Source organism: Helicobacter sp. T3_23-1056 (genome assembly GCF_053654535.1).
Genome location: NZ_JBSIUU010000014.1, coordinates 1 through 57,671, shown reverse-complemented (window position 1 = coordinate 57,671; position 57,671 = coordinate 1). Strand labels below are relative to the sequence as shown.

Genomic DNA, 57,671 nt, shown 5'->3' with positions numbered 1-57,671 from the left:
TGCCACGCCACCGATGAGTGCGACTAGAAGTAGCACGCCTGTGATTTCAAATGCGATTAGATACTTGCTAAAAAGCACCCTGCCGATTCCAAAAGTGTTTGGCTCATTGATGATAATGGTGGATTTTTCTAGCAAGACATTGTTATGATAAATAGGGAATGCAAAAATCGCTAGCAACAAAAGCGCGATAAAAAACACCATCACACAAAGCCTAACTTGCCCTTGATGATGCTCATCTATGGTGCGCGAAATATCCAAAAACATAAGCCCAAACGCATACATCACGATGACTGCGCCCGTATAGACTGCGATTTGCACCGTGCCTAAAAACTCCGCTCCAAGTATGAAAAAAAAGCTAGAGATGAAAATCATTCCGCTTGCAAGGGCTGTGAGGGCGTAAAGAAGGTTGTTTGTGCTGATGACTACAAAAAATGCCCCAAGTGTCAAAAACGCAAACAAATAAAATGCGATTGCTTCAAACATTAGTTTTCTCCTTGTGGCGTGGCTTGATTTTGGGCTAAGTTGGCAGAATCTATTTTGCTAGAATCCTCACCACTAGAATCTAAGATTCTAGTATTTGCGGTATTGCTTTGAGAAATAGCCTCGCTCTGCGAATGAGACGCACTAGAGGTGCGTTGCAGTGAAGCGGGGCTAGGCGACTTTTCAAATGAATCACCCAAAGCCAAATCTACCAAATCCACATTATCAAACGCAACAGGCGTTCCCTTTAGCCTCCTATCCGCCCCACTTGTATAGCTCCCAAACCCCGCAAACTCCACCAAACTATGCGATTTTGCCTCCCCCTCGCTTACAAGCAATTCTTTTTTGGTAGCAAATTGCGCTCTTGCCTCGCTTGCGTTTTCAAATCTCTGCCCCATAACGATTGCTAGCTCTGGGCACACCTCCGCGCAAAGTCCGCAAAAAATGCACCGCCCTAAGTTAATGCTATAAGAATCGATTTTTTTGCGATTGTCCTCTCCCCTATGCGTGATGATTCGTATGCAGTTGCTCGTGCAGATTTTTTCGCAAAGCCCACAGCCGATACACCGCTCATTGCCTGATTCTAGCAATCGTTGCAAACTATGAACAGCGCGATAACGAGGCGAAAAAGGAATCACTTGGGCTGGATAATGAATCGTAGCAGGTGGAGAAAAAAATTCCTTCAAAGTAAGTGCTAGCCCCTTTGCCAAATCAAGCCCACAAATGCGCTTCACACTTTTTGCAAACGCACCAAAAGCATTGGTAGGTGGCTTTGTATATGGGATTTTGCTGTATGTATTTTTCATAAATTATTCTCCTTAAAAACGCAAATATTATTATAGCAACATTATAACGCCTGTAAGCATTAAGTTTAGCAATGCAAGCGGGAGCAACACTTTCCAACACATACTCATAAGCTGGTCAGGGCGAATATGTGGAAAAGTAGCCCTAGCCCACATAGCCAAAAATACAAAAAAACATACTTTTAGCACGATAGCAAGCCCGCCCGGGATAAAATAAAATGGCTCATACCCGCCACAAAAAATCAGCGAAATCACAAATCCAAACGCAAATAAATGCGCATATTCCGCTAGAAAAAACATTCCCCATTTTAGCCCGCTATATTCTGTGCAAAATCCCGCCACTATCTCTGCCTCGTGCTCTAGCAAGTCAAAAGGCGTGCGATTTAGCTCTGCATAGCTAGCCACAAGAAACAGCACAAAAGCCAAAGGTTGTTTAAAGATTAGCCAACTAAAAAAGCCTCCTGCTTGATAGTCATTTATCGCTATGAGCGACAAAGAGCCCACAAGCATAAGCGGTGGCAACACGCTAAGCACAGATACCACCTCAAAGCTAAGCAACTGCACGCACGCCCTAGCCGCACCTAGAAGCGAATATTTTGAACCGCTTGATAATCCCGCCAAAAGCGGTGCATAAATACCCACCGCACCCACAGATAAAAAAAACAAAAGCCCTACATTTATGTCTGAAATGATAGGTTTTATCGTCCGCCCAAAAACCTCCACTTCGCCAAAAAATGGAATCGGAGCCATCGCTATAAACGCGCTCATCATCGCTATGACAGGGGCTAGCATAAAAATGATTCTATTTGCACCTTGTGGGCAAATATCCTCTTTGGTAAAAAGTTTTATCGCATCGGCTAGAAATTGAAGCAAGCCAAAAGGTCCCACATAGCTAGGTCCTAGCCTACGCTGAAACCTCCCAAGCACCTTGCGCTCGATATATGTGCCAAACCCTCCCAAAAACGAAAATATCAGCACCACAACCAAAATCTTTATAATCGTTTCGATGACAAACTCACTCATTTTCACTCCTCATACCAAAATCTTTTTAGCGTTTTTTTATCATTTGCCTAAAATCCTAACTTGCAAATAATTGCTAGGGCTTGCAATATCTTTGCCAAAAATATACGGACTAATAAGCCAAATATTTTGAGACAATCCATAATCAATATACGCCCTACCCTTTATTTGCGCTAGATTTTTGCTTCTATCCAAATCACGCGAATCAAAATCACACGACTCAATATTTTGCGACTCAAAATCGCTCGCCAAAAAATCGCTATCAATACTTGCTATTTCTAAGCAGATTTCCTCCCCCTCGCTTAAGCCTAGCTCCTCAAAATGCGCTTTTGAAGTGTAAAATCCATCTTGTTGCTGCATATTTTTATCTAGCACGGTTTGTGTGCCAAATAGATTTTGCGGGTATGAAATATATGCGTTAAATTCGCGTGCTTTTGTGCTAGATTTTTTAGAATCAGTCATAGTTTGCGCTATTTGTAGTTTTAGCGCGGATTCTAGGGCGTAGCCTCGTTTGTCCTCCCCGCTTTGTGTGTAATGGTTTTTTAGCGCAGAATGTGAAAATGGATAAAATCCCCTATCTTTTGGTAGCTCTAGCGCGTAGTCGCTTAGATTTCCACATACAGCATAGCTTAGGGCAAAATCCCTATCCGCACCCGCCACAAATCTAGCAATATCACCTAAATCAAACCCCGCAAAATCTAGCACGCGATTTATGGGTAGCACGCGATTTTCATAGTTTGTTATCGTGGCATTCATTTGCGAAAAAGTCGGCAAAATCAAATCAGGTTTTGCGATATGGCTAGATTGTGGTATATCCCCATCATTATCACAAAAATAGCTATCCCATACCCACTCCCCGCTAGCGCGGATTCCTATCATATCTTTCACAAAATCATTTGTAGATTTTGCAAAATCATTATGCGCTTGTAAAATGTGGCTAGGCTCTAGCGTGCAAATCCGTGCGATACCTGCGACATTTGCGCCATTTGGCAGGACAAAAACCTTTATCCCTAGATTTTCTAAAATCCCTAATATATCCGCCACGCTAGAATCTTTATTTATCGCGTTTAGCACTTCTGTGCCGACTATAAGGCTTGCTTCACAAAAGTTTGTTTTAGATTCTTGGGGGGATATTTTTTCGAGCAAAGCAGTGGCGATTTTGCTAAAATCCTCCGCATTTATCCGCGCTTCTTGCAATGCCTTGTAAATGATTTTGCTTGTAGATTTTGGGCTAGCATCTTGCTTTTCTTGCTCGCTAGATTCTGTATTTGTTTGATTGGCAGAATCCGCATTATTAGATTCTTTATTAGCTTCTTTATTGGATTCTTGGCTAGCTTCGTTACTAACTTCTTTACTAAAATTTTGGTTAGATTCTTGCGTTATTTCCTCTTTTGTTTGCATTATTTCTTTTATTGCGTTTTGTATTTCGCTATTTTGAGCGATATGTGCGTCTATGTCGATATGTTGCGCACAAACCTCCCCTAATGCAATAAGCAAGCTAAGCAATGCTTCCCTCTCACAATTTGCACCATAAGAGATGGACTCTACCGAGCGCGAAAAGCTAGAAATAAGCGAATCAAAAATAGGATTTACATAAAAAAGTTTCACACCTTTTTGGATACGAATAGCATTGTTTAGCGCGTATTGGATATGCGGGATATGTAGCCTAACGCTAGCCCCAAGCGCGATAATCACGCTAGAGCTTTTTAGCTCGCTTAGAGTATGATTTAGTGGGAGTTTGCCAAAAAGTCGCTGATAGGCATACGCCTCATCATTGTAGATTTTTAGCCCAAAATGCGTGGCTAGATTTTGGGCTATTAGGGCTTCTTCGTTGGTGGCTTGCGAGCCTAAGTTGATACCTTTGGCTATTTTTAGGGCATTTAGGGCATTTTTTAGCACACTATCTGTATGAGTGCTAGATTGGCTTTGATTGGCGTGAAAATCTAAGTGAAAATCCCCTTGAGAGCGCAAACCAAACCCAAATCTAGCCGCCCCACAAATCGGCGCGAAGTGAAAATCATTTTTTACGCGATAGATTTTCTCCCCACTTGTTGTCTTGCCTTTTTTATCAGCCTCTGTGATACTAGCACCTGCCATATCAAAATGCCGTTTTTCATAGATGACTTGACAGCCCGCAGAGCAGTAAGCACAAGTGCTAGAAATTGATTTTAGTTCCCACGCATTTGCAGTGTAGCTAAAATCCTTATAAGTTAGCGCGCCCACAGGGCAAACCGCGATGCACTCGCCACAATCCACGCAAGGCGTCCCACCTACAAATTCGATTAAAGATTTTTGCTTCTTGCTCCACACGCTATATGGGTCTTTTGCCATTTTGTCTTTGTATTCATCAGGGGAGTGCAAGTCTGCTTTGTTTGCTTTTAGCTTTGCTTCGCCTATGTTGTCTTTGCAAGTAGTCGCGCACCGCTCGCACACGATACAAAGATTTGGGTCATATTCGGCTTGTGCCCAAAATTTAGAATGCTTTTCATCATCAGGCAAAGCAAAATCTTGGTGGGATACTTGCGTATAAAGCGTTAGATTTTGGAGTTCGCACTCCCCGCTTTTATCGCACACTCCGCATTCTAGCGGGTGATTTACATCATAGGTTTGCATTATTGCTTGCCGCTCTTTGCGCAAGCTTGGCGTATCGGTAAAAATCTCTAAACCATCTTTTGCCTTTGTGTTGCAGGTATAGACGCGCTTGCCCTCGCTATTTTCGCCCATACACATTTTGCACGCAAGCGTGGGTGAACAGCCTGAGAGATAGCAAATCGTGGGGATAAATATGCCATTTGCCCGCGCTACTTCTAGCACGGTATCGCCATCATTGCATTGCAAAGAGCGGTTGTTGATTTTGATAGTGATTAGATTTTGGGCTAGATTTTGGTTGGGCTGGTTTTGTTGTGGATTTGTTTGGCTCATATTTTCTCCTTATGCGATTAGGTGTTGCAATGGGACAAATGGATAGCCCTTCGTATCTGCAAAATCGCTAGTGATACCCACGACACCGCGCAAATATGGGGCTTCTAGGATTTGACAAGCTATGGTTATAGAATGATTTTTTAGCGTGATAGTATCACCATTTTTGCATTTGGCTAATGCCAAAAATTGCTTTGTAGATTGCAGGGTTGGATTTTTAGATTTTGCGCGAATTTGCGGGGCAAAGTATACAAACGCGCCATTGCTCTCTGGCAAATTTTCTAGCTTAGATTCTATGTTTGCCCAAAATTCATTATCTAGGCATTCATTTAAATCAATAATTTCGCATTTTTTATGAGCGATAATATGTGTATTTGGGATTTTGCTAAGCAGTCCTAAAATCTTATAAATACTCTCTTTGTCGCTATGGTATGCAAACGCCCTGCCTAGCAGTATGTAGCGATTTGTCGCTATTTCAAACCCACTTACAATCCCATCTACTTCTTCTTCGCTTAAAGACGATTCGCTAAAAATATGCCCAAAATCAAAGCTAGATAATTTCTCTAAAATATGCTTAATAGATGTTATCTTGTCGCTATCTAAGTCCTTGTTTGTCTTTACTTCGCTTGACAAAAGCGCGTTTGCTAGCAAAATCATAATGCCTAATTCCGTGCCGATTTCATATTGGATTTGCTCTATTTCATAGCGCGTATCAGCTATGGGGTGCAAAATGATAGTGTGAAAATCTTGCAAATTTTGCAAATCTTGGAGTTTTTGTAATTTTTGTAATTTTTTTAGCGAGCGAAAATCTCCATTGTGAAAATCCCCTGCGCTAAATTTTTCCACGCCAAAATCACTAAAATCCTGCGCAAAAATTGCCTGCATATCGCACGCCATTTCGCCTAGCACTAAAAGCAAATCTTTCATTACGCCTGCTCCGTATTGTGTGAAGTATTTGGATTTTGCGGAGATTGTAGATTTTGCGCATTTTGTGGATTTTGCGCGTTTTTGCTTTGTGCGTCAATATGATTTTCATTTAGATTTTGATTTGCAAGATTTTTGCCACCTTTGCGCACGACAAGCGTCCAATCGCAATGATTAAACCGCACAGAATTTAGAATCTCACAGCCTTTTAATCGCATAAATTCCGCGCTTTTAGCGACATTGCTAAACTCCCCTAGCTCGTAGAGAAAAATCCCAACTTCGCCATTTTGCAAGCTAGAATCTAAAATTTCACCCATTTTGGTATAAAAATCGTTTTTTAAATGTCGCAAATCAAAACGCTTCATTTCTCGCTCCCTTTGTTTTTTTTGTTTTTATTGTTTTTCCGAATCAACTTTAAGCCTAAATTTCTACACCCCAAATCGCGCAAATCTACCTATCCACTTCGCCAAAAATCGCATTGCACGAACCAACTATGGTAACCACATCGGCGATATATTCCCCCACTAGCATTTCTTGGAGCAACGCCGTGTGGGCGAAGCTAGGGGTTTTTATTTTTACGCGTTGAGGATATGGATTGCCTAGCGAATGGATAAAAAATCCTAGCTCGCCACGCGGGGATTCTGTGGGGACATACACTTCGCCCTTTGGTGGTCGCATACCCTGTGTAACAAGCACAAAATGTTGCATTAGTGAATAATTTTGCGTCATTATCTCTTCTTTTGGTGCGGAAATAAAGCTAGGCGCATCAGCCATAAGCCCACCACCACGCAGATTTTCACACTCTTTGCTAGCTTGTGGATAAAGCGCGATTAGCTGCTCTAAAATCTTGCAAGATTCTCTAATCTCAAGCATATAAAGCCTATATCTATCATAGCTATCGCCACTATGCCCCACAGGCACGGCAAAATCTAGCTCATCATACAACTCATAAGGCTCTTCTTTGCGAATGTCATAAGCAATGCCTGTGGCACGGAGCATTATCCCGCTTGCGCCCCACGATTTTGCCCGCTCTGCGTTTATCACGCCCACGCCCTCTAGCCTTGCGCGCCAAATGCGATTATTATCTAGCAAGCCCTCAAAAAGCTCGATAGATTTTTGCACTTCTTTTAGGAAATTTTGCAGATTTTCAAGCCATTTTGGTGGAAAATCCAGCGGGACGCCACCTATGCGAATCGCATTATGAGTAAGCCTAGCCCCGCAATAATCCTCCATCAAATCAAGCCCATACTCACGCGTCTTAAACGCATACAAAAACATCGATAGCGCACCCACATCCATCGCGTGCACGGCGATAAAAAAGATATGCGAAATGATACGATTTAGCTCCAAAATCGTGGTGCGGATTACTTGTGCTTTGCGTGGGATTTCTAGCCCGATAAGTCGCTCGACTGCTAGCGCGAACGCATAATTATTGCTACTTGATGCGATATAATCAAGCCTATCAGTTGTCGGCATAAACTCATTATAAATCATATTTTCTGCTAACTTTTCTATGCCTCTATGCAGGTAGCCTATTTCTGGGTGGGCTTTTTTGACTTGCTCGCCCTCTAGCTCTAGCACAAGTCGCAACTGCCCGTGCGTGCTAGGGTGCTGTGGTCCAAAATTTAGCACCATTGCGTTATCATCTCGCTTTTCAAACGCGATATTTTCAAATTGTGGTTTTAATCTTGTGTAGATTTGTGCCATTTTGCGTGTCCTTACCTAGCGTGTAATGTGGATTTTGCGTTTATTTGCGTTTTTGCAAAATTTCTTTTTTTTCTTTTGAGATATTTCGCACAAAAAGCGTTTTTGAGGCTTGCATATATAGCGGGTCGCTACTTTTGCCTATTTCATCGATTTTTGCAAAATTTCTCACTTCACTCTCATCTATCCTAGCACTATCCCTCTGCTCTGCGCCGATGATTTCTCGATATTGCTTGCCAAAGATTTTATCCACCTCATACCAGCTAGCATTTTCATCACCTTGTAATGGATAAGAGCGCAAAAGCGGGTGTCCTACCCAATCGCGTGGCATAAGCAAGCGCGATAATTTTGGGTGATTTAAAAACCTAATCCCAAACATATCATATATCTCACGCTCACTCCACAGCGCAAGCGCAAAAAGGCAATGTATGGATTCTATTTTTTCGCCCTCTTCTAGCGTGCATTTTATGCGGATTCTGCGTTTGTCCGCATAGCTAGAATCTAATGAATGAAGCTGATAAAAAAGCTCAAATTTTCCCGCACTTTTTATGTAGCCCTTCTCTCCAAAAATGCTAGATTCGCTAAAATCGCTAGAATCTAATGCTAGTTTATCTATGGCACTCATTTCACTTAGCACTTCATAGCCTAGCGATTTTAGCCTTTGTAGCACGGGGAAAATCTCGCTAGATTCTACCCACAGCACCGCGCAACCTAGCTCGATATATGCCAAATCTACTTTATGAAAATAGCTAATATGATTGTAAATCACTTCCCACGCACTGCCCTGTATATCTTGCTTTGGCGTTTGCTCTGGCTTATAAAATCTAGGCGTGTGATAAGAATGCCTTTGGACATCTTTATGTGGATTTTGGTGTGGATTTTGCAAATGTTGTGGCGTTTGCAAATGCGTTTCTTGCGACATTTTTTATCCTCTTTTTTTAGATTTTTTTTTAGATTCTAGTTTGCGTTTGGCTTTTTTTTGCGTTGGTTTTTAATTCTTTTTGCGCGTGGGCTAAATCACTCTTCTTTGTTTTGATGGAGTTGCTTTATTTGAGCGGATTTTGCGCTGAAGCACAAGCAGGGCGTATTGCAAAGTCTCTGGGCGAGGAGCGCACCCGGGCAAATAAATATCCACAGGAATGATTCTATCCACACCCTGCACGGTGGCATAGGTGTTAAACATTCCGCCAGTGTTTGCACAGCTACCCATAGAGATTACCCATTTTGGTTCGGGCATTTGGTCATATAGCCTGCGCGTGTATTCGGCGTGCTTTTTGGTGAGCGTGCCCGCGATAATCATCACATCGCTTTGTCTAGGACTCGCGCGAAAAATCGTCCCAAATCTATCAAAATCAAAGCGACTTCCCCCTGTCGCCATCATCTCTATCGCACAGCACGCAAGCCCATAAGTGAGGGGCCAAAGCGAATTGCTTCGCCCCCAATTTAATAGCTTGTCAATCGTGGTTAGCGCGATAGGCAGGCTAGCATCGCGCAGAGGCGTCATAGGGTTAAAATGCGCGGGCTGTTTTATGGTGGGTTGTTTTATAGATGGTTGTTTTATGGTGGGCTGTTTTATAGCGTGTTGGCTTATGCTAGATTTTGCGATATTTGCAGGATTTGAAGCATTTATAGATTTTGTAGAGAGGGCATTTTGATTCATTTTTGATTCCTTATATTTGTTGTAATCATTTATGATTGTGGCACATTTTGCGCTATAAGCGCGTCTTTTGGGCTATGCTCTTGTAATTGCAACGCGCCTTTTTTCCACGCATACACTAGCCCCACCACAAGTAGCAGGATAAAACTTATCATTTCTATAAAAAGCAAGATTCCAAATCCGCTAGTTTGTATCGCTTCTTTATACACGATAGCCCACGGAATCATAAACACCACTTCAATATCAAATAGCACAAACAATAGCGCGATGATAAAAAACTGATTTGGGATTTTGGCAGGCTGTTTTAGCGGAGTAGGACCGCATTCATAAGGGGCTAGTTTGAGTTTGTCGCGGGATTTGGTAGCGAGCTTGCGTGAGATAAAACGCTGGATTTTTAGCGTGTAGTTAAATGCTACAAATGTAAGCACAAATAGCACAAATACCCCAAAAAACGCGTGCGCCATCGCAAAATCTACGCTTGCCACATTGTGGGCTAAATCTACCGAATGGCTAGCCAAAGTAGAATCCATATTAAAATTTATAGCAGAATCCGCAGTCAAATCCATAGCAGAATCTAGCGAATCGTCTGTGCTAAAAGTATTTTGGGGATTTTGCGTTGCATTTTGGGAGGCATTTTGGGTGGCATTTTGAGAAATGTTTGAATCTATGTCGTTAGAATCTACATTTTTAGAAGTTAGATTTTGTGATATTTGATTTTGCGAAGTTGGATTTTGGGTGGCTAGATTTTGGATTTGATTAGTCGTTGGCATTTATCTTACCTTTTTTGCGTGTTTTTTATGCGTTGTTTGCGTGTTGTTTTGTGTTGTGATTTTACGCTGTGTAGCGTGGCTACGCCGTTGCAAATCTATGCTTTATCACATCTTGCAACTGCTTTGGATTATAACCAAAAGTGATAAAAAAATACTTAACCTTATAACAATTACGCGCATAAATTCTCATTATAGTATCGATTTTACACATATTTTTGATTTGATTTTGTGCCAATGCGCAAAAATTGTGTAAAAATGCACCAAAAACGCCTGCCCAAAAAAGCAAAATCAAATACAAAAGCGCGATTTTTGCGTGTTTTGATAGATTTTGTTATATAATCATTAACTTTTAATCTAGCGCGCTTATGCGTAACGCATTTGTCGCAACTTTTTCTAAGGGAGAATATATTATGACAAAATCTAATACAAACATACAAAATCCACATAGCAAATGCAAAATCAGCACTTGCAAATCCCACATTTTCAAATACCACATTTTCAAATCTTGCACTTGCAAAATAGCGATTTTTGCAAGCCTCATAGCCTATTGCCAAAATCTATATAGCGCAAATGAGCATATCACTTCATACATTACTAGCAAGGCGTGGAATGCAGACTCTCTCTATGTCGATAAGGGAGGCAATATCGGCAATCTCACTACAAGCAGTGGCAATGTGCGACTTGTAGAAGTAAATAGCGGGGGAAATATCACAAACTACACTATCAGCGGTGGAAATGTGCAAAATATCACCATAAATAGCGGTGGCACTCTATCGCTAAATCATTCAGGCGGGGTGATAAATACCATAAATCTAAATGGTGGGAATATTTTATATTTTGACAATAGGTCAAATACTACTAACCAAACCATAAACACAATGAACCTAAATGACGGGCAAATCGGGCTAAATTTTGGCTACCACCTAAATGGCAATATCAATAATCTAAATGTAAATAAATGGACGATTGCCATCTCTAGCGGAGGGACAGATTGGGGCAACAAAAAACAACATACTTTTAAAAATCAAGGCTACACAGGAATCCCAAAAACCCCCGTAGAGCACCTATACCTACGAAGCGATACGGGTAGCATAAAAGTCTCTTCTATCGCAAAAGAATCCATAATCATAGGCGTAGGCTTAGATGAAAATGGCAATGGCGCAAATGTCAATGATATATATGAGTATGACAAAATCATTCAAGGTGCTGCCGCAGGTAGCGTAACGCCAAACTTTGAACATCTATCTCCAACCCCGGGCATAAAGCTACAAGACAGGGGCACAGGATTTAGTTTGCAAGCTGATGTGGCTAGCTCGTATGGCATAACTATCCTAAAAACAATGACGCTAGGCTATATGCGTAGAAATACGATGGTGCAAACCGTGCTAGATTCGGTGATGAAAAAAAATTTCCGCTCCACACCAAATAAATCAAAACAACCTCAAATCTTTGAAAAACCATCCGCCACCACGCCACCGGGCGCATCCCCTAGATATGCTCCGCAAATGCGAAAACTCGCCACAAACTCAAGGCAAAATAGAGGCAAGGCAAGATTGGAGAAAAAATTTTTATCCTATGACAAAAACAAAAACCACATAGGGTTTGTCGTGCCTTATGGTGGACATAGCTACTTTAGCGATTCTAGCGTGTCTAGGGCGCACGAATTTAGCGGAGGGATTATCGGGGGAATCCAGCGAAATTTGGGAAATAGCGGAATCTTAGGCGGATATTTAGGCTATGAATACACTCACACGCTAGCAGATGTCTATGCGCAAAATATATTATTGCAAACCCATAGCGCGCAGATTGGCGCGACTTATTTCACCTCCAAAGCCCTAAAATCAAAAAGCCTAAAAGAGTTTTATTTCAAAGGCATTTTGCGAGGCGATATAAACGCACCTCATTTTGAGACAAACACTTACGCAGGCAAGCTACAAACCCAGCTTTTTAACTACGGATTTGGCACAGAGGGCAAAATCGGCATAGCATTCTACCAAGAAAAAGCCGCTAGCTATGTCGCACCAGAGCTAGGGATTAGCTATGATTTGCTACTTTTGCCTAGCTTTAGCCTTAATAAAGAATTTATGAATCAAGCAAATGAGGACTATCCATTTCATCTTTGGCATTTACCACAGGTGAGCCTCTCTCTCAAAGGGAGCAAAAGTTTTGGCAAAAATGGTGGCTTTAAAATGTTTTGGCTACTAGGTGGGAAATACAATATTTTAAATAAACAAAACGCCAGTTTTACTATCGCAAATCTAAGTAGCAAAGGCGATATAAACTTGCCATTGCTTTATGCAAATTTGGATTTGGATTTTGTGTGGAGCGTGGCAAAAAATAATGAAATCACACTAGGCTATGGGGGAATCTACTTTGTGGGTGGATTTTCTCCCTCATCTTTGCAAGGCTTTGCAAATTCTTTGTCCATCAAATGGACTGCGTGGTTTTAGGCGTGATGAGTGGCTTTTATAATTCGCACTTTTTAAGCGTAAAGCGTGGCTTTTTAATAATGCACGCTTTTAATTGCGATTAGTGGCTTTAATAATGCACGGTTTTAAGTGCGATGAGTGACTCTTTTTAATAATGCGTGGTTTTAGCCACATAAGCACGACATTTTCGCCACGACATTTTCACAATGTTTGTTATATTCAAACACAATCAAAGCAACTAATAAGCAATAGATAAAATAGATTGCCACGCAAAAATTCGCTTACGCTCTTTTTGCTCGCAATGACAAAAATTTCTCCTACATTTGTGTAGGATTTTGTGTGGAGGATTTTGCCTTTTTTCCCCCTCCCTTATGGATTTAAAAGCCTCTTATTCCCCCCTCCCTTGCGGAGGGGGCTAGGGGGTGGGTTTCTTTCGTCATTGCGAGAATCTGCATTCCACATTGTCATTGCGAGTGAACGCTAGTTACGCGCGGCAATCTATCTCTACAAAAGCGCAAAAACACGCTTTTGGCAAAAACTAATAATAGATTGCTACGATTTTGCAATGACACCCACCCCCAAGCAAATCGTCATTGCGAGCGAACGCAGTGAGCGTGGCAATCCACACTGCAATGCGTAAAAAATAGATTGCCACGCGTTGCGTTGCAACGCTCGCAATGACGGCAAAACTTTTTTGACATTGACTTGTTTTTTGTGCTTATGCTATAAGTCCGACACCCACCCCCTAACCCCCTCGTGCTAAGGGAGGGGGAAATCCCGTCATTGTGAGAATTTACATTGCTTGAGAATTTGCATTGCCGTCATTGCGAGCAAAAAGAGCGTAAGCGAATTTTTGCGTGGCAATCTATTTTGTCTATATTGCATTGTGGATTGCCACGCAAGTCTTACGACTTGCTCGCAATGACGATTTGACATTGTCAAACTTGGTTTTTGTCATCTTTGTCATACTGGGCGCAAGCGAAGTATCTCAAAAAAACATAGATTTAGATTGCCACGCGTTGCGTTGCAACGCTCGCAATGACGGCAAAACTTTTTTGACATTGACTTGTTTTTTGTGCTTATGCTATAAGTCCGACACCCACCCCCAATCAAATCGTCATTGCGAGCGAACGCAGTGAGCGTGGCAATCCACACTGCAATGCGTAAAAAATAGATTGCCACGAATTTGCAACTTTTAACAAAGTTGCAAATTCTCGCAATGACGAATAAAACGCCTTTTAGATGCTTTGGGTTTCTTGCGAAAATTTAGTCTGATAAAGTGTTTTTTTTTTTTTGCTTATAATTGCCACGCAAGTCTTGCGACTTGCTCGCAATGACGGAAAACCCACCCCCTTAATCCCCCTCCGCAAGGGAGGGGGAACTTCCGTCATTGTGAAAATTTGCATTTTTGTGGATTGCCACGCCTACAACACGCCTACAAAATGTGGCTTTGAAAAATAACTTCTTAAAAAATTTTAAAAAACAATTTTTTTTTAAAAAATCAAAAATTAACAAAAAAAACAAACAAACAAAAATTTTAAAAAAGTTCAAAATTTTTTTAAAAAATCAAAATTTTTAAAAAAGCAAAAAAATTTTTTGCTTTTAAGCAAATCTTAATAAAAAATCAAAAATTAACAAAAAAACAAACAAAATTTTAAAAAAAGTTCAAAATTAAAAAATCAAAAAATTTTAAAAAGTTCAAAAATTTTTAAAAAGTTCAATTTTTTTTAAAAAAAGCAAAAAATTTTTTTGCTTTTAAGCAAATCTTAATAAGGGGGGGGGGTAGAATGTTGCCACGCTTTTGTTTTTTTTTTTTTTTTGTTTGAAAACGCGTTTTTGATAGATTTTGCGGATTTTGGCGCGTTTTAGCGTTTTTTAAGCGTGTCTTAGCGCGTTTAAGCGTGTTTGGACGCATATTTGAGCCTGTTTTAAGCGTGTTTTGAATGCGTTTGAGCTTGTTTTGAGCGCATTTGAGATTGTTTGAATGTGTTTAAAATGTGTTTTGAGCCTGCTTAAATGCGTTTTAGCGTGTTTGAATATGTTTAAATGTATTTAAATGTATTTTAAGCTCGTTTGAATGTGTTTAAGCTCGTTTGAATGTGTTTAAGCGTTTGGGCTTATTTGAATGTGTTTAATGCGTTTAAGGCGTGTTTGAGATTGTTTGGGGCGCATTATGTGGCGTTTATACATTGTGAAAAAGCCTAAAAATTGCAAAAATGCCTAAATTGCGAAATGCCTAAAAATCGTGAAAATGCCTAAAAAACGCAAAATCTTAACATTTATGCTTTTTCAAAAAAGGGATAAAAAAGCGGAGCGAAAATTTACCTTATAAGGAGCAGGACAATGAATAAATTGTCAAAAATGGTTACAAGCGTGGCGGCAGCTAGCGTGCTAGCAAGTGGTGTATATGCGGAGGAAAGCGGAGTATTTGTGGGGCTAGAGGCTGGAAGTATAGGCTATGGAAATCTAAATTATGAATACAACGGCGAATATACAAATACAACAAATGGAACAAAAAAAAAATACAAAGGAAAAAGTGAGGGCGGTGCAGATAGCTTTGGCTATGGAATCACAGTGGGCTATAAACATTTCTTTACCCCAAAAATAGGCTTGCGTGGGTATGCAAATTTTAACCACATACACGGAAATATTGTTGTGGGTAGCGATGTAGATGGTAATGCTATTAGAAATATCGGTAATTTATTCAACTATGGCGTGAATGTGGATTTTCTAGGCAATTTTTATAGTGCTGAAAATTTGGATATTGGTGGATTTATCGGGCTTGGGATTGGTGCAAATTCACTCACAGGCACTGATATAAAAAATGCAAGAAATAACGCAAAAGAAAATGCCAAAGAGTCCAATGCTTTGGGCAACAAAGCCACTGCAAACACGCCTGCGGCTAGCTTTGATGCGCATCTAAATGTAGGTTTGAGAGCAAATCTAGCCAAACATCACGGAATCGAAGCGGTGGCAAAAGTGCCATTTTTGCCTGCGACAATCGTAGATACAAGCTACGCATCTCAAGATGGCACTTACTCAAGCAAATCAACTACACAAATCCGAAACACTTGGAATTTCAATGTGCGCTACACATATAGTTTCTAGTAGTTTTTTTGGGGGGTTTGGGATTTTGCTAGGCAAAGTGTTTTGCTAGCAAAATCTTAGCAAATGGGTATGGCAAAACTTATGGCAAGTATCAAAACGCTTGCTATACTGATGAGGCCATACTCATAACGCCATACTCATAGCGCCAATGTTTGCAACGCAAACTAAAATCTAATCAAAATCTAAAAATGCTAAAAATCTAAAAAAATCTAGCCAAAATCTAAAAAAGCAAAATCCACTCAAACACGCAACAATCTAAAAAAAGCAAAATCTAAAAACAACACAAAATCTACAAACAAAATCTACAAAAACGCAAAATCCAAAAATATATCAAAATCTAAAAAAAAAAAAAACCAAAAAATCCAAAAAACCAAAATCTAAAAAACCCAAAATCTAAAAATCTATCCGCATTCGCTACTTTCATTATTGTTCGCCATTTTCGCTACTTTTTGCTATTTTCGCCATTTTCACTATTTTCATTATTTTTCGCTATATCATTGACTAATCGCGACTTTTATCTCGCGGGCAAATTTAGCGACTTCCTCTACGCATTTTTTTTCATCTTTTTCATTTTTTTCGCAGATTTTCATTATCGCGCTACCGATGATTATCCCATCTGCATAGGAAGCGATTTTTTTGGCTTGAGTGGGGTTTGAGATACCAAAGCCAACGGCTATGGGCGTGCTAGAAAATTTGCGGATTTTGCTTATGGTTGATTCTAGGGCGTTATCCACTTCGCTTCGCACGCCCGTTACGCCTAGTGAGCTAACGCAATAAATAAATCCGCTTGAATCTCGCACCACCATATCCACGCGATGTTTGGAGCTGGGGGCAACTAGCGTGATAAAATCTATGCCGTATTTTTCACACGCGCTCACAAAAATGCCTTTTTCCTCGTAAGGCACATCGGCTAGGATTAGCCCCCCTACGCCCAAACTAGCCATTTTAGCCACAAATGCTTCTATGCCATAGGCAAAGATGATATTTGCATAAGTCATAAATGCTAATTTCACTTCGCTTTTGCTTCTTACGCGCTTTACAAAATCAAACACTTCTTCGCAATGCACGCCATTTTGCAGGGCTTTTGCGCTGGATTTTTGGATAGTCTCGCCCTCTGCGATGGGGTCTGAAAAAGGAATCCCTATTTCGATAATATCCGCGCCATTTGATTCTAGCGCGTATAAAATCTGCTCGCTTAGCGCGATACTAGGATAGCCACAAGTGATAAAGGGGATAAATGCTTTTTTATGCTTTGTGGTGTTTTTTGGATTTGGGCTAAATGCGCTAGATAGCGCGTATTTGGATTCTAGTTTTTTACTCTCTAGTTTGTTACTCATAGATTTCCTCCCCTTTATACCTCGCCATAGCGGCGCAGTCTTTGTCCCCTCTGCCTGATAGATTTATCACTACGATATTATCTTTTGGCATTTTGGGGATTATTTTTAGTCCGTAGGCTATGGCGTGTGCGCTCTCTATGGCTGGGATTATCCCCTCTGTCTTTGAGAGGTATTCAAATGCTTTTAGCGCTTCATCATCGCTGATAGCGACAAAATCCACTCTTTTTATGTCGTTTAGATATGCGTGCTCAGGTCCTATACCCGGGTAGTCAAGCCCTGCGCTTATGCTATATACAGGTGCGATTTGCCCAAAACTATCTTGGCAAAAATATGATTTCATTCCGTGAAAGATACCGACTTTGCCCGTGCTAATGCTAGCAGCGGTTTCTTTTGTATCTATGCCCATCCCTGCTGCTTCTACGCCGATAAGCCTAACTTGCGCATCGCCTAAAAAATGATAAAACGCACCCATAGCGTTGCTCCCTCCGCCTACGCAGGCTAGCAGTGCATCTGGTAGTCTGCCCTCTAGCTCTAATATTTGGGATTTTATCTCGCGTGAAATGATGCTTTGAAAATCCCTCACAATCGTAGGAAATGGGTGTGGTCCCATAACCGAACCTAGCACATAGTGCGTATCATCTATGCGTGAAGTCCATTCGCGCATAGTCTCGCTTACGGCGTCTTTTAGCGTGGCTGTGCCACTAGAGACGACATTTACTTTTGCGCCTAGTAGTTTCATACGATAGACATTTAGGGCTTGCCTTTTGGCGTCTTCTTCGCCCATAAATATTTCGCATTCCATTTTCATAAGCGCAGCACCTGTGGCTGTGGCTACGCCGTGCTGTCCAGCTCCCGTCTCTGCTATCACGCGGGTTTTGCCCATCTTTTTTGCTAGCAAAATCTGCCCTAGCACATTGTTGATTTTGTGTGAGCCTGTGTGGTTTAAATCCTCTCTTTTTAGATAGACTTTTGCCCCTAGATTTTCGCTCATAGATTTTGCAAAATACAATAACGATGGGCGTCCTACATAGGTTTTTAGCAGTGTGGATAGTTCAGTGCTAAAATCTGTATCATTTTTGTATTTTTCATAAGCAGATTCTAGCTCTAAGATTGCATTCATCAGCGTTTCGGGGATAAATCGCCCTCCATATTCCCCAAAATATCCATTTATCGCTTCATTTTGTAGCTTTGGCATAAAAGCACTCCTTTTTTAGATTTTGTCGTTTTTTTGATTTTGCTTTTTTGGGATTATTTTTTAGATTTTGCTTTGATTTTGTGGCGTTGATTGGCGTTGATTTTTGTCAAAATCGCATAAAAAAATCGCATTAAAATTGTAGTAAATTTTTTTTTATTAAAGATTATTTTAGGCTATTTTGTCTAGCTTTTTTTACGCTTGCTTTGCAGGCTTTTAGAAACGCTCCGCGCACTGCTTTGCCCTCTAGCACCGCTAGCCCTTGTGCTGTCGTGCCTGCTGGGCTTGTAACGGATTCGATAATCTCTTGGGGTGTAGCGGAGTCCAAAAGAGAAGCAAACCCCCTAAAAGTCTGCCTTACAAGAGAGGTAGAATCTGCCCTAGATAGCCCCTCTTGCACGCCTGCGTCTATTAGGCTTTGTGCGACAAGTGCTAGAAATGCAGGCGAAGAGCCACTTGTAGCGATGGAGCTATCGATAAGATTTTCGCTTGCTAGAAATACCGCATTGCCAAAAGATTCGATGATTTGCTGTGCTTGGTTTTTGATTTTTTTAGCATTGTCCTCTTTGGTAGAGATAAAAACCGCGGTGGCTGAAAGGCTAAATCTAGCGCACACATTTGGCATAAGCCTTGCAAAATATTTTGCACTCATAAAAGATTCTAGCGTGGCGATATTTACCCCCGCAAGCGCGCTATAAACGCCCTTTGCCCTGCCCTCATAGACAAAGCTAGAAAGCCCTTTTGGCTTTATGCAAAGTAGCAAGATTTTATCTTGGATTTTAATTTTTGGCTTAGAATCTAAGCTGTCATTTTGGCTTGGGCTAGATTGTTTTGATTCTATCGCGGTGGCGTTTTTTAGACTATGTTTGCTGATAAAATCTCGCGCTTTTTGCACATCTCGTCCGCAGATTTCAAGCGCGTATTTGCCCTGCTTATCCAACGCCAAAGCGATAGCAGAAGCCATATTTCCATAGCCTAGTATCAAAATAGTATCTTTTTTGCTTTTTTGTGTCGCTGACATTATCGCCCTTTTTAAGTTGTGGATTCTAGTTTTTGGCACAAAGATTCAAAGCCCTCATCAAAGAAAAACACATTGTTCGCGCCCATTTTGACTAGCTCACTGCCTAGCATAGCCACCGTGTAGCCTGAATAGCAATGCAATAAAAAATCCGTGTCTTTGTGGGATAAAATCTCACGCGACAAACTCTCAAAATCTGTGATATTTTTTGCGTTTTTTATGTGCTTTTTGGCGTAGTCGCTAGAGTGGCGAATGTCAATAATCTGGGCTTTTAATGCCTTGTTTTTTAATGTTTTTAATGCCTCATTATTTAAAGCATTTTGACTAGAATCTACGCTAGATTTTTTGCTAGGATTTTGATTTTTTAGCTGGCTAGATTTTGGGCTAAAATCATCATTAGATTTTGGGCTAGATTCTTGGCTAAAATCCTCATTAGATTTTGTGATTTGTGTCTTAATCTTGGCTAAATCACTAAGTAAATCCCCGCTCAAATCCTCCGCAAAAACGGGAATCGCTAGCGAAAAATGCTCTGGGGTTTTTCTCATAATCTTTGTCTCCATATTTTTTGCTTCATAGTCGCTAGTTTATGAAAATCTATGATTTTGCTAGGCTATTTTTTCTACTTAAGCAGGGTTTCACCCGCCTCGCAGTTGCTCTAATCGCTCGCGTTTTGTGCCAATATCTGTGATTTGGATTCCAAAGTTTCCATCGACAATGACTACTTCGCCTTTGGCTATGACTTTGTTGTCGATTAGCACTTCTAGTGGGTCGTTTGCAAGCTGATTTAGCTCCACGACACTGCCTATATCCATAGAGATGACATCTTTTAATAGCATTTTCTTTTGCCCTATGCGGACTTTTACGGTTAGATTTACATCTAAAAGCATACCGATATTGCGGATTTCATCTGGGCTTAGCGAGGACTGCGCGCCTGTGCTAGCAGCTGTCGCAGGAGTAGAGCTGCCACCTTCAAAATAAGGGACTAACTCTTTTGAGATAACGCCCACATAGCTAGAATTTGCCCTATTTAACGAAAAGGACATTTCATAGGCATTGCTAAAATCTGCTAGCTTTGAAGCATCATCGATTAGCTCAATCCCCACCACCTCAAAATCCAAATTTGGCAAATCCCCTTGCGATTTTAGCGAAGTAGCAATCGCGCCAAAGACATTAGAATTGATTTCCTTTGTCGCGTCCAAATCATCGCTACTTGCCTCCGTGCCACTATTTCCCTCCCCGCCTAGCATCAAATCGCTTAACGCCGTTACTAATTCTATGGGGTTGATTATCCCTGCTTTTGCATTGACATCGCCACTGACATTTATCGTAGTAAGAGCGCAGGGAAAATCCGTAACGATTTCACTCACGCTACCGCTTTTTTTAAACTCCACGCTTGGAGCATTTCCTGTCAAACCCTCAATCGTAGAGATGGTTTCAGCGATAAGTAGCTTAAAAAATGGGCTATCCATTTGCATTCCTCCCTTTTGTTTTATTTTTAAATGTTTGTAAATCGTTCATTTTGGTGTTTTAGATTTTGGTTTGCAAAATCTAGTCTTCTTCCTCTTCTTCGTTTTCGGCGTCTTCGATTTTGTTTTTGCGCTGGGTTTCAAGCATTTCAAGGATTTCTTTGACTTTGTCTTTTTCGGTTAGGATTTCTTCTTGGATTTTGATAGATTTGCGAAATCTTTGCAAGCCGATATTTGCGCGGTATTTATCCCTCCCATCGATACTCACCACCACATCATCGCTAGCAGGCTCATTTAGCCGTATCACATCGCCCACTTGCAAATCAAGCACTTCTTTTAGCGTGAGATTTGTCCCACCGATAAACGCTTCTACGCCCACATCTGCGCCACCGATTAGGGCTTGGAGTTCTTTGTTGCGCGATTTTTTGGAATTTGTCTCGCCTAGATTTACATCTCTACTGCCTAGTCTAGGCAAAATCGATTCTAGCGAAATCACAGGGTAGCAAAAATTTATCATACCGCTAGAATGCCCGATGATAAGCTCCATAACCACCATTATGACAATCTCATTTTGCGCGACAATTTGGACGACATTTGGGCTAGATTCTTTTGCGTCAATGCTAGGATACATATCCGTGATAGAGCTCCACGCTTCTTTTAGGGTTTGCATCACTTGACGCAAAATCGTATCAAGCAAATTTAGCTCAATATCGCTAAACTCACGCGAATTGTCATAAGGGTCGCCCTTCCCCCCCAAAAGCCTATCAATCATAGGAAACACAATGCTAGGATTTATCTCTAGCACGCCCGTGCCATCAAGTGGCTTCATCGAAAACACATTAAAACTCGTAGGGCTTGGCAAACTCATCAAAAATTCACCATAAGTCATCTGATCTACGCTATGTAGCTGAATCTCCACGATAGAGCGCATAACCGCTGAAATCTGGCTAGATAGCGCGCGCGCCATCTTGTCGTGGATAGAGCGAAAGGCGCGGAGTTGCTCTTTGCTGACACGATTTGGACGCTTGAAGTCATATAGCGTTACTTGTCGCTGTGGGAGTATATCGCTACGGCTAAGCGTATCATCATCTTTGCCATCATCGACTGCTTCTAGGAGGGCGTCTATTTCTTCTTGACTTAGTATATCAGCCATTTTGTTCTCCTAATGAATATCGAATCTTTTTTATCACTTCTTTTGCGATTTGTGAAATCCTAGATTCTGTAATGTGCAAAATATCTTTGATTTCACTTAGGCTTAGCTCTTCTAAAAAATACAGCTGGATTATTAGCTGTTCTCTTTGTGGGAAAGTTTTTAGCACGGATTGGATTTTATCGACTAGCTCTTCTTTTTCAAGTTTATCAATGATATTTGTAGGCTCCATAATGTTATATTGCTCATCGATTGGCACAAGCACATAAATATCTGAAGCTATCTTTGCTTCTTTAATCTTTTCTACACTCTCATTTAGCACTTTTGATAAATATTCATCGCTTGGCTCTTCTTCGTGTTCATTAAAATACCTGCTTACTTCTGCGTCAATGGCTTTTATGAGTTTGCGCGAAGAGCGCGAGACTACATCAAGCGCACGCAAATAATCAAGCATAGCACCATACACGCGCGATTTTGCATAGCCCCAAAATGAGTCATTTAGATTTTCATCATATCGCCTTGCTAGTTTTAGCAATTCCTCTGTGCCGATAGAGATAAGCTCGCTTACCTCTAGATGTGCAGGCAAACGCTCTTTGATACGATATGCCATAGCTTTGACAGCGGGGAGGTAGGCTACGGCTAGCTCATCTTGGTTTGTTTGTTTTACTTCTTGGTAGGCTTGAGGTATCATTGGCAACCTTTATGGGGCTTTTATGTCTATGCGGGATTTTCGGTGATTTCGGCGGGGGTTTGGATATTGTTTATGGTGCTGGCTTGCGCGATTGATTCTTGTTGCTCGTTTAGCTCAAAGCTAGCGATAAATCTAGCAATCGCCCTCGCTTCTTTTTCTGTGTGGTCAAACTCGCCATCAAAATAGTCAAGTTGCTGCTCAATGTAGTCTTTGTTTGCAAGCATAGAGCTAGGTTTTGGGTCTTGGATATAAGTATAAACTGCAGCCATTGTAAGGGAGATGAGATACATACAAATCGTAACGATGATAAGCAAAAATAGCACTAATTCAGGCTCATTAAACTTTATCAAACCTATCGTTAGCCCGATAAAAAATCCTGCCACAACAGAGAGATTGATAAAATTTGACATACGCATCGCTTAACCCCTTTGTTATGTATGGTTGTGTGGATATTGCCGTTTTATGCAAGGTTTTGCAAACTTTTATTTTGTTTTTTGGATTTTGGTTTTTTGGATTTTGGCTTTATGCTGATAAAAACCAAAATCTAACCAAAATCTAGCAAGCACAAAGCCTACAAATAGCCCAAAATACGCTTGAAAAAGCTTCCAATCGTGTCTGTGGGTCTCTCAAGCATATTATGTTCCATTTTATCCACAAGCCGTTTGGCAATCGTCTGCATAGAAGTCGAAAAAACATTATTTGGCTCGACTTTGCACATTATTTTCCTGCGCAAAATCGCTTGCTTTAATGCGTTGTTTATCGTAAATCCGCCTAAAAGTTGCAAGCGTAGATTTGGGATATTTTTTTGTGCTACTTTGTAAATCGTATCAAACACTTGCGTGATTTGCGTCTGGGTATTTGCCATATTTACTAGCATCATACATTCATTTGTAAATTTAGAATTTACCTTTAGCATAGCGTAAGCATCGGTCTTTGATGAGGGCTCAGGCGTGGTGATTACGATGATATAATCACTTGCACGCAAAAAAGCCTGCGTCATATTGCTTATCCCCGCGCCGGTATCCACCACGACATAATCAAATAGATTCCATATATCCGTATCCCCTGCAAAATCCTCAATCATATTTGTAGATGAATATCGCAAAATCTCTTCCCCACTATCCCCGGGAATCAAATACAAGCCATTTTCGATTTCATAAATGACTTCCCTAAAATCCACTTCGCCTTTTAATGCGTGCAAAATATTTTTTTCAGTCTTTACGCCAAAAATCAAATCCAAATTCGCTAGCCCAATATCCGCATCAAAAACCCCCACGCGATAGCCCATTTTGTGTAGGCAATACGCAAGATTTGCAGAAATATTTGACTTGCCTACGCCACCCTTGCCAGAAGTAACGGCGATAAATTTTGCCGTAGTCTTTCTAGGGGCTTTCATCATAGATTCTAAGTTGTGTGCTTGATTCATTTTGTTTCCTTATCGGGGTAAAAAAACCCGCCCATCAAACAATCGGCGAGATAATTATTGTCCGCTACAATCACATCGCTTGGGACTTCCTGCCCCACACAAAGATAACTTATGGGCTTTTTTGTCTCATAGACAAGTGAGAAAATATTGCCAAGCCCACGCGCTTCATCTAGCTTGCTAAAAATAAAAGTATCTATCTCTAGCTCACTAAACGCTAAGTAAGTATCTTTTAAATCCTCATACTTTGTGCTAGCAGATAGCACAAGCGATACATCAATCTTATATTCGTCATTTTTGACAAACTTTTTAAGCGCGTTGATTTTTTGCTTGTCGTATTGAGAATGCCCAGCGGTGTCGATAAAAATATAATCACAATACCTTATCGCTTCGATTTTGCTTAAAAAATCGCTGACATCACTTGCAGAATCAATGCTGATTCGCATTTTGCGTGCATACCACGCGAGCTGCTCTTGCGCTCCGATACGATAATCATCTAGCGTGATAAGCCCTACTTTTTTCTTTTGTGGCAAAATCTGCGAAAATCTAGCCGCTAGCTTTGCGATAGTCGTGGTTTTGCCAACCCCTGTGGGTCCTACAAAAATGATGATTTTTTTGCCCACGCTATTTTCTTTGCGACAATAAATCATTTTTCGCATTACCTCGCGAAAATACCGCTTGATAGTCGCGCTTTGTGAGCGCATTTTAAGTGGCATAAATTCTGTGCTTAGTCGCATAATCTCTTCGATATGTTCTTTATTCATACCGCTTGCTTTGGCTATGCGATAGATTTCGGCAAACTCTTTTGGCACTTCGATTGCCATATTTGGACGCTTTTCTTCCCAAAGCGTATTTTGGATAAGTTTGATTTTGTCATTTAGCGATTTTAGCTCGCTATAAATCTCTTTAAACGCGCTAGATTCTAGGCTTGCTTGAGAATTTGCCTGCTGTGATTGCGCACTTGCAACATCTAGGGCGTCTTTTGCGTTTTTGATTTTTTTGAGCGCGGATTTTAGGGCTTCTTTATTGCTAGTGTTTGCTGCGTTTTGGGCTATTTTTTTGGGTGTGAATTGTTGCGGGGCAGCGTTGTTTATGTCTTTGATAGATTCTAGGGAATTATACGCCCTAGCCTGCGTATAAGCATTTGCCTTGCTAAATTCATTATCCAACTCATCAAAGCCATATTCCCACTCTTCATCATTTGCAAAGCGCGTATTTGCCTGCGCATTTGGGTTTATGGTAGAATCTAGGCTAGCTAGATTTTGTGCTTCTATTTGATAAGGATTTTGTGGATTTTGCGGATATGTGGCTAGATTTTCCTCATCATCTTCGCGCAACTCGATTTGTGAAGTCTCAGGCAAGATAAGTTTTTCGCTTTTTCTCCCCCGTCTTTTTGTGGGATTTGTGCGATTTACAGGGCTAGGCGTGCCCATCACTTCGCGGATTTCGCGCACTGCGTCTGAAAGCTGTATGGTTACATCATCATCTAGCATTTTGCTTAGATTTTTTTGCCGTTTTTTCTCGGCAAATTCCCTCTCCTCTATCTCGCTAAGCCTGCGTTTTATGCTATTTTTTGGCAGAGATTTTATGTCTGTTTCATCATTTTTGTTTTCTAAAAAATGAGGATTTTGCGGAGTCAATTCCGCTTCACTAGGCAAAATCACATCATCATTTACCCCCACTACAAGTTCGTATAGCCCTGCTTGATTTAGCGTTTTTTTGCGCACTTCTTTGGTTTGGATTATCATCGCGTCATCGCCAAGCGCATCTCGTGCTTTTTTCAACGCCTCTGCTGGTGTCTCGCCACTAAAAGTAAAAGTTTTCATTTTTGCCCCTTGCAATACATTTTGTAATAATCCTTTTTGCTTGCGACTTGTTTGCTTGCGCCTTGCAAGCGATTTGTGCTACCATAAAATCCACAAAACATATACCCGCAAAGTAACATAGGCACTAGCACGCTAGGGCGTTTATGGTAATTTTTGTGAGGCAAGTCTAGGTAGCCTCTCTTTACTAACAAATCATTATAAAAAATTATATCAATATCAAGCATTCTTGGCGCGTTTTTAAACTCCCTTTTTCGCCCCCTGCCAAACCTACGCTCCAAATAAAACACAAGCGCATAAGATTGCAAAAGACTAAGCGAAGTGCTAAGCACAATGATGGCATTGTAAAAATGCGCTTGATTTATGTAGCCAAAAGGGGGATTGCGATAAATAGGGCTAGTGGCAATGCTAAAAATCCTAGAATGTAAAGCAAAAAAGCAAAGCAAATGCCAAAATCTAGCTAGGATTTTAGCTTTGTCGCCTATGTTTGCACCGATTCCTAGCACAAGCACATTTGAGCCACTCTCTTTTGTGCGCGTGTTGTCTGTGCTTTGAATAGCGTTATTTTTGCAAATCGCTTTTTTTTGGCTATGACTTGGGAATCCCCTAGCGCATATTATCTCGTGATTTTTAGTTGTTAGTCGCGCTTTGTCGTGCGTTTTTGGATTTGGGAGGCGTTTATTCATTTGCTTATAAAATCTCCATTTTGGATTTTGCGTAGATTTTATGCGATTTTAGCACTTTTTGGTATTGTTTAACAACTCTTTAGCGCGATTTGCGATATTTTGCGAACTAAATCCAAAATATTTAAACAACTCATCGCCCTTGCCAGAATGCCCAAAACTATCCATACCTAGCACATTTTCAGCAAACGCATACAGCTCCAAACCGCGTGAAGCCTCTACGCATAGGACTTTGCCTACAAGCAGAGATTTTACCCACTCTTTGTTTTGCAATGCCAAATCAAAACAAGGCATACTAACCACCCTAGTAGCAATCCCGCTAGATTCTAGGATTTGTGCGGATTCTAGGCAGGTATGCACTTCGCTACCGCTTGCCAAAAGCGTGATTTGCGAAAAATTATTTTGCGGATTTTTGGCAGAATCTTTGGCAAAATCTTTGATGATATACGCACCTTTTTGTATGGATTCTAGCCTGCTAGTAGGCTCAAGCGCGCAATCTAAAATAGGCAGATTTTGTCGCGATAGCACAAAAGCACAAGGCACGCTATTTTTTAGAGCCACTTGCCAGCAGGCGACATTTTCATTTGCATCTGCGGGGCGAAACACAAGCAGATTTGGCATAGCGCGAAAATGGCTAAGCTGCTCGATAGGCTGATGAGTCGCGCCATCTTCGCCCACGCCGATAGAATCGTGCGTCCAAATATAAAACACTTTAGAGCGCATAATGCTAGCCACACGCACGCTTGCCGCCATATAATCGCTAAACACAAAAAATGTCGCGCAAAATGGCAAAAATAGCCCATAATTTGCCACTCCATTACATATCGCCCCCATCGAATGCTCTCTTATCCCAAAATGTGCCACTTTGCCATTTGGGAAATCCCCCTCATTTTCTAGCGAAGTATTGTTGCTCGGGGCTAAATCCGCACTCCCCCCTACAAATCCCAAAATCTGCTTGCTAATCGCATTTAAGATTTTGCCATTGCTTGAGCGCATAGCGATACTAGAGCCCACTTCAAAGCTAGGGTATTTTATCGCGCTAAAATTTGGAGAGATGAGAGAATCTAAAATCGCTTGATTTTGTTTGGTTAGTTGCTTCTCCCATAGCACTTCTAGGCTAGCTCCCACTTCTTTTGTCGCCAAAAAAGCAAAACGCACTTCATCGCTTATAAAAAAAGCCTTGCTAGAATCTAGCCCCGCTTCTTTTTTGGCACGCGCTAAAATCTCTGCTCCAAGCGGTGCTCCGTGAGTTTTGTGGCTACCTTCTAGCGTGCTAGCACCTTTTCCTATGGTGGTATGGACAATGATAAGCGTAGGGGCGGTCGCATTTGCCCTAGCTGTCGCAAGCGCAGAATCTATGCTAAAAAAGTCGTGCCCATCGCATTCATACACGACAAAGCCCTGCGCTTCAAATCGCGCTTTGACATTCTCGCTAAAGGCTAGCCCCACTTCGCCTTCAATAGTGATATTGTTGCTATCATAGATTAAAATCAAATTATCTAGCTTATGAAATCCAGCCAAAGAGCAGGCTTCATAGCTTATCCCTTCTTGCAAATCCCCATCGCCACAAATGCAATAAACTTTGTGATTTAGCACGGTTTGATTTTGTGCATTTTTGCCTAAAATGTGGTTTGCGTGCTTTTGGCTTAGCGCAAACCCCACAGCATTTGCTATGCCCTGCCCTAGCGGTCCTGTGGTGATTTCTACGCCTTGCGTTAGGGGGTATTCGGGGTGTCCGGGCGTTTTTGAGTCTAGCTTGCGAAATGCGCGTAAATCCTCCAAACTAATATCAAATCCCCATAAATGCAGCAGTGAATATAATAGCGCGCTTGCGTGCCCACCGCTAAATACAAGCCTATCTCTATTTAGCCATTTAGGATTTTTGGGGTTTAGGTTTATATGATAGCTTAGAGTGGTGGCGACTTCTGCTAGCCCCATAGGTGTCCCTGGGTGTCCGCTATTTGCATTTTCTACAATATCAGCACACAAAAACCGCAACTCTTTTGCCATTTGTTTTAGCAGTGGCTCGTTTTCTTTGGAGAGTTTGGGGGAGATTTTGGGGGATTTGTGGATTTTGGTGGTAGATTTTGCATTTTTTGGTAGCGAGGCGTTACTAGCGTTGCTAGATTTTGTGTTGTTTTTAGATTTGTTAGCGTGTTGCATTTGGCATTACCTTTGATTACAAGTTAGTTACAAGTGATTAGAAGTTTTTGCAAAATGCCCGTATGAAAATCGTGAAAATCGTGAAAATCACGCAAGACACATTGCAAAAGACATTAAAACAAAAAATCTGTGTAATTGTGCCAAAAAAAACTTATAAAATCTCTTAAGCAACGCATAAGATTTTGCAAGTTTGATAAAGTTTCGCATATTTTTGTAGCGTTGGTTTTTTTATTGGATTTTGTGCGATTTTTGCCTTTGCCTACATAGTCGCAAATATGAGCGCAAATATGCTAGCCTAGCTTAAAACAGCAAAAAACGCTAAAAAAAGCAAAAATCTAAAACACAATAGAATGGCTTAAAACAACCAAAATCGTTTTAGATTTTGGTTGTTTTTTTTAGCTTTTTAATCACCTTTGATTTTTTCGACAATCACACAAACAAGCATATAACATAAAAGCAAGCCACAAGCTATGCCAGCACCTACCCACCCCGCACTAAAATCCTCTCCCGCATACCAGCAATACGCCTGCTCAAGCCCTATTGCCGTTACGACAAATAGCCCGATAAATAACGCAAACAAAAGACTAATATATAAAATACCCAATACAACTAACCCCAAAACAATCCAGCCAATAGCCACTAGCATAATTTTTTGCCTTTTTTTATATTTATGGTAGCTTAGTGAGAAAATGGTATTCCTACTAATGCGCCAGATGAAGCGCGTAAAACATTTTCAGACCACCATTCAACACTTGTTATTTTTTTCAAAACACCCCATTTTTTAATTTTTAGATAATAAATAATTTGTTCATTTGTGCTAGATTTTACTTGTTTTTCTTTTGTGTCTTGCTTATTTATATTTGCATTAGCTGTTTTGTTTGCTTTGCCAAAAAACACATCAAAATCCGCCATTACTTCAAAAGATTTTTCCTCACATTTTCTAATCTCCTCGCTCACATTATCATCTTTTTTATAGTAACACTCACAAGTTTCAAGTCGCCCATCAGCATAATCTTTTACCGCCTGCGCAAACTCTGATGGAAAATTATCCAAATTGATTTTATTATCTTTAATATATTTTTTCACATATTCGTATCGCTTTGGTATTGCTATATGTTTGCCATTATCGCCCCTAGCATACGAATGCTCTAAAGTGTGTTTATCGTAGTTGGATTCTTGTTGGCTAGTAGCGTGGTGGCTAAATGACAAGCCAAGTTTGGCAAATATGCTTTTTACATAGCCTATGTTAGCGTTAGATTGTGTTTTTTCATTTTCGATTTTATCCAACTTTGTTTTTTCTACAAACGCAAACGCTCTCTCACTTGCACCCATATAGCTAGAAAGATTGAAAAACTCTTTTTTCATATCTTCTTTATAATATTGCGCATATTTATCAAGTGGATAATACACATTATCATACACAGGCGAGCGCACAAGTAGCATATCTAAATCATACTTATTAAGTTTGATTAGCTTAGTATCTTTATTCGCATCTTTGACAAAACATTCCTCATAAGTCTTTACATTCTCTTTTTCACATCGAGGCACTACTTTTGCTTCTGTTGCTTTTAGTAGCTCCTTGCCTTTTGTGTTAGGTTCATATTCTAAGGCGTAGTGTGCTTTTTGCCCTACCCATAGTAAATATTGCTCTGCCATTTTTGCTCCTTATTTGATAAATATAAACCACGCCACAATGACTGCCAACAAAACAACGCTAGCCTTTATGATTGCGCGCTTACGATAATCGCTTCGCAATTCACAAAAACGATGATAACTAATCCCCAAAGCATCAAGCGTATCGCGTATCTCATCATCACTAGCATTTTCTATCAGCACGACCGCATTGCGTATGCGACCGCTCTCATCACGCTCGCAATGCTCTATTATGCACGCAGTTTTTGCTTTACCTATCGGCTTAAAAATCTCATTTTCCCCCAGCTTTTTGCCTTGCAGGGCTTCATATAGATAGTTTATAAGATTTTGTTTCTCATCGCCCTCTACTAGCTTGCCATTATATGCGGTTATATCCCCTTTGCCATGCACTATGCTTTGTATCGTTGCGATTACCATTTTATGCCTTTTTTATGATTTTTTTTGCTATCGAGCATATCAGCAAATATATTAGATATATGATAAAAATAATAAAGCAACACGCAAAAAATGCGGGCAAAAAACATAACACCTTTATTACATATATTATTGCACATAGAATGACATAAATCAACGACTTATCACCATTTGTTGTTTTATCTCTTATTTTATTTGCTACAAAAAACATTATAATACCTATAATGTCTGCGATAAATGCGACAACAAGATATGTTAAAAAATACGAGTTATACAAAGTTGGCATATTCTTTTTTCCTTATTTGTGTGGGATTAAAACATTTTTGGTTAAAACATTATGTGTTTATTCTTAAAAATTCTTTTAAATCTTTTTGTTTTTCTTTAAAATCTTTATCACTGCTAAAATCAAAAATTTCAATTTTAATGTCGCTAATGTTGCTTTTATCGCCACATTCTTTTTGAATAATTTGCAAAATAATGTTTTCTTTCTCGTCTTGTCGAATATCTTGCTCATTTTTTTCTTTCTCGATAGAATTGCCTAGCTTATCTAAATGTGTGCCAACGACATAAAATCCTATATTTTTTTGTTTGGCAATATTATATAAAAAAGGTATAGCACCTTTTTGTTTTTCTGGCATACCCCAATATTTACTTGCATCAAACACATACACCAAACAAATGTTATGTTTTTTATCTTTGGCTTTTTGTATCAAGTTGCCCAATTCGTTATCTTTTATATCATTTACATCATTCGAACCTTTTGTATCCACGATTACGCTATCAGGTGCATAAAACTTACCTACAGGTTCATTTGTAGCTTTTTGTGTCTTTAGCTCACTCTCATTATCGCATAAAAGATTTTTTATCGTTGTCTTACCAGAACCTTCAATCCCCCTTAAAAATATTGTCTTATTGTTGCTACTAAAAACATTTTTAACCCGATAAACATTACTTTTATTTCTATCCCACATTGTTTGAAGCACGCTTTTAAATTTGCCCCACCTGCTTTTAGTCTCATTTTGTCTATTTGTATCTGTTGCCATTTTTTTCCTCACATATATTTTGCGCTTATCTTTGTCATACCAAATCCGCGTTTTTATGGTGAAAGAATATTAGCCGTTTTTTTTTTTTTTGGTAAATGAGTGGAGGTTTTTTGTAAAATTTTTATTTTTTTACATTGTTTAAGTTTTTGTTTTTTTATAACATTTTGCGCAAAAAATCTGCATTTTTTATATATTTTTGCATAAACACATATTGTGTTTAATAAATTTTGTATATAATTCTAGCTTTTTTAGGTTTTGGATTCTATGAAATTTTTTATAAATCCAAAACGACACTCCACACGATAAAAGGACAACTTATGAGCAAGATTAGCACTCCGCAAACAAACATTTTAGGATTCCCGCGAATCGGGCAAAACAGAGAGCTAAAAAAGGTTTTAGAGGCATTTTGGGCTGGCAAGGCAAGCGAGGCAGAGCTACAAAGCATAGCAAAAGACTTACGCGCAAAGCATTGGGGCTTGCAAGCAAACGCCTCTATCATCGCGCCAAGCAACGCAAATGGCGAAGCAAAAACTAGCGCAAACGCCCCAAAAGGACTAGATTTTGTCTGTGTCAATGACTTTAGCTTCTATGACAATGTGCTAGATTTAGCCTACGCGCTTGGCGCAAAGCCCGCAAGATTTGCGAATCTAAGCGGATTAGAGGGCTACTTCGCTCTAGCACGCGGGCATAAAAACGGCGTGGCGTGCGAGATGACAAAGTGGTTTAACACCAACTATCACTATGTCGTGCCAGAACTAAGCGAAAATGACAGCTACCACGCGGACGCAAGTGGCATAATCGCACAAGTCAAAGAGGCAAAATCGCTAGGGCACACGCCAAAAATCAACCTTATTGGGCTTTTTAGCTTTTTTGCATTAAGCAAAATCCAAAGTGGCGACTCTCACGCGATTTTCAAAAAGCTAAAATCCGCATATTTGGACTTAATCGATGAGATTGTCGCGGGGCTAAAAGCTCTAGATTCTGAAATCATCATCGAATTTAGTGAGCCGATTTTTGTGCGCGGGTTTGATGAGCAAATCTTTGGGCTAGAATGCGGTAAAGGCGGGAGTGCAATTAAGTGCATTTATGATTCTATCAGCGACAAGGGCGTAAAAGCAATCGTAAGCACATTTTTTGAGCATAGCAAGGAACTCACCGAAATCTTGCTTGAGAGCAAAATCTATGGAATCGGGCTAGATTTTTTAACAGGGCAAAAGAATTTTGACTCGCTTGAGTCCATAGCCAAAAGCGATAAAGTGCTTTTTGCGGGGGTAATCGATGGGCGCAATATTTGGGTGGCAAATTTGGAATCTAAACTCGCTTTACTAGAACAAATCGCGTTAAAAGTGCCAAAAGAGCGTATCGTGGTATCGTCCTCTTGCTCATTGCTTCACACGCCTTTTAGCAAGGTTGGCGAAGAGAGTGGCAAAATCCCCGCTGAAATCCTCTCTTGGCTAAGTTTCGCAGAGGAAAAACTAAGCGAAATCGTGCTGTTAAACGCTGTGTTTAGAAATGGCGTTACAAACGAAACCAAATCCGCGTGGGAGCAAAATAAGCAGGCAAACCTCTCCCGTGCAAAATCCACCCTCACAAATAATCCAAAAATCCGTGAGCGCGTGGCGGGGATAAGCAAAAAAGAGCGCGATTTAAAATTTAAAGAGCGCATTAAGATTCAACGCGAAATTTTAGGCTATCCAAACCTCGCCACCACCACCATCGGGAGCTTCCCGCAAACGCCTGAACTCCGTGCATTGCGACTAGGGTATAAAAAAGGCGAAATAAGCCAAAGCGACTATGAAAAGGGCATAAAAGAATATATCATTGATTGCGTGCGATTCCAAGAAGAAGTGGGGCTAGATGTGCTTGTGCACGGCGAGCCAGAGCGCAACGATATGGTGGAGTATTTTGGCGAGCAGATGGAGGGCTTTGTGTTTAGCAAAAATGCGTGGGTGCAAAGCTATGGCTCACGCTGTGTAAAGCCCCCTATCATCTATGGCGATGTGGCGCGCCCAAAGGCTATGACGGTGGAGTGGATAACCTACGCTCAAAGCCTCACAAGCAAGATAATGAAAGGTATGCTGACAGGTCCAGTTACCATTCTAAATTGGAGCTTTGTGCGCGATGACTTGGCGCGTGAAGCGGTGTGTAAGCAAATCGCACTAGGCATCGCTGATGAAATCAACGACTTGCAAAACGCGGGGGTGAAAATCATTCAAGTCGATGAAGCGGCGTTTAAAGAGGGCTATCCATTGCGCGCGGAAAATATCAAAGAATATGAGCGGTGGGCGTTAGAATCCTTTAAAATCTCCACTGCAGTGGCAAAAAACGAAACGCAGATTCACACGCATATGTGTTATAGCGAGTTTAACGACATTATTAAGACAATCGAGGCGTTGGACGCTGATGTGATAAGCATTGAGACGGCGCGAAGTGGCAATGAGCTACTCAAAGTCTTTAAAAGCGTGGGCTATGCAAACGAAGTGGGACCGGGCGTGTATGACATTCATAGCCCTAGAATCCCTAGTGTAGAGGAAATCGTGGCACAGATTAAGGCATTGCTAGAAGTCCTGCCACAAAGCCAACTATGGATAAACCCAGACTGCGGACTAAAGACGCGCAAATGGGAGGAAGTGCGACCGAGCTTAAAAAATATGGTAGAGGCGGTGAAGGTGGTGCGTAAATCGTAGATTTGCGTGGTGGCACAATTTGTTCTTGGGTAATCATTTGCGTTGTTTGTGCATAAAACTGCGCTCGATAGACGCTTTAGTCTTATCTCGCTTGTTTCACACACAAACAACGCAAAGCACCACCGCAACTACTTCGATTGTTTTTTTGCGCAATTTAGCGAATCGCGTGTGAATCTAAAATATTTCGTCATTGCGAGATTTTGCGAAGCAAAATCGTGGCAATCTAAACATTTGCTTAAAATCAAAAAATAATTTTGCCACTTTAAAATGTGCAAAATTCCATTACAAAACAGAAAAAGGACACACCATAAGACGAGCGGAATTTAAATGCGATGATATGGATTTACTCAAACGCCACTTTGATAAAATCCCTTTTGGCGTGCTGATTGTGCCTGATTTGGAGGCGGATTTGCCTTATGCCATACCGCTTAGTTTTTGCTATTTGAGCGATTTTGCGCCAAATGGTGCAATCGGCATTCACGGCGCAAAGGCAGGGCGCAAATTTGCCCTGCTAAAAAACAATCCAAAAGTGAACTTTAGCGTAGCAAAGCCATACGCCTACATAGGCTCGGAGTTTTTGGGTGGGGCGATGATACCCACGCAGTTTTTCTTTTCCGCGCTTGTGGTGGGGAGATTTCGCGTGGTGGAGGATTTGGCGGATAAACGCGCTGTTTTAGGCGCACTTGTGGCAAAATATGAGCCACAAAGCGAACATTTTAGCTTTAGCAAAAAAGCGTTTATAGGGAGTGAAAGGGGTGTGTTTGTGGGGATTGTAGAGATAGAATCTATAAGCATAAAAGCAAAATTTGGGCAAAATCTCAAACACAGCGAGTTTGAATCGATTTTGAGCGATTTGCAAACCCGCGCCAAATCGCACGCCAAAAATAGCGACATTGATAGCCAAACTATCGCGCTAATGAAGCAATTTAGGCAAAACCACAAAGAGGCACAATGAATACACAAATTGAGAATCTCATCGATAAAATTCGTGCTCAAAGGGAGTTTTTGAGTTTTGAGCTAACGCCTCCGCTAAGCGCGGACACAAGCGAGTTTATCACCACAATCAAATCCACACTCACGCAAAATCTACCTAAGCGCAATGCAGATTCTACAAATGCGATAAAATCTAGCGCGGATTCTAGCGTGGCAGAGCAAAATTTGCATTGCAAAAGCACGGCACAACATCTAGATTCTCACCAAAGTCCCCGCGCAACGCTAAGCCAAGCAATCGATGCGTTTGTCTGCACGGATTCCCCGCTGGCGCGCTTTAAGCCTAGCTCGATTCTAAGCTCTATAAAGCTCCAAAATGCCTTAAGCAAACCACTTATCTGCACGCTCTCAATGCGCGATAGAAACTCAATCGCGCTGTGCGGGGAGATTCTCGCGGCAAATGAGTTTGATTTGCGCGCGTTTTTGTAAATATTTTAGGCTTATGGATAAAATCTTAAAAAATAGGGATTGGGTGAAAAAATTTAGAGATAAATTTTAGAGAAGCATTTTAAAAAATACTTGAATGCAAAAAACAGATTTTAATTTAATTTAATTTAATCCTAACATAAAAAATCTTAAGTTGGATTAAACAAAAAAATAACCAAAAATACAAAAAATACAAAAAACTCTGCCTAATAATTACTTCACACTCGCAGTAATCGTATTTGGTGGCATTTGCTCGACATATACGCTTTGACTTGGAAATGCAAAACTAAGCCCAAAAGATTCTACTATACGCATAATCTCTAGCAAAATCTCTTCTTTTGCAAGCAAATATCCTCCATAGCTTATGTCCCTGCTAAAGCAATACACCAGCAGATTTATCGAGCTATCCGCTAGCTCATCTAGCACGACATAGACATTTGCTTTGTATCCCAAATAATCATCAACCGAAATAATATCCTGCTTAAAAGACACGCTAAAATCTAACTTTTCTTTTTCATCATCGCTTTGAGCGATTTGGGGGTGGCTTAGCAGCATTTTTTTTATCTCGCTAGCACATTGTATGACTTGAGCGCGTGTGGTGGCGTAGGTAAGCCCTATGCTTAGTTTGATTAGCCTGCCTGCTTTTCTGCGACTCCAATTTGTGATAGATTTGTTTGCTAGTTCAGAGTTTGGTATTAGCACGAGCGCGTTATCGCTTGTGCGGATAGTCGTGCGGCGAAGCCCCATTTCTACGACTACGCCATTTACCCCTCCGCATTCGATTCTATCGCCTTGTGAAAATGAGTTATCAAATAGTAGCATTACAGAGGCAAAAAAGTTTGCAAGCATATCTTTGACAGCGAGTGCCACAGCTAGCCCGCCAAGCCCCAAAGAAGCGATGATTGCCGAAATATTAAAGCCCAAAATCTTTAAAATCCACAAAAGCATAATGATAATGATGAAAAAATATGCGATTTTTAGCAACAAATTTAGCACTTCTTTGCGAAATCGTTGCGTATCGCTTTTTTGCGTGATGGCGTTGATAAAAATAGCTGCGTAGCCACGAAGCGCGATAATGATAAACCAACCAAAATTTATGACATAGCCCACTGCAAACCATTTTTCTAGCTCTTTTGGGCTTAAATGCGGGTAATACAAAATATTTATGCTTATATCAAGGCTTAGCAAAAACAAAAATAACGATACGGGCTTTATGATTTCGCGCTGGATTTTGCTTTGGGATTGTTTATCCTGCTTTGCTAGATGAAAACTAAGGCTAATAAGCCACATCACAAATCGCGTCAAAATCCGCCGAAAAAACCACAAAAATCCAAACGCAATCAGCGACAAAATCGCACGCAAAAATAACGGATTTGCATAAGATTCTAGTTTTGCCTGCATAAATGCGTCTTCAAGTAGCCCTAAAGAATGCTTGATAGCTAAATCAAATGCTTTTATTTGCAATGGGTTGTATGACGCGTCATTAGGATTTTGCAAGTCGTTTTTTGGTGAGGTTTGTGAATCTCTTTTTTTAGCCATTTGTTCGCTAGGAAGCGTGGATTCTTTGCTTTGGGTTTGCGTGGTTTGTGTGGTTTGTGTGGTTTGTGTAGCTTGTGTTGATTGCGTGATTTGCGTAGTTTGTGCTGATTGCGTAGCGATAGCAAAATCTGCTAACAAGCCCCCGCAAAAAACGATAACAAACGCTAGCAAAACAAACGCATTTAACGCATTTTTTGCTTTTTTAAAAAAATTTGCTAGATTTTTGTGAGTGATTTTGCGTTTTTTGTAAGCGTTTGTTGGTGGCTTAATGACCTTGCATATTGCTTTACGCATTTTTGTTTCCTTTGCATTTTTTTGTGTTTTGTTTTGCGAGTTTTAGATTTTGAAAATAGATTTTTTCAAATCCTGCCAAATCCGTGCAGAATATCCGTGTAAAAAATCCGTGTCAAAAATCTATGCCAAAAAGATTTTGCATTATATCAAAAGTGTTTTTACAAATCTTTTACAAAATCTCACCCACCCCATCATCGATGATTCTCACTTGCAAGATTTTGCCACTTTGGAGATTTTGGGCTTTGATGACATTGCCCTTTTGTCCATTTTGCAGGGCTTGTAAGGTGATTTGGGCTTGCATAGATTGGGATTTGTAGATACAGGTTATTTTATCCCCTTTGCGCACCAAAATCCTATCTTGGACTTTATCGCGCGTGATTATGGAGTTTGGCGCGATAAGCGAGCGTGCAGAGATTTGACCCAGCTCTTTTGGTGGCAGGGGATTGGCTTTGATTATAGAGAGATTTACCCGCGTGGCAAATGCGTTTTGAGTGTTTATATCCGTGCTAGATTTTATCGATACTTTGGCTTGTAGCACGGTCAAACTTGCATTTATAGCATAAGAAATCGGCACAGAAACTACGGATTTAGAATCCATTATCGTGGCTATAAGCGTCCCGCTTGTTTTTTTGGTGGCGTTATTTGGCAGGGTTAGTTTTTGGATTTTGCCTTGCACATTTTTAGGCATATTTATTTCGATATTTTCTAAGACAAAATCAAAATCCGCATAATGCGCTCTATACGCGGACACTATGTAGTCTTGGATTTGTGCTAGCGTGCTTTCTTGTGTGTTTTCTTTGTTTATTTGTTGGGGATTTTTGTTTGGATTTTCTTTGGTAGGATTTTGGGGTAGATTTTGTGCCTGTGCCATTGACATTGTGAGAATCCAAAACAACAACACTAAAAAAATCACTTTACTTGCAAAATCAAAAACAAATGCAAAAAACACCTTGCAATGTTGAAAAAAATCTTTTTGTCTCATTTTTGCCCTTTTTGCCTCTTTTTTGTTTTTGGGTTGATTTTAGATTTTAAGATTCTAGCTAGATTTTTTCTACAAAATCTTTCATTATCACGCGCACGCTTCCACCAAAATTGATATGCAGTTTGTCGCCTTGCACTTCTTTTATCATACCTGCGCCAAAGATTTTATGCCTTATGGCATCGCCTTTTTTGAAGCCCTCTTGTGCGGGTTTATGACTGCCTTTTATAGCATAGATTTTTTTCTCCCCACTGCTTTTTAGCGTCATCTCGCTTTCATCGCTATCCCCGCTATATTCATCGCCAAAATCGCTAGAATCACTAGCGCGATTTTTTTGCAAAATCTTTGCCTCATAAAGAAATGGCGATAAATCCATAAATTCCCTACTTCCTTTATAAAACCTAGAACGCACGCTTGAGAGAAAAAGCCTATCTTTTGCCCGCGTGAAAGCCACATAGCCTAGCCGTCTCTCTTCTTCTAAATCGCTCTCATCGCGCATCAGCGGGAAAAATCCTTTTTCCATTCCCACCACAAAGACATATTCAAATTCTAGCCCTTTTGCACTATGCACGCTCATTAGGCATACGCAATCTTGCAAAGGCACATCTAGCCCCGAGCTAAGCGACAAATCGCTCAAAAAATCGCTCAAAGAATTATGCGGATTTTGCATAATATAATCGCGGAAATATCCATAAAATTCATTCACATTTGCAAGCCTATCGATTTCATCGTGCTTGTTTTTGACCTCATCGATGACTTTGATTTTTTCGCTAAATTCATTTACAAACTTTAGCGGACTCTCTTCTAGCGCGTCTTGTAGCTCTGATAAATGCCTAAAAAATCCCTCTAACTCCCGTTTTTGCGCAGGCTTTAATAAAGAATCTAAATGCCCAGCCTTGTAGCTTTGTGCGACACTTAGCCCCAAAGATTGTGCTTTAGAAAAAATCTTTTTTTGCACCACTTCGCCTATGCCCCTTTTTGGCGTGTTTATCACTCGACTTAGGCTAAAATCATCATCGATATTTACCACAAGCCTAAAATACGCCAAAATATCCTTTATCTCCGCCCTCTCATAAAACCTAATCGCACCGATTAGCTTGTATGGAATCTTTGCGCGGTTTAGCCCCTCTTCTATGCTTCTTGATAGCGCGTTTAGCCGAAACAATATCGCAATTTCTTGTGGTTTTGCCCCATCTAAAATTAGGCTAGATATGTTTTTGGCAATGATATTTGCCTCTTCTTTTTCATCATAGCTATAAATATGTTTTACTTTATCCCCATCGCCTCTAGTAGATTTTAGCTCTTTGCCTAATCGCGAGGTATTGTGCGCGATTAGGGCATTTGCGGCGTTTAGTATGGGGGCTTTTGAGCGGTAGTTTGATTCTAGTTTGATTACTTTTGCGTTATCAAAACTTTTTGCAAATCCCAAAATATAGCCAATATCAGCCCCCCGCCAACTATAAATACTCTGGTCGTCATCGCCCACCACGCAGATATTTTGATGAGTGGCACAAAGCTTTTTTAGCAACGCCACTTGCAACAGATTTGTATCTTGATATTCATCTACCATAATGTATTGATATTTTTGCGAGATTTGCGCACATAGCGTTTCATCGCTATCTAAAATCCTAAAACTAAGCAACAACAAATCATCAAAATCCACCATATTATTTTTTAGCAAAAATGCCTCATATTTTTCATAGATTTTGCTAAAAAGTTTTTGCTGTGGAGTTACGGCACATAAAGTGGCGTTTCTAGCGGATACAAGGGCGTTTTTTTGGTTTGAAATATAGCCTAAAATCATCGCGCTTTGGACGCTAGAATCAACTTGCTTTATGATTCGTTTTTGGTCATCTGTGTCGATGAGCGTAAAATTTGGACTGCGCTCTAAGCGTGAAATATTCATACGCAAAAATAGCAAGCCAAATCGATGAAAAGTGCATAAAAGAGGCGGGGGCAATGAGCGAAAATGCGAAAAACTAAAATCGCCCTCATCACTTTGGTGCAATAAATCTAGTGCGCGCTCTCTCATTTCGCTAGCGGCTTTGTTGGTAAAAGTAAGGGTAAGCGTAGAATCTGGGGACACCCCTACTTCTTTGATAAGGTAGGCTAAGCGAGAGGTTAGCGTCTTTGTCTTGCCACTGCCTGCCCCTGCTAGTATTAGCAATGCCCCATCGATATGCTGTGCAGCTTCTTTTTGCTTTGGGTTTAGAGAATCTAGTATGGAGGACATTTATTTGGCTTTTTTTAGATTTTACTTTTGGGGCGTCTTGCTTTGTCTTGTTTTATTGTTTTAGTTTTTAGATATTTATGCGTCTAGCAGGGGATTTTTCACAGGCTTATCTAGCCCATCTTGCAATATATCATTAGCTTTATCATTTTCTTTTGTAGAATCGCTAGATTGCGTATTTTGTGGATTTTGATTTTGTGGTGTGATACTTGCTGTGTTTTGGCTTGGTGGATTATCCTCTGGATTGCCATTATTTTTATCCACTAGCTCAAAAGAATGGATTTTTTGCGTATCGATTTGAAAATCAAAAAATTGCGAATGAAAATTTGCCACAGAAATAAAATTATAATTTATCGCTGCGGTTTTTAGATTGTTTGCGGCGTGGTAGAGCAAGCCTAGCCCATATCTTGCTTCATAGGCAGTGGGGGTTTCCATTTTGGCAAGTTGTAGCAGTAGCACTGCATCGGGATAATTCCCCGCGCCCACCGCACTCACTGCGGCTAAAAATCTCGTATGGCTATCGCTCTCTTTTAGCTCATCTACAAGCGTAGTATATATGCTGTATGCTTTTTGAAATTCGCGCTGATAGATATAAATCGCTCCAAGCGTCTGCATAGTCCCTCTAGGGTCGCTATCATTTGCGATTAGGTAGTTTTGCATTATGCGGGCTTGATTTTGCAAAGAGCCTGTTACAAAACCCGTATAGACATACAATTCTCTAGGAAATGCACCACCTAAGTGCAACGGACGCAAATCAAGTGATTGTTCATTAAAAAGATTATACATACTAATACTTATGTCTTGTAGATTTTCGCCAAAACTCCCCACCAAAATCCCCAAAATATTTGCCACAATATCGTTTGGGTATATGTTTTTTATCTCATTTATATTTTCTATCATTTCTTTTTTGCTTTTGTTTTTTAGTGCGTAGATAAACTCAAGCACATAATAAATCGGCTCTTTTGTTTTGGCGTTTTTTATCCAATCGCGCTCTTGAAATTGATTGTCATTTAGGTAGTTTAAAAAATTTTCAATATACGCTTTTTGTGTCGGGTCGCTAAACTCCTCATCATAAAATCTTTGCAACAAATCATAGTTGATTCTGCTTGTGTTTTTGTTGCTAAATCTACCCGCAAGCACGGCAAAAATCCCCGAAACATAATCACTCTGGTCTAAATAATACGCACGGATAAAATGCGAATACGCATCATCATAATGCCCAAGCTGTGCTAGCACAAGCCCCAAGTTATAATACAAAATCGCGTGATTTGGATTGTTTTTTGTCGCATCTTGCAAAAATTTCAACGCCTCTCGCAAATCCTTGCTTTCCAACTCCACAAGGGTTTTTAGTATTTGCTTATCAATCTTAGAAGTCGTAGAGCTTCTAAGTAGCATATTTTTGCCCTCTGCGATATTGATATGGGTTAGGCTAGATGCTTGAGAGATTTCCTCCAATGCCCTTTTGGCGTCAAACACACGATATGGCGCATAATAAAAAAGCATTTTATACCCTAGCTTGTCTTTGTTTTCAAAATCCCTCTCCCAAAACATTTTTTGAGCCAATCCCACATCAAAAAGCTCTGGGTTTATGATGACTTTGATAGGGTAGATTTTTTGTGCTTTTTCTTGAAATCCCCTATTTGATGAGATAGAATCTAGCGCGTTTGCCGCCCCCGCATAATTGCCTAACTTTAAATCAATAAGCCCCAAAGCAAGCATAGAATCAATATCCCTAGGGTGTGAGCGCAAATAGCTAAGCAAATGGGATTTTGCTTTTGGATATTGTGCCATTCTGGCATATAGCAACCCTATGGTTTTGTCATCATTTGGCGTGGCGACTTTTTGGATAGATTTTAGTGCGTTTTCATCATCGCTAAAAATCGTAAAAATATGCGCCGCAAGTCTGGCATTTTGCGTAGAAAAATCTTTTGAATTTGGATTTAGCAAGGGCGATAAACTCTCAAAATAATTTCCCTTATAATACGACAAAAGCGCGTAAGCATAGCTAAAAAATGGCTCATTTGCGATTTCTGCAAGATTTTGATTTGCTAGTTTTAGATAATGGCTTGATAAATCATAGCGATTGATTTTTAGCGCAGCCACAGCCGCATTTATCGAGCTTGCAGAGATATTTTGCCCTGTCTCTATGGAGTCTGCATACGCCACGATAGAATCCTCATAAGAGTTGTTTTTTAGCTGAATCGTGCCTAGATTGTAGTTTGCGATGGATTGAGAAAAATCAGCGATTTTGCGAAACACTTGATAGGCTTCTTTGTGCAAACCTTGCTGATATAGCAAGTTTCCTTTGATGATTAGATTATCCATATTAGATTCTTTTAGCTCATCGCTTGCCTCTGGCAATGGCGTATTTACAATCTCATCAATTTCAGCCTTAGTATATGCCCTCTCTACAAAATCTTCTTCCTCTTCTTCCTCATCACTTTTGGGGGATAGCAATAGCGAAAGGACGACTATAAGGATAATGATAAACGCTAACGCACCGCCTAAAATCCCAAAAAAAAGTGGCTTATTTTTGTAGATTTTCTCAAATGTAGGATTTTCTAAAAGTGGCGCGATAATGGGGTCTATGATGGGGGAGATTTTTTGCAAAAGATTATCTAGCTTGCCCCCTGCTTTTGCGCTGTTTTCTCCACCTGCTTGGGTTTCTTGTATGCTATTTATACTAGGCTCTGGTGGCATTTTTTCCCCTAAAAATTAGATTTTCCCATAAGAGATTTTTCATAAAATTTCTCATAAGATTTCTCATTGCAACGATTTAGAAGTCATATTAAGATTTTTTGCGCAAAATCATCATAAGATTTTGCATATTTTATGCCTTGTATAGCACATTTTGTGCCATATATGGCTCTAATACCTTAGGAATCTCAATTTCGCCATTTTCTTTTTGATAATACTCCATTATCGCTGCCAAAGTGCGCCCCACTGCTAGCGAAGAGCCATTTAGCGTATGGACAAGGTTGTTTTTGCCATTTTCTTTGTAGCGGATTTTTGCCCTGCGCGCTTGAAAATCGCGAGTATTTGACACCGAGCTAATCTCTCTGTATTTCCCCTGCCCTGCAAACCACACTTCTATATCCACCGTATTGCTAGCACTAAATCCCAAATCCCCGCTACATAACTGCATAAAACGATGAGGCAACCCTAGCGCAGACAAAATCCCGCTAGCACATTGAATCATTTTTGCCTGCATAGCTTCGCTTTGGCTTGGGTGGGTTATGGCGACTAATTCTACTTTGTCAAATTGGTGTTGGCGAATGATTCCGCGCGTATCGCGTCCTGCGCTCCCCGCTTCTTTGCGAAAGCAAGGGGTTTGCGCGGTTAGACATATTGGCAAATCCTCCGCGTTAATGATTGAATCATTATAAAGATTTGTCAAAGTGATTTCGGAGGTAGAGATAAGATAAAGCGCGTTTTTAGATTCTTTAGATTCTTTAGATTCTTTAGATTCTTTAGATTCTTTAGATTCTTTAGATTCTTTAAATTCTTTAGATTCTTTGGAATCATTAGAATTTATGGCATTTTTAGAACCATTAGAATCTAAGGCATTTTTAGAATCTAAGGCACAATCACTTTTTGCCTTACTAGATTTTATGTCGCTAGATTTTATATCGCATTCCTTGTCAAAATCCTCCCCCTTGCTAAAATCCTCCCATTGCGCATCATTGGCGATTTTAAACATATCTGCTTCAAATTTTGGCAACTGCCCCGTGCCAAATAGCATTTTTTCATTTACGATGACGGGGGTTACTACGATTTCAAATCCAGCCTTTTCATTCATATCTAGCATAAAATTTATAAGCGCGCGAGATAGCCTAGCCCCCTCACCGCGAAGCACGCTAAAACGGGATTTTGATAATTTGACTCCTGCGCTAAAATCTATCCATTTATTGTTATCAGCTAGCTCCCAATGCTCTTTTGGAGTGAAGCTAAAATCTTTTGGGATTAAAATGCGTTTGATTTCGATATTTTCACTCTCATCTTTGCCCTCTGGCGTGGCGTTATCTGGGATATTTGGGATTTGTGCTAGGGCAAAATCTAGTTGCTCTTTTGCTTCTTTTAAAAATGTTTCATTTTTGGCTATTTGAGATTTGTTGGATTCTAGTTTGGATTTTAGAGCTAGCACTTCGCTATCGTTTTTATCGCGCTTTTGTGCCATCAGCACGCCAAAATGTTTGGATTCTTTGTTGTGGGATTCTTGGCAGGATTCTAGGATTTGTTTTTTTTCTTTGTAATCTTTTGTGAGGTTGGCTAGATTTTGTAGTTGAGTTTTTGAAACATTGCGAGAATGCAGTTTTTTTGCGATTGCCTCAAAGTCATTTAGCAAAAGTTTTGTATCTATCATTTATTTTCCTTTTTTTGTTTGCTTTTGCGTTTGATTGTTTGGGGATTTTGATAAACGCATTTTTAAGTCTTTGTGGATTTTTGTAAAAATGGCACAAAAAATCGCATTATAGCAAAATATAGCAAAATCCAAAAACATAACAAATCATAGAAAATAATGTGAATACATAAAATCAATCGCGCAAAAACGCGAAATATCCCCAAACTCTTTAAGGAGAGAGAAATAGAGAAAAGGGATATTTCATCAAAAGGAAGATAATGCCATTTAGGTGCTACCTTTTAAGATTTTAGAAACTTGCAAGATTTCACAAAATCTTAACGCAAATCCTGCCTAAGATTTTGCCAATACATTTTTGCAAGCAACCAAAAATACTTAACAAAGTTTTACCTAAACAAATCACAACAACTAAAGGAGACCCACCGCTCAACCTACCCTATTACGCCCTTAGTCGCTTAAAAATTCAAATCACACAAAATCACAAACGAATTTTGCAAGTGATTTATGATTTCACGCAGTATTTACGCGCTTTTATGTGGCATTTTATGCGGAGAGCCACCGCCTGTGCCACCTGTGATATGGCTAGCTTTGCCATCTTTTATGAGATATGCCTGCCCAAATCCTTTGACAAATCGCCCATCTTTTGGTTTAAGCTCGATTAGATGAAAATCTGCAAAATCTTTTATGGTTTTGATTCCGCCACTTCCGCCACTTTGTGCGATAAAACTTTCATACACTTCATCAAACTCCGCGCTTCCTCGCGCTACAAATCTAGATTCTACGCGGTAGCGAAGCCTTTTTCGCAAAATCACGGATTTTGCCTTGCTTTCATCTTCTAAAAACATTAGCTCGATATTGCTAGGATTTGCCTTGATGGAGGCAAAATGCTCCCCCACCTCGCTAATGTAAATAAAAAACTTCTCTTTATGATGAATCACGGGCGCGTAAGTGCAAAGCACCTCATTTTTTGGGCTAAGTGTGGCAAGGCAGGCAGAGCCAAAAGATTTGGCAAAATCTATGATTTCTTTTTCTACCTTGCCTAAATCCGCGCTTTGCTCCACGCTTTTGCATAGCTCGATAATGCTATCTTTTAGATTTTCTTGCGTGGCTTTTTGTGGAAACTCCACGCGCAATTTTCCACCGCTATGGGCTAAATCAAGCCCTTCTAAATCAAGCCCTTCAAGCCTTGTGTCTTTTGGATCGCTTATATTGCCAAATTTTTTTAGCAAGCCCTCTAATTCCTTTGCGTGATGCTCATTCATATGGGAAATATAGCCTTTTATGACTTCTGCAAAATCCATTTTTGCTCCTTTGCTGTGAAATAAAAGCGACATTGTAAGCAAAAAAACCTTAAAGTTTTATTAGAAATGATAGTGTTTATCAAATATTTTTCAAATTTTTTAGAATCTTATGATTTTATATGCGTTAAAATATCGTATTTTACGAAGTTTGTAAGATTTTTGTAAAAAAAATAAATTTTTTGTATTGCGCTTAAAAATTCTCATTTTACCTGTTATTTTGAGTATTGATTTAGCAAATTTGCAAGGCAATAAAGCCATTTTTGGTTTCATTGTTTCTATATAGAGAGTTACGAAGTATGACATAAATAAATCCTTATAATTTTATCGATGAACTAAACCAAAAGCCAAATACCACCAAAAAGCAGTTAGTAATACAAAAATACACCAAAAGCTAGATTTGTAAATTTTGTATTTTATTACTCCATTCTTGGTTAAATAAAATAATATTGCAGGTATTACAAGAGAAAGAACGCTAGATTCTAATGCCATATCGTAAAAGTCATAATAAAATAATGCCAAACCACCGGGCTTTCCAAGCGAGTAATAAATGTAATAAAGCGGTTTTATAAAAATCACAACAGACGCCACCATAATCCAAAAGCAAATAAAGCAATCAAGTAAAAATTTGCCTACACTAAATTTTTGATTCATATAAGCACACTCCATTTATCCATCTCATCTAGCTCATCAGGGCTTTTGCCTTTGGTAAGTCCTATAAATGCGTGAGGAATTGCAATAGGTAATAAACCTAATTTTGGTTTCATTGTTTCTATATAGAGAGTTACGAAGTATGACATACAAAATCCTATTATTTTGTAAAATGATAGTTGAAAATATATTGAATATATATAGCAAATAAGACTAATATTGCGCAACCAAATAGCAAACTTGCTTTATAAAATTTGTAAAAAATATTTATAGCACAAAGCGTAAGCGAGCTTGGCAAAACAATGCCTATAAAAATGCTCACATTTGACAATATAGGCAATGAACTTAAAATTATTTTCATAGGATAAAACAATACAAATGGAGATATTATTATTGCCGCAAAGCAGATAAAGCAATCAAATGCAAACTTACCCCATTCAAATTTTTGATTCATATAAGAATCCCTCTCTATCTTGTATCGGGTGAATATAGATAGTTACAAAATACGGCATAATAAATCCCTATTTGATTCCATCTCTATGTGTAAAACCATAAGCCAAATACAACCAAAAAGCCGTTAGTAATACAAAAACACACCAAAAGCTGGGTTTATAAATTTTGTATTTTATAATATTTTTCTTTTCTAAAAAATAAAACCAAGTAATGTAAAGAAATATTTTGCATAATGCAAACAATAAAACCCATCCATATTCGCTATTTAATGACCGAATTCCTACAAACTCTACTAAAACACTACATATTAAACCACTTGGAATAACAAATATGATATATGATATTATCATTAAAGACAAACAGATAAAACAATCAAGTATAAATTCGCCTACACTAAATTTTTGATTCATACAAGCACACTCCGTTTATCTTGCTCATCTAGCTCATCAGGGCTTTTGCGCGTCAAACCTAAAAATATGTGAGTAAAGCCCTTAAAATCACTCAAAGTATCAATATAAATCGTTGAATAATATTTCATAAATTTTACCTTATCGAAATGGTATGCTATCAGCCATTACAAATGCGAAAATCATATAAACTACACCAATCGTGTATATACAAAACAAATTATAATGCTTTGTTTTTAGTAAAAAAATAGCGCAAATAATATATGTCATTATGCTTACAAACATTAGATATTCATAGTTTAAAAGCCACAATGTTGTAAAAATACTTAATAATAATGGCAGTATATTTTTGACATACAAAAGATTTATTATAAAGATTACAAACATAAAACTAAACAATATAAAATGATTGTGATAAATCGCAGTAAAACCCCAAATGACATTTTGCAACGCACTTATTTCATTATTCCACCAACTAGATAAACAACCAAAAATCCAAATTTCAAAAATCAAATGCGACACAAAAAAGCTACACACAAACCACGCGATTTGTCCGCTTATAGTCGAATCTAGTCCTTTAGATTCTAGCTTTGCTTTGATTTGTGCATAAATAGGGATTTTCAAAATATGTCCTTTTATTTTTTATTGCTATTTTGAATCTTAAAATTATACAAAAGCAACTTTAATTTACCTTAATTTTATATATCTTTAGCAGTCATTTGTCCCCCTAAATGCGATGATATAATTAGTGTTTATATTATCATACAAAATCAAAGATTGGGTCTATATAAATCGTTACATAGTGTTTCATAAAAACCTCTCATTTATCGTGGTAAAATTTGACCCGTAAGGAAAAAAATAAAGACAAAAAATAAAATAAACCAATTCAATACAAAAACTAAAAATATTATACATAATAATAGTTTTCTTTTTATGTCCATTTTAGTGCTTAAAAACCAAAAAAGTATAATTATAAATGCTCCAATTATCCATAATTTGCCCATTTCTACAAATATAGAAATAAAATAAAACATAACAAACAAAAATCCAAAAAGCAGAAACTTTTTATGCCAAAATACAAGAATAGACCAAAGCGAAATACTTGAAAATAACATAACAAAAATAAACACACCAACAAAATCGGCGAAATTAAGTCCTACTGCCCAATACAATCCTATAAAAAATCCACATATCACACTTAATATGCCACTAAAATATAGCCACGCGATTTGTCCGCTTGTAGTAGAATCTAGCCCTTTAGATTCTAGCTTTGCTTTGATTTGCGTGTAAATAGGGATTTTCAAAGTATGTCCTTTTATTTTTCATTGCTATTTTAAATCTTAAAACTATACAAAAGCAACTTTAATTTTATACATCTTTATAATCATTTGTCCCCCTAAATGCGATGATATAATTAGTGTTTATATTATCATACAAAATCAAAGATTGGATCTATATAAATCGTTACATAGTGTTTCATTTATAAAATCCTCCGCGCAAGTCAAATATATAAAAACTTAAAGCAAGATAACTTACTGCGATTATAAAAGTCAAACATAATCGCTTTTGCATAAAAAATAACACGATAACAATAGCACAAAAGAAGCACACAGAAATAACCACATTGTAAAAATATATCCATAAAATTACGATTGCACTTATCAATGGAATCATATTGATTTTGTATAGGCAGTTTAACAAAAATATGCACCACATAAAGAAAAGAGAAAAGAAATGACTAAAATAAGGCGCAAGTATAGGCACATATATATATTTCATAAAGTCAATTATGTCATTGATTTTATTGGCGATTAACCACCAACAAATAAAAATCAAATGCGACACAAAAAAGCTAAACACAAACCACGCGATTTGTCCGCTTGTAGTAGAATCTAGTCCTTTAGATTCTAGTTTTGATTTGAGCTGTGCATAAATAGGGATTTTCAAAATATGTCCTTTTTTTATTGCTATTTTGAATCTTAAAATTATACAAAAGCAACTTTAATTTACCTTAATTTTATATATCTTTAGCAATCATTTGTCCCTCTAAAACCATATAAATTTTTTCTGCAAAGTATCCTCAAATAGCGTGGCAGAGAATCCACAATTACTATCGCTATTTTTGCCATTTTCCCTACTGCGCTCTATATTTGGCTGGTGTGCTAGAATCTTAAAACGATTTACAAAATCGATTGTGCGTTTTGATAGTTTAAAATCAAGTGTAATGGCAGAAATGTCCTTATTTGCGATTTTATCTTTAGTGGAAAGGCAAGTATCTATAAGTGGCATACACCAATCACCTACTTTATCATTATTAAATCGTGCTTCGATAGCCCTTGTGTAAGTGGAATTTTGCCCATTGAATGTATCGTCTAGTTTTTGTCCATCACTAAAATCGCTTTTAGTTTCATCAATCACATAATCTTTGGTGGCGCATTCTAATAACGCATAACTAGCATCAGCGCAATCCGCGTAATCTTTAATCTTATCTATTCGCGCCATTTGCATTTTATCCACCTTTAATCATTTTTTAAATTGTAACCAAAATCCACCGCCTTCATCACCTTTGAGCCATAAACCATACTCAGTGTAGGTGCAAGTGCTGTAGCTGTAAATCAAATGTTTAGCATTATTTTTGTCATTATAATAAAATGTTCCTTTTGAAATGGCAATATTAAAAAAATCAAAAGATTCCATATCATAAATCACTGCATAGCCATTTGATAATTTTGCTTCATTGTTTGAATCATAAAGACTAACAACTTCATTGTATAACTCTCTATTGTAAATTGTTGTATGCCCTTTTATTTTTTCATAAGCAACGCAAACATAAAGTTTGGGGTCGGCATATATGATAGAGCAGCCACCCACAATAAATAAAACAAAAAAGAATGGAATTATAGATTTTAAAAGAATCTTAAAAATCTTTTGAAAACTTGTAGATTCCGCTTTGTGTTGTATTTTGTTGATTCCTTTGATAATTAAAAATAATGCTAAAACACATAAAAATATAAGCCAAAAAATGCCAAATATAAATCCTATTATATCAAACATAAAAAGTCCTTTTGCATATCTCCCAAACACATCACATAACTCGCATCCGCACAATCTGCATAATCTTTAATGTTATCAATTAGCTTTTTATTTGCATTATTCATATTTGCACACTCCTTGCGTTGCTTCCTCTTGCATATTTTCCACATAAAAAAGATTATTTTCATAAGGTATATGATATAGTCGCGAAGTTCCAATCCTAATTCCTCCACCCTCATCACCGCCAATATAAAGAGCAAAGTATTTTTGTATATATTCTCTTGCTTGATAAATGATGTGCTTATTGCCGTTGTTGTCTGTATAAAAAGCAGTGTAGCCTACTATCGATATTCTGCTATATTTAGTATTCATTCTCAAGCTCTCAACCTCTAATAAAAAATTATTTGATAATATGCCTTCTTCTTGTGAGGGGATAACTCCAATGCCAAGTCCGGGATATATGCCAATCTTTTCTGCCTCTGCGTATAAATCCTTGTCAAATACATAAATTCCGCTACATTTTTCGCCCAATTTCTCAGCTTTATAAAATTGCCAATCTACAAGTGCAGTTGAAAAATTTGCAATGACAAACAAGCCACCAAATATTAACACAAAGATGATAAGCGTAATCTTTGCTACACTTTTTAGTTTGAGTTTAGCCATATTTTACCCTTAAATACATAACGCATAACTCGCATCCGCACAATCCGCGTAATCTTTAATCTTATCTATTGATTCTTTGTTTTTTATCGCTCATTCTTTTTTATAAAAACTCTTTTTGGATTGCACCACATATCTGACTTTTGCCAATACCAACCAAAACCACTAGCTTCATCACCGTATAATTTAAAATAATAAAAATTCAAATCATAGCCTACGCCCTCGCCAACTAGGACTTTGTCTAAATACCATTCATATTGCGTTTCCGTAATGCCTAAAAAATTTTTTTGAGAGATGACTTTTGCGTCTATTTTGTCAAAAATATCGTTTATTTCGTCGTTTATTTCGATTATTTCCTCTGTGATTTTCTCTCCGCGATAAGAATCTTTAAGCATCAATTTATCATATAAATTTTTGTCGTAAATTGTTTGTTTTTCCATATTTTTGCAAACATATAGCCACATAATATAGGTTCTTGGGTCTATAAAAGAGTAGATCCGCCGCCTACAAAAAACAAAACAACAAATATAAATACAAAAAATGTTATGACATATTTTAGCATAAATATTTGCTTAAGTTTTGCTTTAAATGTTTTGATTTTTCTCCACATTTACTATGTCTGCCTTTTAAATCCTAGATTTGAAATTTCATATAAAAACTTTAGATTCTAACCTAATATTACTTAACAAACCATTAAGCAAAGACTTTTTGCCTACATTTGAAGTGAGTTTGACTTGTCCTCCGTGAGCGCATTTTAGCTCATCGCATTCTAGTATAGGGCAAAGAAATGCTGTGTTATTTAAATCTAAATCATTTTTATTAGATTAAATCTTTTTTCTTTTTTTTGCTCATTTTCTTTGATAGCATTAGATTCCTTGCTTTTACATTCTAGTTTGATATTTTGTCAAAATTTCAAAAAATCACTAGATTTGCATAAATACTTTACTTTATACCCTCCGTTCCTTTTGTAAAATCAATCTCTAAATCCAACACTTCTTTGGGGAAAATATAATGGCGGGCGGAGGGGTAGCCATAGGTGAGATGTTCATAGATTTTGTATAGCAAACAACGATTTATTTGCCAAATATGCAAATACTCTATATTTTTATCTTCCTTATAGTCATAGTCATAGTCTTTTATATAATATTCTACAATTATTCTCCACGCCATTAAGTAATATTCCTTTATGCTTTGAGGGGTAGAATCTTTGTCTCTAGGGTCTTTTATTAGCCCCTCTTGGATAGCATATTCTAATCCCAAAAAATTACCACTACCCCCATATACACAAGAAATCACATAATAAGTAAAATCTATAAGTAAATCTGGTGGGAATTTTTCATCAAAATATGGGTCAAGCCCGTTTATTAGTCCTTTTTGTTTGGGTGTTTTTTCATAGTAAGCCCATAATTTTCTAGCCTTAATGTTTGATTTATGTAAATTTGAGCAACAGCTATAATCTTTTGCCATTTCCTCTATTAAATCCTCATTGCCTAGTGCTATCGCGCAACGCACACAAGCCATATAAGGAATCGCCGCATAATAAGTAGAATGTATACCTTGAGGCTCATAATTACTCGCTGCCATAGAAAAAGCTAATGGGCTTTGATATTTTATAGCAGCTGCTAGCCATAGCTCCGCAGTAATAAGTGAATATCTAGATTCTTTCCTTTGCGCTTCCTCATCTATCGCCTCCCACACGATAGATTCTAATGCGTAATTATAACATTCCAATGCTTGCTCTCTACCAAGATATAATAACCCACTTTTATAAAGCTGATAATACATATACGCATTTTCTGGGATTTTTTCATTAAGCAGTGCTCGCGTGATAGATGAGCATTCTGCTATTTCATCGCCCGCATCCATATGGTCTCTTAAATGTGAATTTTTAAAAAGCAATTTTGCTAATTCTACTCCTGCTTTTAGATATTGCTCTTTATATGCGATTCGCAAGTTATTAAATATGGCTTGTTTGGTATTAGAATCTAAATTACTAAAATCTAAATTTTTATTTTTGTTTAGTAAAGTTTGTGCTTTTTGATATGCTCTTTTTGCGCTATCGCTTATGCGTTCGCTATATTTATACGGCTCATAATCCACACTCACATAAGGAAAAAGAGCGGATTTTATCTCACTTTTTCTCACTATCATTTTTCTTTGCTCTTTATAGCTTAGCTTTACAAATGCTTCTTTTTCCTCTTTGCTCCATTTGATACCATTTCCATTTGGGTGTGGCTTGTAGGATTTTATGGTTTTTAGCATAAAATTAAGCCGATATTCTTTTATGTGTTGTTGTTCGCTAATATTGCGCGGTATATTAGCTTGAAAAATTGCCTCTTTAGATTCCATATCGTGATGAAGTTTTTGCCAAAAAGGTATTTCCTCTCTCTCAAATATAGCACCTTTCACTTTCACTCCTTAATGCGTAGATTTTATATCAATCCACTATATCAATGGTTGTGGGGATAAAATCCTCATCATAGATAAGATTCCCACAAAGTTGCTCTATTTTTGGCACTTCGTCGCAATTATTTTTCTTGCTTTTAGGTTTTTGCGTATATATTACATAATTCCACTCTGCGATACGCTTTAGCTGGATAAGAAAATCGTGGTTAAATTTTATCCCATCTTTTGCTTCGCCACCCTTTGATTCAAAATTTTTTATGTCATTATCAAGTTCTTTTGCTTTTTTTAGTTTGGTTTGAACAAATCTGCCATCTGTAAGATTTGCTAAATTACATTCTTTAGGTTTGATACAAACTTCATTCCTTAAATAATTTTCTAATTGTTGATTCTCTCCCATTTCCAAATAAAACCATAACTTCGCATAAGCCTCTTTGATGACACTTCGCTTTTTGCCATCTAGCGCGTCAAAATCTACATTGAAATTTATGAAATTTTTTAGGCTTTCTTTTAATGTTTTTGTTGCGCTTGATTGATTTTGGCTAAATATACCTACACTCGGCGTTTTTACACAAAATCCACTATCCAAAGCAGAGCCACCTAATAAAATCGCTCTCAAATCCGCACTTATAAGCGTTTGAGTGATTTCTATGGGAAATGTCAAATACTCGCTTCCTTGTTTGCAGGTGGCATAAGGTGTATTTCTATGGCGATTTAGCATAAAAAGTAGCGCGATAATTTTTTGTTTCATATCGTTACTATCTTTTATTTGAGTGGGGAAAAGTTTATCTAATATTGTATTTGCAATATATGTCATTATAGAGTTGATTACAGATAGTTGCGCTATATGCTTAATGCCCACTCTGCTATCTATCTTGTTATATAACTCTTTGACATAACGATTTGTTTTTTTGTCTAGCTCTTTTACCATATCTTGGGTAATTTGTTTGATAATGTCTGTATTAGATTCGTCAAAAAAATTTAAAGCATATATTTTTGTAGCATATTTTTTAAGTTTATTTTTGATTTGCGATAGGCGTTGAATAACAACATCTTTTGTAATATTTTTGGTTGTCATTTCTCCAATATCAAACAACTCTTTTAATATAGATTTATCATAATGATTGTTTTGCTTTATGTCAATATTTATGGCAGTAAGTGATAGCAAGCCTGCTTCATAGCCTAGTAAAAAATTATTTTTTGCTTCGTTGTTAGAATCTAAAATATATTGAATGCTAATCCTGCAAAATTTAAATAGAAGTTGCTTATCCAAAATCTTTAATATATCCTTATGCAATGGTATAAGTGGCATTATATAATCTATTGCTAATTGTTGATAATTTTGCAATGATTTGTTTTGTAAATCTTGTTCAATTTCTAAATAGTTAATATTTATGTTTAATGCCAAATCTAGCGCATTGTCATTGTTGTTGAAATACATATCAAGCATTGCAACATACAATGTTTCTAACTCTTTAATATTATAAAATACATTTGGTGTGTTATTAGATTCAATAAATTTCTTTTTAAAAAAATCTTGTAGCGAATCTTTTTGTTTTGTATATTCTTTATTTATTTCATTTTGATATTCTTCTAATTTTGCAATTTCATAATCATTAAAATATGAAAATAAATAAAAAATATCTAATAACATATTCATTATTTCTACATTTTTATTTGCTTGATTTTTGTTTGTTTTTAGTATTTTTTCTTTTGTAAATAAAGCGCATAATTCATAGACTAAACTACAAAAATCTTTTTCATTCATATCGCATATTTTTTTAGTATCAATTATCAATGAATCATCTACTATATTGTATTGTTTTATTAGCTTGTAAATCTCATTTATTGATATTTGGTATTGCTCAAACAATTCAATGATTTTATGCGTAATGTATGTTATAAAATCAGCTTTTTTGATTCTAAACATTGCAGATAGAAATAATATATTTTTCTTTGTGTAGTCATTGTTGAAGCATTTATCTTTGATATGTTGTTGTATTTTATATTCTGGCAATCCGTTATGCAAGCAATTTGTCAAAATAAGAGCTGTTTTATTGCTACGCATTTTATTTTTTTGTCTGCTTTGTGCAAAACTTTGCATTAGCATATCACTTGCTATTATAGAGCTAAAACTAGATGATTTTATAAATAAAAAACTATCAAATTTTAATAATAGATTTTGCAAATGCTGGAATGCTGATGAGTTCGTAATATTGTCATTTTTATCATAAAGTTTTCGCAAATGCGAAGTGCAAAATGTAGAAAATTGAGTGATTGTTTTGTTTGTGATTATACGATTAAAATCATCATTGGTTTTGCTAAAAATAGTCTCTATATATGATTGTTTGTCCTCTTTATTATCTAGCGAAAATTTAGCCCTAAATACTTTATCTTCTACAATCAAAGTGTCATTTTTAGAAATTTCATATAAAAGCATAGAATTAAATTTCGCATAATTTGGATATAAATGATAAGTAAAAATGTTATTTTTTTGAGTTGTGATGAGATTCCCCGCTCCAAAATGCGAAAAATTTAAAAGGCTTACTAAATGAGAATCTAATTTTTCATAAATACTAATTATTGCCCCATAGACTTCATAAACGGCGTGCAATTTTTGATTTTCTTTATATTTTTTTGAAACAAAATCATAAATATCATACAAAAGCAAAATCAATGAAAAAGTTATGCCAACAGGTCCTAGTGGCATTCCTCTTAAAAGTGAGATAAGTGTTTTGGCTATTTTTGAGTTGGCATTATTTATTAGCACAAAGGATATTAGCGGAAAAAGCGTAGTGCTAATAATTTTTGCGCTTAATATAATTATGTCTTTATTAAATCGATTTTGCAAATCCTGCTTTACTTGTTCGGTAGATTTATCTAGCGTGATTTGTAACTCTTTTAATTTTTGATTTGCCTCTGTAAAAATTTGTGCGGTATTATCAAAATTACAATCTTTTAGTGTATTAAAAATATTATTTTGTTCGGTATTATATGAGTTAAGAATACTTTTTATTTGCTTTAAAATATCGTTAATATCTTGTGTTGATTTTTTTTTATCTGCAAATAACAAAAACATTTCCATTGCCTTTGCTCTTAAATCTAAAATATTGTTTTGATTATCGAACAAACAATTTACTTGTGGATATAAGTCTTTTTGATATGCTGTTTTGTCTAATGAATCAATTTTGATATGCGAATCTGCACCGATATTGTTTATATCGCATATTTGCAAGGCTAATCGCAAATCAGCCACTTGCATTTGTGTAATATTTGATAATTTATAATCTAAATTTGCATTCAAAGCCACGAAATCTACATCTACGCTATATCCTATATGTTTTTGAGATATAAATTTGGCTTGACTTTTGGCTATATTCATCACTTACCC

General features: G+C 38.2%; 47 protein-coding genes and 6 pseudogenes (1 of these 53 running past the window's edge). 8 read left to right on the top strand and 45 right to left on the bottom strand.

All coding sequences use genetic code 11. From position 1 onward, the window contains the following. From ACWIUO_RS08545 to ACWIUO_RS08500, 10 genes and pseudogenes are all read right to left on the bottom strand, one after another. Positions 1–483: pseudogene (locus ACWIUO_RS08545) on the bottom strand (NADH-quinone oxidoreductase subunit J); its annotated part reaches 15 nt to the left of the window's first position; the annotation flags it as partial. A gap of 271 nt (positions 484–754) precedes the next feature. Then, positions 755–1,286: pseudogene (locus tag ACWIUO_RS08540) on the bottom strand (NuoI/complex I 23 kDa subunit family protein); the annotation flags it as partial. A 30-nt stretch (positions 1,287–1,316) separates the two neighbouring features. Continuing rightward, positions 1,317–2,306, bottom strand: a complete 990-nt coding sequence (gene nuoH, locus ACWIUO_RS08535; protein ID WP_454177475.1) for an NADH-quinone oxidoreductase subunit NuoH — start codon at positions 2,304–2,306, stop codon at positions 1,317–1,319. Between the two features lie 276 nt (positions 2,307–2,582). Then, a pseudogene (locus tag ACWIUO_RS08530) lies at positions 2,583–5,225 on the bottom strand (NADH-quinone oxidoreductase subunit G); the annotation flags it as partial. A 9-nt stretch (positions 5,226–5,234) separates the two neighbouring features. Next, positions 5,235–6,149 carry a hypothetical protein gene (locus tag ACWIUO_RS08525; protein ID WP_454177474.1) on the bottom strand — a complete coding sequence of 305 codons (915 nt, stop codon included), beginning with the start codon at positions 6,147–6,149 and terminating at the stop codon, positions 5,235–5,237. Further along, positions 6,149–6,511 carry an NADH-ubiquinone oxidoreductase subunit E family protein gene (locus ACWIUO_RS08520; RefSeq protein ID WP_454177473.1) on the bottom strand — a complete coding sequence of 121 codons (363 nt, stop codon included), beginning with the start codon at positions 6,509–6,511 and terminating at the stop codon, positions 6,149–6,151. Before ACWIUO_RS08520 ends, ACWIUO_RS08525 begins: the two co-directional genes overlap by 1 nt. A gap of 85 nt (positions 6,512–6,596) precedes the next feature. Further along, positions 6,597–7,853, bottom strand: a complete 1,257-nt coding sequence (gene nuoD, locus ACWIUO_RS08515) for an NADH dehydrogenase (quinone) subunit D (protein WP_454177472.1) — start codon at positions 7,851–7,853, stop codon at positions 6,597–6,599. A gap of 40 nt (positions 7,854–7,893) precedes the next feature. Continuing rightward, on the bottom strand, positions 7,894–8,772 hold the full coding sequence (locus tag ACWIUO_RS08510) for an NADH-quinone oxidoreductase subunit C (RefSeq protein WP_454177471.1): 879 nt from the start codon (positions 8,770–8,772) through the stop codon (positions 7,894–7,896). A 90-nt stretch (positions 8,773–8,862) separates the two neighbouring features. Next, a complete protein-coding gene (locus ACWIUO_RS08505; protein ID WP_454177492.1) occupies positions 8,863–9,354 on the bottom strand; it encodes a NuoB/complex I 20 kDa subunit family protein in 492 nt (163 codons plus the stop codon). Positions 9,355–9,539: 185 nt separating this feature from the next. Continuing rightward, positions 9,540–9,971, bottom strand: coding sequence for an NAD(P)H-quinone oxidoreductase subunit 3 (locus ACWIUO_RS08500; protein WP_454177491.1), 432 nt, complete (start codon positions 9,969–9,971; stop codon positions 9,540–9,542). Positions 9,972–10,687: 716 nt separating this feature from the next. Here ACWIUO_RS08500 and ACWIUO_RS08495 point away from each other — a divergent pair. The 5 genes from ACWIUO_RS08495 to ACWIUO_RS08475 all read left to right on the top strand — a co-directional run bounded on the left by ACWIUO_RS08495 (position 10,688) and on the right by ACWIUO_RS08475 (position 15,814). Further along, a complete protein-coding gene (locus tag ACWIUO_RS08495) occupies positions 10,688–12,727 on the top strand; it encodes an autotransporter domain-containing protein (protein ID WP_454177470.1) in 2,040 nt (679 codons plus the stop codon). Positions 12,728–13,055: 328 nt separating this feature from the next. Beyond that, a complete protein-coding gene (locus tag ACWIUO_RS08490; RefSeq protein WP_454177469.1) occupies positions 13,056–13,190 on the top strand; it encodes a hypothetical protein in 135 nt (44 codons plus the stop codon). A 373-nt stretch (positions 13,191–13,563) separates the two neighbouring features. Continuing rightward, a complete protein-coding gene (locus tag ACWIUO_RS08485; RefSeq protein WP_454177468.1) occupies positions 13,564–13,845 on the top strand; it encodes a hypothetical protein in 282 nt (93 codons plus the stop codon). A gap of 154 nt (positions 13,846–13,999) precedes the next feature. Continuing rightward, on the top strand, positions 14,000–14,167 hold the full coding sequence (locus ACWIUO_RS08480) for a hypothetical protein (protein WP_454177467.1): 168 nt from the start codon (positions 14,000–14,002) through the stop codon (positions 14,165–14,167). A gap of 882 nt (positions 14,168–15,049) precedes the next feature. Further along, positions 15,050–15,814: an outer membrane beta-barrel protein gene (locus ACWIUO_RS08475; RefSeq protein ID WP_454177466.1), complete on the top strand. Its 765-nt coding sequence runs from the start codon at positions 15,050–15,052 to the stop codon at positions 15,812–15,814. Between the two features lie 494 nt (positions 15,815–16,308). On the opposite strand, the gene trpA is transcribed toward ACWIUO_RS08475, so the two are convergent. The 16 genes and pseudogenes from trpA to ACWIUO_RS08395 all read right to left on the bottom strand — a co-directional run bounded on the left by trpA (position 16,309) and on the right by ACWIUO_RS08395 (position 31,870). Beyond that, entirely contained in the window at positions 16,309–17,151 is an 843-nt protein-coding gene (trpA, locus tag ACWIUO_RS08470; protein ID WP_454177465.1) for a tryptophan synthase subunit alpha, read from the bottom strand. Then, on the bottom strand, positions 17,144–18,346 hold the full coding sequence (gene trpB, locus ACWIUO_RS08465; RefSeq protein WP_454177464.1) for a tryptophan synthase subunit beta: 1,203 nt from the start codon (positions 18,344–18,346) through the stop codon (positions 17,144–17,146). Before trpB ends, trpA begins: the two co-directional genes overlap by 8 nt. Before the next feature lie 163 nt (positions 18,347–18,509). Then, the gene (locus ACWIUO_RS08460; protein ID WP_454177463.1) at positions 18,510–19,364 is read right to left on the bottom strand and encodes a pyrroline-5-carboxylate reductase; all 855 of its coding nucleotides are present in this window, start codon (positions 19,362–19,364) and stop codon (positions 18,510–18,512) included. Between the two features lie 11 nt (positions 19,365–19,375). Next, entirely contained in the window at positions 19,376–19,921 is a 546-nt protein-coding gene (locus ACWIUO_RS08455; protein WP_454177462.1) for a rhodanese-like domain-containing protein, read from the bottom strand. Positions 19,922–19,996: 75 nt separating this feature from the next. Then, positions 19,997–20,830, bottom strand: coding sequence for a flagellar motor switch protein FliY (gene fliY, locus ACWIUO_RS08450; protein WP_454177461.1), 834 nt, complete (start codon positions 20,828–20,830; stop codon positions 19,997–19,999). A gap of 79 nt (positions 20,831–20,909) precedes the next feature. Next, complete coding sequence (gene fliM / locus ACWIUO_RS08445; protein ID WP_454170967.1) at positions 20,910–21,980, bottom strand: flagellar motor switch protein FliM; 1,071 nt, start codon at positions 21,978–21,980, stop codon at positions 20,910–20,912. Then, positions 21,973–22,668 (bottom strand): RNA polymerase sigma factor FliA, encoded by a 696-nt coding sequence (locus ACWIUO_RS08440; protein WP_454177460.1) that lies wholly within the window; start codon positions 22,666–22,668, stop codon positions 21,973–21,975. Before ACWIUO_RS08440 ends, fliM begins: the two co-directional genes overlap by 8 nt. A 26-nt stretch (positions 22,669–22,694) precedes the next feature. Further along, positions 22,695–23,084 (bottom strand): hypothetical protein, encoded by a 390-nt coding sequence (locus tag ACWIUO_RS08435; RefSeq protein ID WP_454177459.1) that lies wholly within the window; start codon positions 23,082–23,084, stop codon positions 22,695–22,697. A 155-nt stretch (positions 23,085–23,239) separates the two neighbouring features. Further along, positions 23,240–24,094: a P-loop NTPase gene (locus ACWIUO_RS08430; RefSeq protein WP_454177458.1), complete on the bottom strand. Its 855-nt coding sequence runs from the start codon at positions 24,092–24,094 to the stop codon at positions 23,240–23,242. Beyond that, positions 24,091–25,524 (bottom strand): flagellar biosynthesis protein FlhF, encoded by a 1,434-nt coding sequence (gene flhF, locus ACWIUO_RS08425; protein WP_454177490.1) that lies wholly within the window; start codon positions 25,522–25,524, stop codon positions 24,091–24,093. Before flhF ends, ACWIUO_RS08430 begins: the two co-directional genes overlap by 4 nt. Positions 25,525–26,012: 488 nt before the next feature. Next, a pseudogene (folK, locus tag ACWIUO_RS08420) lies at positions 26,013–26,600 on the bottom strand (2-amino-4-hydroxy-6-hydroxymethyldihydropteridine diphosphokinase); the annotation flags it as partial. Between the two features lie 48 nt (positions 26,601–26,648). Next, the gene (tkt, locus tag ACWIUO_RS08415; protein WP_454177457.1) at positions 26,649–28,760 is read right to left on the bottom strand and encodes a transketolase; all 2,112 of its coding nucleotides are present in this window, start codon (positions 28,758–28,760) and stop codon (positions 26,649–26,651) included. A 403-nt stretch (positions 28,761–29,163) separates the two neighbouring features. After that, on the bottom strand, positions 29,164–29,406 hold the full coding sequence (locus ACWIUO_RS08410; protein WP_454177456.1) for a hypothetical protein: 243 nt from the start codon (positions 29,404–29,406) through the stop codon (positions 29,164–29,166). Positions 29,407–29,438: 32 nt separating this feature from the next. Further along, complete coding sequence (locus ACWIUO_RS08405; protein ID WP_454177455.1) at positions 29,439–30,416, bottom strand: hypothetical protein; 978 nt, start codon at positions 30,414–30,416, stop codon at positions 29,439–29,441. A 9-nt stretch (positions 30,417–30,425) separates the two neighbouring features. Continuing rightward, complete coding sequence (locus tag ACWIUO_RS08400; protein ID WP_454177454.1) at positions 30,426–30,830, bottom strand: hypothetical protein; 405 nt, start codon at positions 30,828–30,830, stop codon at positions 30,426–30,428. Between the two features lie 332 nt (positions 30,831–31,162). After that, positions 31,163–31,870, bottom strand: a complete 708-nt coding sequence (locus ACWIUO_RS08395; RefSeq protein ID WP_454177453.1) for a hypothetical protein — start codon at positions 31,868–31,870, stop codon at positions 31,163–31,165. Between the two features lie 317 nt (positions 31,871–32,187). Here ACWIUO_RS08395 and metE point away from each other — a divergent pair, with 317 nt between their 5' ends. The 3 genes from metE (at position 32,188) to ACWIUO_RS08380 (ending at position 35,976) form a co-directional block, all read left to right on the top strand. Beyond that, positions 32,188–34,557, top strand: coding sequence for a 5-methyltetrahydropteroyltriglutamate--homocysteine S-methyltransferase (gene metE, locus ACWIUO_RS08390; RefSeq protein WP_454177452.1), 2,370 nt, complete (start codon positions 32,188–32,190; stop codon positions 34,555–34,557). 307 nt (positions 34,558–34,864) lie between these two features. After that, entirely contained in the window at positions 34,865–35,512 is a 648-nt protein-coding gene (locus tag ACWIUO_RS08385) for a pyridoxamine 5'-phosphate oxidase family protein (RefSeq protein WP_454177489.1), read from the top strand. Further along, entirely contained in the window at positions 35,509–35,976 is a 468-nt protein-coding gene (locus tag ACWIUO_RS08380) for a hypothetical protein (RefSeq protein ID WP_454177451.1), read from the top strand. Before ACWIUO_RS08385 ends, ACWIUO_RS08380 begins: the two co-directional genes overlap by 4 nt. A gap of 210 nt (positions 35,977–36,186) precedes the next feature. Here the strand turns inward: ACWIUO_RS08380 and ACWIUO_RS08375 are convergent, their stop codons facing one another. The 19 genes and pseudogenes from ACWIUO_RS08375 to ACWIUO_RS08285 all read right to left on the bottom strand — a co-directional run bounded on the left by ACWIUO_RS08375 (position 36,187) and on the right by ACWIUO_RS08285 (position 57,590). Next, entirely contained in the window at positions 36,187–37,806 is a 1,620-nt protein-coding gene (locus ACWIUO_RS08375; RefSeq protein ID WP_454177450.1) for a mechanosensitive ion channel family protein, read from the bottom strand. Positions 37,807–37,975: 169 nt separating this feature from the next. Then, positions 37,976–38,683, bottom strand: a complete 708-nt coding sequence (gene flgA / locus ACWIUO_RS08370; RefSeq protein WP_454177449.1) for a flagellar basal body P-ring formation chaperone FlgA — start codon at positions 38,681–38,683, stop codon at positions 37,976–37,978. A gap of 163 nt (positions 38,684–38,846) precedes the next feature. Then, positions 38,847–41,018, bottom strand: a complete 2,172-nt coding sequence (locus tag ACWIUO_RS08365) for an ATP-dependent helicase (protein WP_454177448.1) — start codon at positions 41,016–41,018, stop codon at positions 38,847–38,849. A 75-nt stretch (positions 41,019–41,093) separates the two neighbouring features. Next, a complete protein-coding gene (locus ACWIUO_RS08360; protein ID WP_454177447.1) occupies positions 41,094–43,715 on the bottom strand; it encodes a tetratricopeptide repeat protein in 2,622 nt (873 codons plus the stop codon). A gap of 130 nt (positions 43,716–43,845) precedes the next feature. Further along, a pseudogene (gene serS, locus ACWIUO_RS08355) lies at positions 43,846–44,919 on the bottom strand (serine--tRNA ligase); the annotation flags it as partial. Positions 44,920–45,051: 132 nt separating this feature from the next. Further along, positions 45,052–45,378: pseudogene (locus tag ACWIUO_RS08350) on the bottom strand (hypothetical protein); the annotation flags it as partial. Between the two features lie 518 nt (positions 45,379–45,896). After that, a complete protein-coding gene (locus tag ACWIUO_RS08345) occupies positions 45,897–46,676 on the bottom strand; it encodes a HugZ family heme oxygenase (protein ID WP_454177446.1) in 780 nt (259 codons plus the stop codon). A gap of 321 nt (positions 46,677–46,997) precedes the next feature. After that, a complete protein-coding gene (locus ACWIUO_RS08340; RefSeq protein ID WP_454177445.1) occupies positions 46,998–47,327 on the bottom strand; it encodes a hypothetical protein in 330 nt (109 codons plus the stop codon). Beyond that, positions 47,324–47,473 (bottom strand): hypothetical protein, encoded by a 150-nt coding sequence (locus ACWIUO_RS08335; RefSeq protein ID WP_454177444.1) that lies wholly within the window; start codon positions 47,471–47,473, stop codon positions 47,324–47,326. The genes ACWIUO_RS08340 and ACWIUO_RS08335 overlap by 4 nt, the downstream gene beginning before the upstream one ends. A 372-nt stretch (positions 47,474–47,845) precedes the next feature. Further along, positions 47,846–48,187, bottom strand: coding sequence for a hypothetical protein (locus ACWIUO_RS08330; RefSeq protein WP_454177443.1), 342 nt, complete (start codon positions 48,185–48,187; stop codon positions 47,846–47,848). Next, entirely contained in the window at positions 48,184–48,315 is a 132-nt protein-coding gene (locus ACWIUO_RS08325; RefSeq protein WP_454177442.1) for a hypothetical protein, read from the bottom strand. The genes ACWIUO_RS08330 and ACWIUO_RS08325 overlap by 4 nt, the downstream gene beginning before the upstream one ends. A 10-nt stretch (positions 48,316–48,325) precedes the next feature. Further along, positions 48,326–48,808, bottom strand: coding sequence for a hypothetical protein (locus tag ACWIUO_RS08320; RefSeq protein WP_454177441.1), 483 nt, complete (start codon positions 48,806–48,808; stop codon positions 48,326–48,328). Positions 48,809–49,660: 852 nt separating this feature from the next. Continuing rightward, positions 49,661–50,131 carry a hypothetical protein gene (locus tag ACWIUO_RS08315; protein WP_454177440.1) on the bottom strand — a complete coding sequence of 157 codons (471 nt, stop codon included), beginning with the start codon at positions 50,129–50,131 and terminating at the stop codon, positions 49,661–49,663. Positions 50,132–50,230: 99 nt separating this feature from the next. Further along, positions 50,231–50,692, bottom strand: coding sequence for a methyltransferase (locus tag ACWIUO_RS08310; protein WP_454177439.1), 462 nt, complete (start codon positions 50,690–50,692; stop codon positions 50,231–50,233). Between the two features lie 15 nt (positions 50,693–50,707). Beyond that, complete coding sequence (locus ACWIUO_RS08305; RefSeq protein WP_454177438.1) at positions 50,708–51,238, bottom strand: hypothetical protein; 531 nt, start codon at positions 51,236–51,238, stop codon at positions 50,708–50,710. A 96-nt stretch (positions 51,239–51,334) separates the two neighbouring features. Then, positions 51,335–51,880 carry a hypothetical protein gene (locus tag ACWIUO_RS08300; protein WP_454177437.1) on the bottom strand — a complete coding sequence of 182 codons (546 nt, stop codon included), beginning with the start codon at positions 51,878–51,880 and terminating at the stop codon, positions 51,335–51,337. 83 nt (positions 51,881–51,963) lie between these two features. Next, on the bottom strand, positions 51,964–52,341 hold the full coding sequence (locus ACWIUO_RS08295) for a hypothetical protein (protein ID WP_454177436.1): 378 nt from the start codon (positions 52,339–52,341) through the stop codon (positions 51,964–51,966). A gap of 478 nt (positions 52,342–52,819) precedes the next feature. Continuing rightward, positions 52,820–54,286 carry a hypothetical protein gene (locus tag ACWIUO_RS08290; RefSeq protein ID WP_454177435.1) on the bottom strand — a complete coding sequence of 489 codons (1,467 nt, stop codon included), beginning with the start codon at positions 54,284–54,286 and terminating at the stop codon, positions 52,820–52,822. A 28-nt stretch (positions 54,287–54,314) separates the two neighbouring features. After that, entirely contained in the window at positions 54,315–57,590 is a 3,276-nt protein-coding gene (locus ACWIUO_RS08285) for a hypothetical protein (protein WP_454177434.1), read from the bottom strand. Positions 57,591–57,671 lie beyond the last annotated feature (81 nt).

Coding starts and splice junctions, on each gene's coding strand:
- ACWIUO_RS08375 (WP_454177450.1), bottom strand. CDS start 37,806: ATGCGTAAAGCAATATGCAAGGTCATTAAGCCACCAACAAACGCTTAC.
- ACWIUO_RS08335 (WP_454177444.1), bottom strand. CDS start 47,473: ATGTCATACTTCGTAACTCTCTATATAGAAACAATGAAACCAAAATTA.
- ACWIUO_RS08325 (WP_454177442.1), bottom strand. CDS start 48,315: ATGAAATATTATTCAACGATTTATATTGATACTTTGAGTGATTTTAAG.
- metE (WP_454177452.1), top strand. CDS start 32,188: ATGAGCAAGATTAGCACTCCGCAAACAAACATTTTAGGATTCCCGCGA.
- ACWIUO_RS08440 (WP_454177460.1), bottom strand. CDS start 22,668: ATGATACCTCAAGCCTACCAAGAAGTAAAACAAACAAACCAAGATGAG.
- tkt (WP_454177457.1), bottom strand. CDS start 28,760: ATGCAACACGCTAACAAATCTAAAAACAACACAAAATCTAGCAACGCT.
- ACWIUO_RS08410 (WP_454177456.1), bottom strand. CDS start 29,406: ATGCTAGTGGCTATTGGCTGGATTGTTTTGGGGTTAGTTGTATTGGGT.
- ACWIUO_RS08365 (WP_454177448.1), bottom strand. CDS start 41,018: ATGTCCTCCATACTAGATTCTCTAAACCCAAAGCAAAAAGAAGCTGCA.
- ACWIUO_RS08360 (WP_454177447.1), bottom strand. CDS start 43,715: ATGCCACCAGAGCCTAGTATAAATAGCATACAAGAAACCCAAGCAGGT.
- ACWIUO_RS08495 (WP_454177470.1), top strand. CDS start 10,688: ATGACAAAATCTAATACAAACATACAAAATCCACATAGCAAATGCAAA.
- ACWIUO_RS08475 (WP_454177466.1), top strand. CDS start 15,050: ATGAATAAATTGTCAAAAATGGTTACAAGCGTGGCGGCAGCTAGCGTG.
- ACWIUO_RS08345 (WP_454177446.1), bottom strand. CDS start 46,676: ATGGATTTTGCAGAAGTCATAAAAGGCTATATTTCCCATATGAATGAG.
- ACWIUO_RS08380 (WP_454177451.1), top strand. CDS start 35,509: ATGAATACACAAATTGAGAATCTCATCGATAAAATTCGTGCTCAAAGG.
- fliY (WP_454177461.1), bottom strand. CDS start 20,830: ATGGATAGCCCATTTTTTAAGCTACTTATCGCTGAAACCATCTCTACG.
- ACWIUO_RS08340 (WP_454177445.1), bottom strand. CDS start 47,327: ATGAATCAAAAATTTAGTGTAGGCAAATTTTTACTTGATTGCTTTATT.
- trpB (WP_454177464.1), bottom strand. CDS start 18,346: ATGCCAAAGCTACAAAATGAAGCGATAAATGGATATTTTGGGGAATAT.
- fliM (WP_454170967.1), bottom strand. CDS start 21,980: ATGGCTGATATACTAAGTCAAGAAGAAATAGACGCCCTCCTAGAAGCA.
- trpA (WP_454177465.1), bottom strand. CDS start 17,151: ATGAGTAACAAACTAGAGAGTAAAAAACTAGAATCCAAATACGCGCTA.
- ACWIUO_RS08430 (WP_454177458.1), bottom strand. CDS start 24,094: ATGAATCAAGCACACAACTTAGAATCTATGATGAAAGCCCCTAGAAAG.
- flgA (WP_454177449.1), bottom strand. CDS start 38,683: ATGTCAATGGCACAGGCACAAAATCTACCCCAAAATCCTACCAAAGAA.
- flhF (WP_454177490.1), bottom strand. CDS start 25,524: ATGGGCACGCCTAGCCCTGTAAATCGCACAAATCCCACAAAAAGACGG.
- ACWIUO_RS08300 (WP_454177437.1), bottom strand. CDS start 51,880: ATGGCTAAACTCAAACTAAAAAGTGTAGCAAAGATTACGCTTATCATC.
- ACWIUO_RS08500 (WP_454177491.1), bottom strand. CDS start 9,971: ATGGCGCACGCGTTTTTTGGGGTATTTGTGCTATTTGTGCTTACATTT.
- ACWIUO_RS08400 (WP_454177454.1), bottom strand. CDS start 30,830: ATGGTAATCGCAACGATACAAAGCATAGTGCATGGCAAAGGGGATATA.
- ACWIUO_RS08330 (WP_454177443.1), bottom strand. CDS start 48,187: ATGAATCAAAAATTTAGTGTAGGCGAATTTATACTTGATTGTTTTATC.
- ACWIUO_RS08460 (WP_454177463.1), bottom strand. CDS start 19,364: ATGTCAGCGACACAAAAAAGCAAAAAAGATACTATTTTGATACTAGGC.
- nuoH (WP_454177475.1), bottom strand. CDS start 2,306: ATGAGTGAGTTTGTCATCGAAACGATTATAAAGATTTTGGTTGTGGTG.
- ACWIUO_RS08405 (WP_454177455.1), bottom strand. CDS start 30,416: ATGGCAGAGCAATATTTACTATGGGTAGGGCAAAAAGCACACTACGCC.
- ACWIUO_RS08510 (WP_454177471.1), bottom strand. CDS start 8,772: ATGTCGCAAGAAACGCATTTGCAAACGCCACAACATTTGCAAAATCCA.
- ACWIUO_RS08520 (WP_454177473.1), bottom strand. CDS start 6,511: ATGAAGCGTTTTGATTTGCGACATTTAAAAAACGATTTTTATACCAAA.
- ACWIUO_RS08455 (WP_454177462.1), bottom strand. CDS start 19,921: ATGGAGACAAAGATTATGAGAAAAACCCCAGAGCATTTTTCGCTAGCG.
- ACWIUO_RS08525 (WP_454177474.1), bottom strand. CDS start 6,149: ATGAAAGATTTGCTTTTAGTGCTAGGCGAAATGGCGTGCGATATGCAG.
- ACWIUO_RS08310 (WP_454177439.1), bottom strand. CDS start 50,692: ATGCAAATGGCGCGAATAGATAAGATTAAAGATTACGCGGATTGCGCT.
- ACWIUO_RS08295 (WP_454177436.1), bottom strand. CDS start 52,341: ATGTGGCTATATGTTTGCAAAAATATGGAAAAACAAACAATTTACGAC.
- nuoD (WP_454177472.1), bottom strand. CDS start 7,853: ATGGCACAAATCTACACAAGATTAAAACCACAATTTGAAAATATCGCG.
- ACWIUO_RS08305 (WP_454177438.1), bottom strand. CDS start 51,238: ATGTTTGATATAATAGGATTTATATTTGGCATTTTTTGGCTTATATTT.
- ACWIUO_RS08505 (WP_454177492.1), bottom strand. CDS start 9,354: ATGACGCCTCTGCGCGATGCTAGCCTGCCTATCGCGCTAACCACGATT.
- ACWIUO_RS08435 (WP_454177459.1), bottom strand. CDS start 23,084: ATGCGTATGTCAAATTTTATCAATCTCTCTGTTGTGGCAGGATTTTTT.
- ACWIUO_RS08395 (WP_454177453.1), bottom strand. CDS start 31,870: ATGGCAACAGATACAAATAGACAAAATGAGACTAAAAGCAGGTGGGGC.